This window comes from Pseudarthrobacter sp. PH31-O2, assembly GCF_030063265.1.
Taxonomy (GTDB): domain Bacteria; phylum Actinomycetota; class Actinomycetes; order Actinomycetales; family Micrococcaceae; genus Arthrobacter.
The window spans coordinates 349,923-407,593 of record NZ_JASIST010000002.1; the positions used below are offsets into that span (position 1 = coordinate 349,923).

Genomic DNA, 57,671 nt, shown 5'->3' on the forward strand with positions numbered 1-57,671 from the left:
GGTACTGGCGATGGTCTAGCGCTGGTCCGGGGACGGCGCCGGGCCGCCCAGGAAACGCAGCAGCTGGCGCGGAACAGGGGCCGAATTTTCGCGGGAAAGCGGCCGCGCGCCGTCGGGGCCTTGCGGATCGGTTGACAGGTGCTGCTGAACGCCGTCGATCCGGCTGACCAGGTCCCGGATAGCGTCCAGATGGGAGCCGAAGATAAACGGCCATGGACCGTCTGGAGCGCCCAGGATCAGTTCGGGGAGCGGGGTGTCGTCCGGCATGCCCCACGCGCTGGCCAATACCCGGGCGGCAATGTCCCGGGCCAGCCCGGCCGTTCTGAGTTCCAGCAACAGCGCGCTGCGCTCCGGTGTTCCACCCGGCGGCAGGGAATCCGCCTGGTGCAGGGCCGCGAGCACAGCAGCCAGATGCCGGCGTTCTTCCCACAGTGCGGCCGACAATTCGTTGGCAGCACCGTCGGCATGCCGCAGCGGAGCAGCCGGCGGTATCCGCCCGGGCACGCCGGCTGCCGACTGTTCCGCGTCCCCGGGGGACATCCGGTGCAGGTGCCCGGCCGTGAAGCGCTCACCAGGTTCCATAAGGATCAGCCTTTCAGGTAGTCGGGGGGCGGGCCGGGCAGGCAGTATTGGCGGGGAGCAGCCCCGGATCCGGTCACTACCCGGAACCGGAAGCGAAACTGCGGGCGGCGGTGAGCACCCGCACGGCGGTGTCGTCGCGTTCGCTGTCGCGCAGCAGCCGTGCGGGCGACGAATCGCCCAGTAGCGGGTTCATCGCGTCGAACCAGGCCTGAATTACCTCCGGGCTGCACGACTCAGTCAGGGAACGGGCAATCTGGTACGTGTCCCGCAGCCGTTTCACAGTGGGTGCCGAGGGGGACCGCTCGTGGGCTATCCACTGACGCACGGCGCGGGTTTCCTTGACTGCGCCGATCTGGGCCACAAGGCGCAACCCAATCAAGTCAGAGAGCGCCTGCACCAGCGCAGGAACCTCCATACTTACCGCATCCCGGTAGGCTTTCTGCGCGCCGTCGGGTGTCCCCGGCGTGGTCATCGCCGCCCGCCACGGACGCTGTTGTCCGCCGGGCTGCGGCGCGTTCGTGGCTGGCTGCACAGGTGAATTACCAGGCTTTCCAGCGGCTTCGAATTCTGGACTGCACCCATTATTCAGCGGCTCCTGTTGGTGGGCTGAGCTTCCGATGCTTGGAAATTTACGCCCGGGGAGCCGCTCCGGCCCGAGTGGCCGCTACCCGATTCCTGCCGTCGAGTGCACGGATGGTGCGCATCCGGTACGTGTAAATCTGCGAACCACTACTTGTTAAACGGCAATAATCACTTGCTAAGTCAAAGGGTTAGCCACAACAAATCGCGTACGGAATGCACCTAAAATCACAGCACTCTGAACCGTTAAAACGCACTGTGAATCACATGTAATCGCTATCCGGATGGCCCTGTTCGGATGGCCCCGTCCGGATGGCCTGTTCGGATGGCCCCGTCCGGATGGCCGCTGTGCGGAAGGCGCACCCTGGGCGCCGGATCCGCACGTACCTGGGCGCGGGCGACGGTGCCGCGCTAACCCTGATCCGTAACCGCCCCGGCCGCCGGCGCCAGGAGCGCTGCGAGCGCCATGCTTTCCAGCAACGGACGGGCCCGTTTTGCGGCCATCGGGCGTCCGTGGCCCCGGACCGAGTGGGGTGTGGAGTTGATTAGTCCGAAGGTGGCGTGGGCGCGCAGGCGCAATTCTGCCGATTCCGTGCCGGCATGCAGCGCGGCGAGAACTTCCACCCACAATTCCACGTAGCTGCGCTGGAGCATACGGACCTCCGACTGGTCCGCGGTGGCCAGGTTGCTGAAATCCTGGTCCTGGACCCGGATGACGTCGGGGCGGCTCAGGGCGAAGTCAACGTGGAAGGCCACCAGTCGCTCCAGCGCGGTCGCGGCGTCCCCGGATGCTGCCACGACGCTGCGGCCGCCGGACAGCAGGTCCTGGCTGACGCTCAACAAAAGCGCGCCGAGGACGGCCTGCTTGCCGGCGAAGTGCCGGTAGACGGCCGGGCCACTGACGCCCGCCGCAGCCCCGAGATCCTCGAGCGACACACGGTGGTAGCCCTCCGCCGCGAACAGCGCGGCGGCCGCGGACAGCAAGGCCTGGCGCCGGAATTCCTTCGCCTGGCTGCGCTGGCTGGTCTGGCTGGTCTGGCTGGGGCCGGTCACCGGCACATCCCCTCATTTCACTGATGCCTGTGTTGGACATCACAGTTAATAGAGACTAACCTAAATCTCAGTTATACGTCACTAACCGAATGGCCGGAACTCGCCGGTGATCATCGGTCGCCCCGCAGCAAGCGGGCCAGGAACGGAAGCAGTCAATGGAGACAATCGCCAGTCAGGTGGACGCCGCGGGTGCTGACTTCGCCGCGAACCGCGAGGCCCAGCTGGTGCTGGCCCGGGCGCTGAAGGAACGCCTCGCCGCCGCCGCGCTGGGCGGGCCGGAAAAGTCGCGGGAACGGCACGTGGCCCGCGGCAAGCTGCTCCCGCGGGAACGGATCGATCGGCTGCTCGATGACGGCAGCCCGTTCCTGGAGATCGCGCCGCTGGCTGCCGAGGGCATGTACAACGGCGATTCTCCCGGCGCCGGCGTGATTGCCGGGATCGGGCTGGTCCATGGCCGCCAGGTCCTGGTGATTTCCAACGACGCCACCGTCAAGGGCGGGACGTACTACCCGTTGACGGTGAAGAAACACCTCCGGGCGCAGGAAGTCGCCATGGAGAACCGGCTGCCGTGTATCTACCTTGTGGATTCGGGCGGGGCGTTCCTGCCCAAGCAGGACGAGGTTTTCCCGGATAAGGAGCACTTTGGCCGCATCTTTTTCAACCAGGCCAGGATGTCTGCGGCCCGGATCCCGCAGATCGCCTCGGTGATGGGCTCGTGCACCGCGGGCGGGGCGTATGTTCCCGCGATGAGTGATGAGACAGTGATTGTCCGTAACCAGGGCACCATTTTCCTGGGCGGCCCGCCCTTGGTGAAGGCCGCGATCGGCGAGATCGTCACGGCCGAGGAACTCGGCGGCGGGGAGGTGCATTCGAAGATCTCCGGTGTCACCGACCACCTGGCCGAAAACGATGAGCATGCGCTCCGGATCGTCCGGGACATCGTCTCCACCCTGCCGAAGCCGGCGGAGCCCGCCTGGGACGTGGATACCGCCGTCGAACCGGTTGCGGACCCGGCGGAGTTGTATGGCGCCGTCCCCACGGATGTGAATGCCCAGTACGACGTCCGCGAAGTCATCGCCCGGCTGGTGGACGGCAGCCGCTTCCACGAATTCAAAAAGAACTATGGCACCACCTTGGTGACCGGTTTCGCCAGGCTGCACGGCCACCCGGTGGGGATCGTGGCGAACAATGGTGTGCTGTTCAGTGAGTCATCGCTCAAAGGCGCGCACTTCATCGAACTCTGCGACCAGCGCGGCATCCCGCTGGTCTTCCTGCAGAACCTCTCCGGTTTTATGGTCGGCAAGGACTACGAGCAGGGCGGCATCGCCAAGAACGGTGCCAAGATGGTCACCGCCGTCGCCACCGCCCGGGTGCCCAAACTGACCGTGGTGATCGGCGGGTCCTTCGGCGCCGGAAACTATTCGATGTGCGGCCGGGCCTACTCGCCGCGCTTCCTGTGGATGTGGCCGGCGTCCCGGATCTCCGTGATGGGCGGCAACCAGGCCTCCGGTGTGCTCGCCACGGTCAAGCGGGACCAGTTCGAGGCCCGCGGCGAAGAGTGGTCGGCCGCGGACGAGGAAGCGTTTAAGGCACCGATTAAGGCCCAGTACGAGGAGCAGGGCAGCCCGTACTATTCCACCGCCCGCCTTTGGGACGACGGCGTGATCGACCCCGCGGACACCCGCACCGTCCTGGGACTGGCGCTCGACGTCGTCTCCCGCACCCCGCTGCCGGAGACCTCCTTCGGCCTGTTCCGGATGTGAGCCAACAGTGACTACGACTCCTGCAACCCCCGCTAAGCCGCTCTTTGGCACCGTGCTGGTCGCCAACCGCGGCGAGATCGCCTGCCGTGTGATCCGGACCCTGCGCGCCCTGGGCATCCGTTCGGTGGCGGTCTATTCCGACGCCGACGCCGGTGCACGGCACGTGCGGGAAGCCGACGCCGCGGTGCGGATCGGCCCGGCAGCCGCCGCCGAGAGCTACTTGAAGATCGAGGCCATCATCCAGGCCTGCCGCGACACCGGCGCCGAAGCAGTTCACCCGGGTTACGGGTTCCTGAGCGAAAACGTCGACTTCGCCCGCGCCCTGGAAGCGGCGGGGATTACCTTCATCGGCCCCGGCGTGGAATCCCTGAATGTTATGGGGGACAAGATCCGCTCCAAGAACCATGTCACCGGCTACGGCGTCCCGGTCGTCCCGGGCATCGCCGAGCCCGGCATGAGCGACGCGCGGCTGATCGCTGCAGCGGCCAGCGTCGGCTTCCCGCTGCTGATCAAGCCCTCCGCCGGCGGCGGCGGGAAGGGTATGCACATCGTCGACCGGCCCGAGGACCTCGAGGCCACCCTGGCCACCGCCCGCCGCGTCGCGGCAAGTGCCTTCGGCGACGACACCCTGTTTCTGGAACGGCTCGTCACCACCCCGCGGCACATCGAGGTCCAGGTGCTGGCCGACAACCACGGCAACGTGATCCACCTCGGGGAGCGTGAGTGCTCGCTGCAGCGCCGCCACCAAAAGGTCATCGAGGAGGCACCCTCGCCGCTGCTGGAGTCCCTGCCCGACGGCGCGGAGATCCGGGCCCGGATCGGCGAGGCAGCCTGCCAGGCCGCGCGCAGCGTCAGCTACTCCGGCGCCGGCACCGTGGAATTCCTGGTCTCCGACAACGCCCCGGACGAGTTCTTTTTTATGGAAATGAACACCCGGCTGCAGGTCGAGCACCCCGTGACCGAAATGGTCACCGGCGTCGACCTCGTCGAATGGCAGGTCCGGATCGCGGCCGGCGAGGAACTCACCGTGGCCCAGGACGATGTTGTCCTCACCGGGCACTCGGTGGAGGCCCGCGTGTACGCCGAGGTGCCGGAGAAGAACTTCCTGCCCTCCATCGGAGAGGTGGTGCTGCTGGACGAAGTGCCGGATACCGCGAGTGGCAGGATCCGGGTCGACTCGGCACTGCTGGAGGGCCTGCAGATCTCTTCAAGCTACGACCCGATGATCTCCAAGGTCATCGCTTGGGGGGAGGACCGCACCGCCGCCCTGGACACGCTCGACAAGGCGCTCGCCGGGTATACCGCGCTGGGGATCGACACCAACGTCGAATACCTGCGCCTGCTGATCAACGACGCGGACGTCCGCGCCGGGCGGCTCGACACGGGCCTGATCGAACGGAAGATGCCCGATTTCGGCTTCCGGCGGGTGGACGACTTCGAATTGGTCGCCGCCGCTGTGTATGCCCTGGCCATGGAGGAGCACAACACGTCCGCCGTTGACGGACCGTGGCGGCGGCGGGAGGGCTGGCGTCTCGGCGCTCAAGCTCCGCGGATGCTCAGTCTGGGAACACCAGGCGGCGGTGTAGCCTCCGTCTACGTTCACGGCAGCGCAGCCTCGGCTGAAGTGACAGTGGCGGTCGGCGACGGCCCGCAACGCAGGGCAGCCCTGCAGTTCCGCAGGCGCAACGACATGGTGCTGACCCTGGACGGTACAGCCCGGGCCTACCGCCTTGCCCCGGTCTACGCCGGAGCGGTCACACCGAGCTGGGACAACCCGGCGCCGGGGGTCCCTTCCGGACTCTTCCTCGGCAACGAGGGATGGTCCTGCCGGCTCGAGGTGCTGACCCGCGAGACGCGGCTGGCCCGGGTGCTCGCCGCCGTCGAACGCGAGGAAGGCGCCGCTGACCCAGCGGTGCGCTCGCCGATGCCCGGCACAGTGGTGTCCGTCTCGGTCGAAAACGGCGACGCCGTGACAGCCGGCCAGGTGCTGCTCGCGGTGGAGGCCATGAAGATGGAACACCAGCTCGTCGCGCCCTTGGCTGGCACCGTGCACATCAGCGCTACCTCGGGCGACCTCGTCAAGGCAGACCAGGTCCTCGCCACCATCCACCCGCACGCCCCGGTTCCGCCGGCGGACGCCGCCGAGGACACAGTCGAGGAAGCCACCATCTCCATGGGCGCCGCGGACTAGCGCCGCACACCTTCAGCACCATTCCCCAGCAAACAGCCCCACAGACCCGACGAAGGAGTCACCATGCCAGATTTTGAACTCAGCGAGGAATACCAGGACCTCAGCGACACCGTCCGCGAATTCGCGGACCAGGTGGTTGCCCCGGTCTCCGCCAAGCACGACGAGGAACACAGCTTCCCCTACGAAGTCGTCGACCAGATGGCGGACATGGGCCTGTTCGGCCTGCCCTTCCCGGAGGAGTTCGGCGGTATGGGCGGGGACTACTTCGCCCTCGCCCTGGCCCTCGAACAGCTCGGCCGGGTGGACCAGTCCGTTGCCATCACCCTGGAGGCGGGCGTCTCGCTCGGTGCCATGCCAATCCACCGCTTCGGCAACGAGGCGCAGAAGCAGGAATGGCTGCCGCTGCTGGCCTCCGGCAAGGCCCTCGCCGGCTTCGGCCTGACCGAACCGGAAGCCGGCTCCGACGCCGGCGGCACCAAGACCACCGCCCGGCTCGAAGGCGGGGAATGGGTCATCAACGGCAACAAGGAGTTCATCACCAACTCCGGTACCGACATCACCCGCCTTGTCACCGTCACCGCTGTCACCGGCCAGGCGGAGCGCCCGGACGGGAGTATCAAAAAGGAAATCTCCACCATCCTGGTGCCCGCCAACACCCCCGGCTTCACGGCGGAGAAGGCCTACAACAAGGTCGGCTGGAACGCCTCGGACACACACCCGCTGACCCTGGACAACGTCCATGTCCCGGAAGAAAACCTGCTCGGCACCCAGGGCCGGGGCTACGCGAACTTCCTCTCCATCCTGGACGAGGGCAGGATCGCGATCGCGGCGCTGGCCGTCGGCGCGGCCCAGGGCTGTGTGGACCAGTCGGTGAAATACGCCAAGGAACGCAGCGCGTTCGGGCAGAACATCGGCAAGTACCAGGCCATCGCGTTCAAGATCGCCCGGATGGAAGCCCGGGCACACACCGCACGCCTGGCCTACTACGACGCGGCCGCCAGGATGCTCGCCGGCAAGCCGTTCAAGACGCAGGCGGCCATCGCTAAGATGGTCGCAGGCGAGGCAGCCATGGACAACGCGCGGGACGCCACCCAGGTGTTCGGCGGCTACGGCTTCATCAACGAATTCACCGTGGCACGCCACTACCGCGACTCCAAGATCCTTGAAGTCGGTGAGGGCACCACCGAAGTCCAGTTGATGCTGATCGCCCGCGAACTGGGGCTCTGACCGGCCGCCGGCCGCAACTGTCGAGGGAAGGGTCACCGATGATCAATAAAGTTGTTGCCAGCGCGGCCGAGGCCGTCGCGGACATCCCTAACGGAGCCTCGCTCGCCGTCGGCGGATTCGGGCTGTGCGGGATCCCGGTGGCCCTGATCGAGGCCCTGCACCGGGGCGGCGCCACGAATCTGGAGACCGTCAGCAACAACTGCGGGGTCGACGACTGGGGACTCGGGATCCTGCTCAAGGAAGGCCGGATCCGCCGCACCATCAGCTCCTACGTGGGGGAGAACAAGGAATTCGCCCGGCAGTACCTTGCCGGTGAACTCGAGGTGGTCCTCACCCCACAAGGCACACTCGCCGAGAAGCTGCGTGCCGGCGGTGCCGGTATTCCCGCGTTCTACACCCCGGCCGGCGTCGGCACCCAGGTCTCCGAGGGCGGCCTGCCGCAAAAGTACGACGCCGACGGGAACGTCGCGATCGCCTCCGCGGCAAAGGAGGTGCGCAACTTCAACGGCGCCGACTTCGTGCTGGAGGAGTCGCTGACCCCCGACTTCGGCCTCGTGCACGCCTGGAAGGGCGACCGGCACGGAAACCTCGTGTTCCACGCCACGGCGATGAACTTCAACCCGCTGTGTGCCATGGCAGCGAAAATCACCATCGCCGAGGTCGAGGAACTGGTGGAGCCAGGGGAGCTGGATCCGGAACACGTCCACGTCCCGGGCATCTTTGTCCAGCGCGTAGTGCTGGCGCCCGGCGTCGAGAAGCGGATCGAGAAGCGGACCGTCGCGGTGCCGGCCTCCGGCCCCGTGTCCGGCAGCACCGACCAGGCAGGAGCATGACTGTGAAGACGAACAATGCGCAGGGGGAGCCGCCGCGTCCGGAGGCGGTCCGGCACGAATACCGGCGCTCCGCCGTCGTACATCCCGCCGGTCTGAGCCCTGACACGAAGGGCTGGACCCGCCACGAACTCGCCGCCCGGGTGGCGCAGGAGCTGCACAACGGCCAGTACGTCAACCTCGGCATCGGGATGCCCACGCTGATCCCCAACTACATTCCGGCCGGCGTTGAGGTGGTGCTGCACTCGGAGAACGGAATCCTCGGCGTCGGGCCCTACCCGGGGGCGGGCCAGGTCGATCCGGACCTGATCAACGCCGGCAAGGAAACCGTCACGGTCAACAAGGGCGCCGCCTTCTTCGATTCAGCCGCCTCCTTCGGCATGATCCGGGGCGGGCACGTGGATGTGGCCGTGCTCGGCGCCATGGAGGTCGCCCAGAACGGGGACCTGGCCAACTGGATGATCCCCGGCAAAATGGTCAAGGGCATGGGCGGCGCCATGGACCTCGTCTTCGGCGCCAAGAAGGTGATCGTGATGATGGAGCACGTGGACCGCAACGGCAGGCCCAAAATCGTGGAACACTGCACACTGCCCCTGACCGGAAAGGGCTGCGTGGACCGCATCATCACCGACCTCGCCGTGATCGACGTCGTGACCGAGGGCGGGAAGTCCCGGCTGGTGCTCCGCGAACTTGCCCCCAATGTGTCCGTGGAAGACGTGGCCGCGGCCACCGGCGCCGAACTCTTCGAGGAAGACCAGGAACTGACGGTATGAGGACTGAACCATTGCGGGCGCGTCAGCCCCGGATCGTCGAACAGCGCGGCCTCTATTTCGACGAGCTCGAGGAGGACGTGGTCTACGCGCACCGGCCCGGCCGGACCGTCACCGAGACGGACAACGTCCTCTTCACCACCATGACCATGAACACCCAGGCGCTGCACCTCGATGCCGCCTGGAGCGCGGACCAGCCGTTTGGCCAGCGCCTGATGAACTCGATGTTCACCCTGGCCACCGTCGTGGGGCAGTCAGTGCCGCAGCTGACCCAGGGCACGATCATCGCCCAGCTGGGGATGACTGACGTGTCCTTCCCGCACCCGATGTACCACGGCGATACCCTCTACACCGAGACTGTGGTGACCGGGAAACGGTTATCCTCCTCCCGCCCGGGGCAAGGGATTGTGACCCTGAAGCACACCGGCCGGAACCAGGACGGCGACGTTGTTGCGCTCGCCACCCGCAGCTGCCTGATGTGGGTGCGCGAAGCACATGCAGAGGCGCAGAATGCGCGCAAGAGCGGAGAATAGACAGATGAGCTTCCTGATGGGTCCTGCCCTGCTGTTTTGCCCTGCCGACCGCCCCGAGCGCTACCAGAAGGCTGCCGAGCGCTCCGACGCCGTCATCGTGGACCTGGAGGACGCGGTGGCCCCGGCGGATAAACAGCGTGCCCGCGGCGCCATCCTTGCCCAGCTCGGGGCCACCGGGGACGTCCCCGAGCTCGATCCGAGCCGGACGATCATCCGGATCAACCCGGCCGGCACCGCAGAGTTCGAAAAAGACCTACACTGCCTCAAGCACACTCCGTACCGGCACGTGATGCTCGCCAAGGCTGAAAGCGCCGGGCAGCTCAAGGAACTCGAGGGGTACAGTGTCATTGCGCTCTGTGAGACGGCACTGGGGATCGTCAACGCCGCCGCCATCGCCGCGGAACCCAATGTGGTGGGCCTGATGTGGGGTGCAGAGGACCTGCTCGCCTCGCTCGGCGGCACCTCCAGCCGGACCGACGACGGCGCCTACCGCGCGGTGGCGCTGCACGCCCGCTCCACGGTGCTGCTGGCCGCCCGGGCGTTCGGCAAGGAAGCGGTTGACTCGGTGTACGTCAACATTCCCGATCTTGAAGGGCTCGCCGCCGAAGCCCGTGACGGCGTCGCCTCGGGCTTTGGGTCCAAGGCCTGCATCCATCCGCACCAGGTCGCGGTGGTCCGCGACGCCTATGCGCCCTCCGAATCCGAGGTCACGGCGGCCAGGGAACTCCTCGAAGCGGCTGCCTCGGCTGGCTCCGGGGTGTTCCAGTTCAACGGCAAGATGGTCGACGGCCCCATCCTTAAGCACGCCGAGTCAACGCTCCGCCGCGCCGGGCACTAGTTTCCGGGCTTGCGGCTCCTGCGCCGGGCCACCGAAGATTCCCAACGTCGGCCCTTCACCAGGAAAAACGGACCCCCATGGGAAACAAGGTGCCCAGGGCGACCGTGAACGCTGTCCCGCGCCCCGGCGGTTCGTGCTCACCCTAGTTGCGAAATGCCAGCCCGGCAGGCACCACAAGCACTCAACCCCGTGCGGGATACTTAAGACATGCAGCCGCGCAAGATCGTCCTCCTCGGGTCCACAGGTTCCATTGGCACGCAGGCGATTGAGGTCGTCGACGGCGCCCCGCACCTTTTTGAGGTCATTGCGCTGAGCGCGGGCGGTGGCAACCTCGAACTCCTCGCCCGGCAAGCCGTCCACACCCGGGCCCAAGCCGTCGGCACCGCGTCCGGCGACGCGACGGCCCTCCAGACGCTGATCGACGACGCCGCCCGCGCCCAAGGGGTGAACGGCTACCGTCCCGAGATCATCACCGGGCCGGACGCCGCCACCCGGATTGCCGGGATCAAAGCCGACGTGGTGCTTAACGGCATTACCGGTTCCATCGGCCTGGCGCCCACCCTGGCGGCGCTCAAATCGGGCGCGACCCTGGCGCTGGCGAACAAGGAGTCCTTGATTGTCGGCGGCGCCCTGGTCAAGGCCGCCGCCCGAGAGGGCCAAATCGTCCCTGTTGATTCCGAGCACTCGGCTATCGCCCAGTGCCTGCGCGCCGGGACCGCGGCCGAGGTGGATCGGCTGGTCCTCACCGCTTCCGGCGGCCCCTTCCGCGGTATGAGCCGGCACGAGCTGCGCACTGTGTCCCCGCAGGACGCCCTCGCCCACCCCACTTGGGATATGGGCCTGATGGTCACCACCAACTCCGCCAGCCTGGTGAATAAGGGCCTGGAAGTGATCGAGGCGCACCTGCTCTTTGACATCCCGCTGGAGAAGATCGACGTGGTGGTCCACCCGCAGTCCGTCGTCCACTCCATGGTCCAGTTCATCGATGGCTCAACCATCGCCCAGGCTTCCCCGCCGGACATGCGCCTGCCGATCGCCCTGGGCATCGGCTGGCCGGACCGGGTGCCGAAGGCCGCGCAGGCCTGTGATTGGAGCAAGGCCACCAGCTGGACCTTCGAACCGCTGGACACCGCGGCGTTCCCCGCCGTCGGGCTGGCGAAGCATGCCGCAAAACAGGGGAGCACCTTCCCGGCTGTCTTCAACGCAGCGAACGAGGAAGCCGTGATGGCCTTCCACGCAGGCCGGATCCGGTTCACCGATATCGTCGATACGATCGAAGCAGTCCTCAGCGAACACACAGGATCCTCCAAGCTGACCTTGGAGTCCGTGTTGGATGCTGAACGATGGGCACGAGCCCGCACCCACGAACGTTTAGCCATCAGCAGCGTCTAGGAAGCAGCAAATTACGCCCATGAGCCCCGTCCTTCTTTTTATCCTCGGTGTCGTCTTTGTGGCGATCGGCATTGCCGTGTCCATTGCCCTGCACGAAGTGGGGCACCTGCTGCCTGCCAAGCTGTTTAAGGTCCGCGTCACGAAGTACATGATCGGCTTCGGCCCCACGGTTTGGTCCAGGAAGAAGGGCGAGACCGAGTACGGCTTCAAAGCACTCCCGCTGGGCGGGTTTGTCTCCATGATCGGGATGTACCCGCCGAACAAGGAGGATGGCACGGTACGTCCCTCCAGCACCGGTATGTTCCAGTCCCTGGCTTCGGACGCCCGGTCGCTCGCGCATGAGGAAGTCGGACCCGACGACGGCAACCGCGTCTTCTACAAGCTGCCGGCCTGGAAGAAGATCATCATTATGCTTGGCGGCCCGGCCATGAACATGCTGATCGGGCTCGCGCTGACGGCCGTGCTGCTGATGGGTTTTGGCATCGCCACCCAGACCACCACGATTGCTGATGTCTCCAAGTGCCAGGTCAAGGCCGGCGAGACCGTGGACCCGAACTCCGCTGACTGCAAGCTCACGCCAGCAGCCGCCGCAGGCCTGTTGCCCAATGACGTCATCACCTCCTTCGACGGCAAGTCCGTCACCAGCTGGGACGAGCTCACCGGCTGGATCCGCGCGTCCGCGGACAAAAAGGTTGCCATCACCGTGGAGCGCGACGGCGTTCCGGTCAGCACCACTGTCACCCCCGTGCTCTCTGCCCGCCCGGTCGTTGGGGTCGACGGCCGGCAGGCCAAGGGTGCCGACGGCACGCTCCAGTACCAGGACGTCGGCTTCCTGGGTGTCGGCGCCCAGACTGCCCTTGTCCGGCAGCCGGCATCGGCGGTCCTGCCCATGGCCGGAGAAAACATCAAGCAGATCGCCGGCGTTGTTGTGAACCTCCCGGCGCGTGTGGCCGGCGTCGCAAAGGCAGCCTTCAGCGATGAGCCCCGCGACCCCAACGGACCCATCAGCGTGGTCGGGGTGGGCCGGGTGGCCGGCGAGGTGGCCGCGATGGAGCAGGTGCCGATGCAGTCCAGGGTGGCCGCCCTGGTGGGCCTGCTGGCCGGTCTCAACTTCGCCCTGGCCGTCTTCAACCTCATTCCGCTGCTGCCGCTGGACGGCGGCCACGTGGCCGGCGCGCTGTACGAGGGCGCGCGCCGCAGGATCGCCAAGCTCTTCGGCCGCCCGGTTCCGGATGCGTTCGACATCGCCAAACTTCTCCCGGTGACCTATGTTGTCGCGGTGCTGCTGATGGGGATGGGCGCCTTGCTGATCTACGCGGACATCGTTAAGCCCGTCAATCTCTTCGGCTGACCCCGCCGCCTTCCGGCCGGCGGAAATCTCCCGTGAGGTTAGGGGCCGTGTTGACACAAAAGAGGACCAGGAAGACGGACCAGGCGACGCGCTGGAGGTCCCAAAGCGGCCACCACAGGATCATCTGTGCCCGGAAATACTAGGCCACTTAGGGGATTAACAGTCCCAGCCTGGGCGGCGAGCGCCATTCCACCCGGCGCGAGAGATCCAAGGTAGCTGCCAAAGACCGCCCAGGCGCCGAGCAGGAGCGGACCCACCTACAGCCGGGCTGTCTGCTCGCGGGACTCGGGGAGCGTGGCTCAGGCAGGCTAACCGGATGACGCTGTTTTTTCTTTATCAGCTCATTTCGGCTTATTTTTGGTAATCAGTTGAAATTGATTGATTCTAGAACATCACCCCTTTAGGGTAGGGCCATGTACGTAATGACAATCGACCAGCGCGGAAGCACTGCCGACGTCGACCGTGTCCCGGCCCTGCTGGCGGAACTGGCCGGGCTCTCCACGGCCGGACACTTCGAGCGTTCCGTGGGCGACGAAGTCCAGGGGGTCCTGGAGCGGCCGGGCGAAGTAGTGGAGATCGCACTGCACGCCCTGCGCAGCGGCCGCTGGTACGTGGGAATCGGGGTGGGGGCGGTGGATCTGCCGCTGCCGGCAAGCCCGCGGGAAGGTTCCGGTCCGGCGTTCGTAGCGGCTCGGGTGGCCGTGGAGAAGGCCAAATCCGGTTCCGCCCATGTGCCCCTCGCCGTCGCCTCGGGAGGATTGCGCCGGGGCGAGGCAGCACCCTCGCCGGCGGGATCCGCCGGCGCCAGTTCCTGCGCCAACGCCGAGGCGGTGCTGCGCCTGATCGGGCGGCTGGTCCAGGACCGGACGGCGGCACAATGGAAAGTCGTGGATGTGCTGCGCACCGTGCAGGACGGCCATGCGGGAACGCATGGAACGCAAAAGATCGCTGCCCGGCAACTGGGAATCACCGAGCAATCGGTCAGCCGTGCGCTGCTGCGCTCCGGCTGGCAGGAAGAATGGGCGGCGAGGCCCGCGGCCGAAATGCTGCTGGCCTTCGCGCAAGGAGTGATCGCAGGCACCAACGAGGCCACCATGGAGTCCACTACCGGCGCCAGCGAGCCGGTCCGTGCCGCGGCTTACCGGACCGCCGACCGTTTGGAAGGAGGCCGGTGAACGCCCTCTGGATCACCCTCGCGCTGCTCATCGCAGGGTTCGCCGGCTGGCCCGTCACGGCGTTGGTCTTCCGGCTCGCCCGGACCATCGATGACCGGCAGGAAACAGGCGGCGGAGCGGGCGATCCGGCGAACGACCCCGCCGCGGACGTCACCGTTGCACCCTCAGTCCCGCTCGTACCAACAGCACCCGCCGGCATCGCGGCACCCGCCGGCACCGCAGCCGCCCCGGTGAGCAGCGTACGGATCCTGCGCGGTGGTGCGATCATCGGAGTGCTGGAACGCCTGGCGGTCTGCCTTGCAATCCTCGCCGGTGAGCCGGTCGCCATCGCGTACGTGGTAGCGATCAAGGGCCTGGGCCGCTTTGCCGAGCTCAAGGAGACACCGGTTGCTGCCGAGCGGTTTATCATCGGCACCCTGACGTCCCTGCTCTGGGCGGCCGGTGTGGCGGCCCTGGCCAAGGTTCTCCTCCTCGGTTAACGCTGTCCCGGATCGGTACCTGGCCGGCGGGGCGATAGTCTATCCGTATGACTGTTTTTGCTGTTGAGTACGTATACGACGCCGAATCCACCGAAGTCCGTGACGCTACCCGCCCGGCACACCGGGACTGGACCGCCGGGCTGGCCCAGGAAGGGACCCTGCTCGCCAGCGGCCCCTACGGTGACGGCGCCGGAGCCTTGCTGATCTTAAAGGCCGCCGACGAGCATGCGCTCAACGAGATCCTCAGGCAGGATCCCTTCGCCGCAGCCGGGGCCATCTCCGGCACCCGCACCACGGCCTGGGCGCCCGTCTCCGGACTCCTGGCCGCCCACGCCGCCTAGCCCCCGCCAGACCTACTTCGATACAAGGAGTCCATGTGACCTCGGTCAGCTTGGGAATGCCGTCAGCACCGCCCCCCGTCCTTGCGCCGCGGCGCAAGACCCGCCAGATCAAGGTGGGTTCGGTCGGCGTCGGCTCCGATTCGCCCATCAGCGTGCAGTCGATGACCACAACGCCCACCACGGACATCAACGCCACACTGCAGCAGATCGCCGAGCTCACGGCCTCCGGCTGTGACATTGTGCGCGTCGCCTGCCCGTCCGCGGATGACGCCGCGGCCCTGCCGATCATCGCCAGAAAGTCCCAGATCCCCGTAATCGCGGACATCCATTTCCAGCCGAAGTACGTTTTTGCCGCGATCGAGGCGGGGTGTGCGGCGGTGCGGGTGAACCCCGGGAACATCCGCAAGTTCGATGACCAGGTCAAGGAGATCGCCCGGGCCGCCAAGGACCACGGCACCTCGATCCGGATCGGCATCAACGCCGGATCGCTGGAGCCCGGAATCCTGAAGAAGTACGGCAAGGCCACCCCGGAAGCCCTCGTGGAATCCGCCGTCTGGGAGGCCTCGCTGTTCGAGGAGCACGGCTTCAACGACTTCAAGATCTCGGTCAAGCACAATGACCCGGTGATTATGGTCGCCGCCTACGAGATGCTCGCCGAACAGGGCGACTGGCCGCTGCACCTCGGCGTTACCGAGGCCGGCCCCGCATTCCAGGGCACCATCAAATCTGCCACGGCCTTTGGAGCCCTCCTCTCCCGCGGCATCGGTGACACCATCCGGGTCTCCCTTTCGGCCCCTCCGGTGGAGGAAATCAAGGTGGGCAACCAGATTCTGCAGTCGCTCAACCTGCGCCCGCGCAAGCTCGAGATCGTCTCCTGTCCTTCCTGTGGCCGCGCCCAGGTGGACGTGTACACGCTGGCCGAGCAGGTCACGGCAGGACTGGAGGGGATGGAAATTCCGCTGCGCGTGGCCGTTATGGGTTGCGTGGTCAACGGCCCCGGTGAAGCCCGCGAAGCGGACCTTGGGGTAGCGTCCGGCAACGGCAAGGGCCAGATCTTCGTCCGCGGAGAGGTTATCAAGACTGTCCCGGAGGACCAGATCGTTGAGACACTGATCGAGGAAGCCATGCGCATCGCCGAAGAGATGGGGGAGGCCGATGGCGAAGATGCTGTCAAGGGTAGCCCCGTGGTTAGCGTCTCGTAAGGACGGCGCCGCGGCCGGCGTCACGGTCCGGAGCCTGGGGGGTTCGGATACTTCCCAGCTCCTGGCCCTGGCCCGGCAGGACGTCGTCGCCAACGTTTTTATCCTCTCGCACCTGGCAACCGCCGGTTCGGCTGCTCCCACCACGGGAGGCGCCAGCATCTTTGGCGTGTTCGACGGCGGCACCCTGCTCGGAGCCTGTTGGGCCGGGGCCAACCTGGTGCCGGTGCAGCTGGACCCCGAGTTCGCGGGCGCGGTGGCAGCCGCCGCCCACAGCTCGGGGCGCCGGTACGCCTCGATCTTCGGTCCTGCCGACACGGTGCTTGCCCTGTACGCCGGGCTGGAAGTCTTCGGCCAGACAGCCCACGAGATCCGCGCGAACCAGCCGCTGATGACAATTGCCGGCCCGCCCGCCGTGACCCCGAACCCGCAGTTTGGTTTTAGCCAGCTCGCCGACTTCGACCGGATACTGCCCGCCTGCGCGGCCATGTTCGAGGAGGAAGTGGGCTATTCACCCTATCTCGGCGGCCGCGAGTATTACGGCCGGAGGGTCAAGGGCCTGATCCGTGAGGGTCATTCCATGGTTCACCTGAACCAGTCACGCGAGGTGGTTTTTAAAGCCGAGCTCGGCGCGGTCACTTCGGACGTGACGCAGGTCCAGGGAGTCTGGATGAACCCGGAGTTTCGCGGCCAGGGCCTCAGCGCAGGCTACATGGCGGCAGTGGTGGTGCTGGCCCAGTCCCTTGCCCCGGTGACCAGCCTTTACGTCAACAACTTCAACACCCGGGCCCGCGCCACCTACGAGAGGGTGGGCTTTCGGCAGGCAGGCACGTTCGCCACAGTGCTTTTCTGAGTGAGGGCTCTTGTTTTTGTGCCCCGGGTCACATATCTTCGGACTACCGTGCCGCGTCGGCACGTGTTTCCGCGGGTGCAAGTGCCGGGATGCAGATGCCCAGAGGGCAACACCGGGAACCCGCAGCCGAAATTTTGGCGGAATCGGGGGTCCGCAGGGCCACGCCATGACAGGATGACCAGCCGGAAACGGCCAGGGGCTTCCGTCAGTTATGGCGTGGCTCTTCTGCATCCGGGCTGACGGTAGATTAGTACGTAGACTCTTGTGCCGGCTGTGCCGGTACTGCTGGTTCACAGCATTGCTGCTTTGCCCTGCACCTTCCCAGAAACGGATAGATACCTCGTGGTCCTTCGACTCTCCAAGCTGTTCCTGCGCACCCTGCGTGAAGATCCCGCCGATGCCGAAGTGGCCAGCCACCGGCTCCTGGTCCGCGCCGGGTATATCCGCCGGGCCGCCCCGGGCATCTACACGTGGCTTCCGCTGGGGCTGAGCGTGCTGCGCAAGGTGGAGGCGGTCATTCGCGAGGAAATGTCCGCGATCGGTGCCCAGGAAGTGCACTTCCCGGCACTGCTGCCCAAGGAACCCTACGAAGTGACCAACCGCTGGACCGAGTACGGCGAGGGGATCTTCCGGCTCCAGGACCGCAAGGGTAACGACTACCTGCTGGCGCCCACACACGAGGAAATGTTCACCCTGCTGGTCAAGGACCTGTACTCCTCGTACAAGGACCTCCCGCTGAGCATCTACCAGATCCAGAACAAGTACCGCGATGAGGCGCGGCCCCGGGCTGGCCTGCTGCGCGGCCGCGAGTTCATCATGAAGGACTCCTACTCCTTCGACGTTGACGACGCCGGCCTGGACGCCAGCTACGCCGCGCACCGCAGCGCGTACCTGAAGATCTTCGAGCGCCTCGGCCTCGAAGTGGTCCCGGTCGCAGCCACGGCGGGAGCCATGGGCGGGTCCAAGAGCGAGGAATTCCTGCACCCCACGGAGATCGGCGAGGACACCTTCGTCCGTTCCGCCGGCGGCTACGCGGCCAACGTCGAGGCCGTCACCACAGTCGTCCCGCCGGATATCGACTTCAGCAACGCCCCCGCCGCGCAGGTGCGGGACACTCCGGGCACCCCCACCATTGATACGCTCGTCGACGCCGCGAACACCCTGGTGCCCCGCGCCCCGGCCGACGGCGGCGCCTGGACCGCAGCTGACACGCTGAAGAACGTTGTCCTTGCCGTCACCCTGCCGACCGGCGAACGCCAGATCGTAGTGATCGGCGTGCCGGGCGACCGCGGAGTTGACCTCAAGCGGGTGGAAGCGAACATCGGCTCCTTCCTGCCCATCGGCGGCGAAATCATGCTTGAGGCCGCCAACGAAGAGGACCTCAAGAAGCAGCCCCTTATCGTCAAGGGCTACATTGGCCCGGGCTTGACCCTTGATTCGGCCCTGCTGGGCGCCGAGGGCGCCGCCAAGCTGCTCTACCTCGTGGATCCCCGGGTTGTGCGTGGCTCCGCCTGGGTTACCGGCGCCAACCAGGCAGGCAAGCACGTCTTTGGGCTGGTAGCCGGCCGCGACTTCGGCTGGGACGGCGTCATCGAATGCACCGAGGTACGGGCCGGCGATGAGGCCCCCGACGGCTCCGGACCGCTGGAAACCGCCCGGGGCATTGAAATGGGCCACATTTTCCAGCTCGGGCGCAAGTACGCCGAAGCGCTCGAACTGAAAGTCCTTGACCAGAACGGCAAGCAGGTGGTCGTCACCATGGGTTCGTATGGCGTCGGCGTCACCCGCGCCGTCGCGGCGCTTGCCGAATCCAACCACGACGACAAGGGCCTGATCTGGCCGCGCGCCGTCGCCCCGGCCGATGTCCACGTGGTGGCCGTTGGCCGCGGCGAGGAGATCTTCGCGGCCGCGGAGAAGCTGGCCCTTGAGCTGGAAGCCGCCGGCCTCGAGGTGATTTACGATGACCGCCCCAAGGTGTCCCCGGGGGTGAAGTTCGGCGACGCCGAGCTCGTCGGTGTGCCGACAATCCTCGCCGTGGGGCGTGGACTGGTGGACGGAGTCGTCGAGATCAAGGACCGCCGCAGCGGCCATGCCGAAAACGTCCCCGTTGCGAAGGCAGTCGACTATTGTGTCGACGCCGTCCGCAACAGCTAACGCGCGGCAGCGGCAGGCGTGGTATCCGGGCTTGAATCGGTAGAGCTCAGCACTCTGATCCTGATTGTGGTCGCCGGCTTTGGCGCGGGCTGGGTAGACGCCGTGGTCGGCGGCGGGGGATTGATCCAGCTGCCGGCCATGCTGCTGGTCCCGGGCATCAGTCCGGTGCAGGCCCTGGCGACAAACAAGATGGGGTCGATTTTTGGCACCGCCACCAGTGCCGTCACGTATTACCGCCGGGTCCGGCCGGATCTTCGCACCGCCGTGCCGATGGCGGTGATCGCGATGGCCGGCAGCTTCGGCGGGGCGGTGCTCGCCGCGAACCTCCCTGCGAGCGTCTTCAAACCCATCATCGTGGCCGCGCTTGTCGCCGTCGCACTTTTTACTGCGCTGCGGCCCAACGTAGGGGAACTGACCCAGCTGCGGCACAGCGGTCACCGGCACTATGTGCTGGCGTGCCTGATCGGCGGTGTGATCGGCTTCTACGACGGCCTGATCGGGCCCGGCACCGGCTCGTTCCTGATCATCGCGCTTGTTTCGGCGATGGGGTACGCCTTCCTCGAAGCAAGTGCCAAGGCCAAAATCGTGAACATGGCCACCAACGCCGGCGCCCTGCTGTTTTTTGTCCCGCACGGTGCGGTGCTCTGGGGACTGGGACTGGTCCTGGGCCTGGCGAACATGGCCGGCGGCTACCTCGGAGCCCGGACGGCCGTTAAACAGGGGAGCAAATTCATCCGCATCGTGTTCCTGGCGGTCGTCGGAGCGCTCATCATTAAGCTCGGAACGGACATCTGGCAGGACAGCGTCAGGTAGCCCGCGCGTCCGCCCCAAGCGTCGCCCCAAGCCTCGCCGGGGACTCCCGCTGGCGTGCCCGCCGGCGTAGCATGCAGCTATGTCAGCACCTGAAGAACGCTACAGCGGTGCCCTCGAAGCTGCGGCCCGGCACACACGCCAATGGTTGCAAAGCCAGGACACCCGGCATGTTGGCCCGCGGATGACCGCGGCGGACCTGGCCGCAGATTTCGGCGGTCCGCTGCCCCTGAGGGGAACCCCGGCGGTGGAGGTAATCGACTACCTGGCAGCCAAAGCCGAACCCGGGCTGATGGCGATGCCGTCCGGACGCTTCTTCGGCTGGGTTATCGGCGGCACCCTGCCGGCCGCACTCGCCGCGGATTGGCTGGTCAGTGCGTGGGACCAAAACGCCGGGCTGCGCTTAGCCACTCCTGCGACGGCGGCCATCGAGGAAGCCGCCGGCAAATGGCTGCTCGAATTGCTGGACCTTCCCGGCGAGTCCGACGTCGGCTTTGCCACCGGCGCCACGATGGCGAACTTCACCGGCCTGGCAGCGGCCCGGTGGCGCCTGCTGGCGGACGCCGGCTGGGACCTCGACGTCGACGGGCTCTCCGGCGCCCCCCGGATACAGTGCTTCGTGGGCCAGGAACGGCACGACACCATCGACCTGGGCCTCCGGTATCTCGGGCTGGGCAGGCCCACTGCCATTCCCGCGGACCGGCAGGGCCGCATTGACCCGGCCGAACTGGACCGCGCGCTGGACCGCGCCAGCGAAGCTGCTTCCGGGTCAGCCCGCGCCCCGCTGCTGGTCTGCCTGCAGGCGGGAAACCTGCACTCCGGCGCCTTTGATCCTTTTGCGGAGGCAATCGCGGTGGCAAAAGCGCACGGCGCCTGGGTCCATGTGGACGGGGCCTTCGGACTCTGGGCCGCCGCGGTGCCGGAACTGTCCGCCCTGACCGCCGGACTGCGGGGTGCCGATTCCTGGGGCACCGATGCGCACAAGACCCTCAACGTGCCCTACGACTGCGGGATAGCCGTGGTTCGGGATGCCCAGGCGCTCCGCTCGGCCATGGGCGTGCACACCAGCTACCTGATGCAGGACGCCGACGGCGCGGCCGACCCCTTCGAAACGGTCCCGGAGCTGTCCCGCCGGGCCCGCGGGGTGCCGGTCTGGGCGGCTCTGAAGTCGCTCGGGCGGGACGGCGTCGCCGGCCAGGTCCGGGGGCTGGTGCTGCACGCCAAGGAATTGGCGGAGCGGCTCGCCGCGCTCGACGGGATCGAAGTGCTCAACGACGTCAACTACACCCAGGTCTCGCTGGCCTTCGGCGACGACGCCACTACCCGCGCGGTGACCGCCAGGATCATCGCCGACGGCCGGGTCTGGATGTCCGGTTCGCGCTGGCGCGACCGCGACATCCTGCGCATCTCCGTCAGCAACTGGAGCACGGACGACGCCGACGTGGCAGTCGCCGTCGACGTCGTCCGGGACGCCCTGGCCGAGGTCCGCGGGCCGAACCGCTAGCTGCCTGCTTCGCCCGGCGCCGGCAGGTCGTGTGCCGCGGGGAGCTCCGGCAGGGGCTTGCCCGCCAGGGTGCTGGCCACCCAGAGCGAACGGGCGAGGTCCCCTTTGTGGCGGCGTTTGGAGGCGTAACAGAGGGCGTTGTCGACCTCGCGGGCCACGCTCCATTGCCGGGCGACGTCGGCGTCGAGGCCGGCGGCAAGGCTGAGGTCCCGGCACCGCTGCCGCAGGCCCTCTTCCGGATGCGCCCGCGGCAACTCACGGATCCGATTCCACAGCAGGGGTGCCACCGCGAATTCCGCCTCGCCGATCATGGGCTGGGGATCGATTGCGGCCCAGCTGCGGGCCTCCTCCTGGCCGGCTTCCCCGGCGGCTTCCCCGTGTGGCCGGGCCAGGACGTTGAGGTAGTGCAGATCGGTGTGGACCAGCACATCCCGCCCCGCGCGGCGGCCGACGGCCCCGCGGGTCTGGCAAACCTCCAGAGCCGCTTCCAGCAGCCAGCGCGGGAACGGCCGGCCCAGCCGTTCCCAGTTCTGCGGCAGCTCGTCACTCCACTGTTCGGCCCGTGCTGCCACATGGCTGAACTCCCGCCATTGCGGCCCGACGCCGGGCACCAGGCTCAGCCGGCGAACCAGGGCACCCCACACCGGGACCGCCACGTCCATGGGCTGGTCCTGGAGGGACCGGACGGCGTCCAGGCGCTCCAGCAGCAGCGCCCCCGCACCGGCATCATTGGCCAGCAGCCGGACCGCACCCTCGCCCTTCCAGAGGGCGAGGGCATGCGGTTCCGCCAGCGCATCCTCATGCGGAAAGGCGATCTTCAGGACGGCTGCTTCCCCGGCGCCGGCCCGCCGGGTGCCGGCTTCAGCGCGCACCGGGACCACAATGGCGCCGTGGCCGTTCCAGGGCAGGGCGCCGGGAGCAAGGTCAAGTTCGAGCTGCCACCGGCCCAGGCACTCCCTGATCAGCCGGGGGAGCGAGGCCAGCCAGTCGCGGCCGCCGGCGCTGCCGCCGTAGCGGCGGCTGAGGTCGGTCGGAATCGGGACGTCTGCAGGCTGGCTCATCGGTCCAGCGTAGTGGCGGTTATCAGGCGGTGATGCCGCTGGCGCCGAGCCAGCTGCCGATCAGGAAGGTCGCGATCAGGGCCGCCGCACCGCCGATCACCACACGGAAGGCCGCCTTCGACTTCGAACCGCCGCCGATCCAGGCGCCGATGGCTCCGGTCAAGGCCAGCGCCACCAGCACTGCCACGAAGGTCAGCGGGACACGGATGTTCTCCGGCGGCAGCAGGATGGCGAGCATGGGCAGGATCGCACCGATCAGGAAGGCAGCTGCGGAGGCGAAGGCAGCGTGCCACGGGCTGACAATGTCCGTCTCGTCGATGTGGAGTTCAGCAGACAGGTGCGCGCCAAGCGCGTCGTGCGCTGTGAGTTCCTTGGCCACAGTGCGGGCGGTGTCGGCGCTGAGGCCCTTGCCCTGATAGATGGCGGCGAGTTCCTCGAGCTCCTCTTCGGGCTGTTCGGCCAGCTCGCGGCGTTCCTTTTCGATCAGCGCATGCTGGCTGTCCTTCTGGCTGCTCACGGAGACGTATTCGCCAAGCGCCATGGAGATGGCGCCACCGACGACGCCGGCGGCTCCGGCGACGAGGATGGGACCGGAGTCCGTGGTGACGCCGGCGACGCCGACCACAATCGCAGCGACGGAGACGATACCGTCGTTGGCGCCCAGCACACCGGCGCGAAGCCAGTTCAGGCGGTGCGCGATGTCGCTGTGGTGGGGCTCGTTCTTGTGCTGGGTGGGGGCCGCTTGACTGTCCATGCCTACAGCAAAGCACCGGCGCCACCGAACCACCAGTATTACAAGCCTAAGTAAGCCGCCGCTTCCCCGCTTCGCCGGCTAGGGTGCGGGGGCCAGAGCAGGAGCCGGCAGCTCGGGGAACGCGTCCTGATCTGCGGTGAGGCCGGGAAGAGCTCCGGCGTCGGTTCCCCAGCGGGCGGCGCTGCGAGCGGCGCCGACCAGGCCGGCCACCGCCCATTGGCGTGTCTGCCCCTCGCTCAAAGCCACCAGGTCGCCGTACACCGCAAGCGCCGATGCCTCCAGCGCGCCGAGCCCGGCGGCGGGTGCGGCCAGGAACGCAGGTGCGCTGGTGTAGCCGGCTTCCCGCGGTGGAACGGCAACGCAGTGCATCCGGCTCAGCGCCTCCGCGCCGGCGGCGAGGGTCTCGTGCCGGGCGAGCTGCGCTGAGGCCGGGCCGGCTGCTGTACCCCCGAGTCGGGTGAGGGCCACCTGATAGCCGTACACGGTTTCCCGTTCGCTCGCCACCGCTGCTGCCAGCGCCGCCGGCAAGGTTGCGGCGGGAGTGCCTGCCGAAGGCCCAGCAGCGGACGACGGCGATGCCGGAACGCCCTGGCACGCGCCGGAGAGCTGCGGTGCAGCGGGGTCGGCGACCGCAGGGGCGGGCGCCCCGGCGGCCGCTGCAAGGGAGGAAGCCTGAAGCAGCTGGGCGGTCCCGACGGCGGCAAGCAGCCGGGCCATTCCGCCGTCGGCCGCGTTGGCGTCGGCGAGCCGTTGCGAGGCACTGGCGGCCAGCGCGGCGGCTAATTCTGCGGCCGACGCGGGCAGCGGAACAGCAGGAGGTGCTTCGGTGGGGGCAGCCGATTGTGCTGCAGTGCCCGCCGGGGGAGCGGTCTCGGCACCCTCCTGCCCGGGCAGCAGGAGGGCCCGGGACTGGCTTGTCAGCAAACTCACAGTCCGCGCCACAGCCGGTTGGGGGGCGCCCGCGGCTGCCCGCTCCAGTGCTGCTCCGGCGGTGCGCAGTCTCAGCGTTTCGGCCAGCGCAGCGGACCGCGCTTGTTCGGAAAACGGCGGTTCTGCGGGGTCCATGGGGTGTGCGGGGCGCCAGGCCAGCCCCAGGCTTGCGACCACGAGGGCGAGGCAGGCGAGAAGTGCGACGCGCGGAACGAGCTCCCGCCACTGCTTTTGCCTGCTGTCCTCTTTCACAACAGACCATTTTGTCATGGTTGGCATGCCGGCCGGGACCTGAAGTGCACCACGGTGCCCGGAAAATCGCTAGGCTAGTACACACAACATCATCTAGCGGGAGGCGGCCGGCATCATGACAAATGCAGAAGCCACGACTTCGACAGACCGGACCGGAACGGGTAAGGCTGACGCCGCACCCGCTCACAACTTCGAGGCCGAGCGGCTGCATGCCCTCCTGGAGCCCGAAGTCCTGGCGAACCGGCTGTACCTGGAAGACGTCTCGATTCACGTCGCCGGCGCCAACCGGGTGGTCCACGTGGTGGTGGACCTGCCACAGGACGAGACCGGCGGCGTCGGCCTGGACGTCATCGCCGAGATTTCCAAGTCTCTCTCCGACATCCTGGACAACGATCCCAGCACCGACGCACGCCCGTACGAGCTTGAGGTCTCCTCGCCCGGCGTCGGACGCCCCCTGACCGAAGAGCGGCACTGGCACCGGGCCCGCGGCCGGATGGTTAAGGTTAATGTCCTGCAGGGTGAGAACGTCACAGGCCGGGTCCGGTCAGTCGATGACGCAGGCGTCACGCTGGTCCCGGAGATCACGGTCAAAAAAGGGATGAAGCCCAAGCAGGGCGAGCCCATGAAACTTCCTTTCGACAGGATCCGCAGTGGAAAAGTCGAGATAGAGTTCAGCCACCTCGAAGAGGCCGGTCTGGAGAACGCACACAATGGACCTTCCGAGGAGGCCTAATGGATATTGACATGAGCGCACTGAGACTCCTGGAGCGTGAGCGTGAAATCCCGCTGGATCTCCTGATTCCGACAATCGAGCAGGCCCTGCTGGTGGCATACCACAAAACGCCGGGTGCCTTTGAGACGGCGCGCGCCGAGCTGGACCGCAAAAACGGACATGTGACCATCTGGGCCACCGAGATTGACGACGACGGCGCCCCGATCGGTGAATTCGAGGACACCCCGGCGGGCTTTGGCCGCATTGCCGCCAGCACCGCACGGCAAATCATCCTGCAGCGCCTGCGCGACGCCGAAGACGACAACGTGCTGGGCCAGTTCAAGGGCCGCGAGGGCGAGCTGGTTGCCGGCACCATCCAGCAGGGCAACAACCCGCACATGATCCAGGTCAACCTGGGCACTGTGGAGGCACTCCTGCCGCCGCCGGAGCAGGTGCCGGGCGAGAAATACACCCACGGCAACCGGCTCCGGGCGTTCGTGATCGACGTGCACCGCGGCACCAAGGGCCCGTCGATCACGCTGTCCCGCTCGCACCCGGGCCTCGTTCGGAAGCTCTTCGAAATGGAAGTTCCGGAAATCGCGGACCACTCGGTGGAAATCGTCGCCTTGGCCCGCGAAGCCGGGCACCGGACCAAAATGGCCGTCAAAGCCAACATGCCCGGGATCAATGCCAAGGGTGCCTGCATCGGCGAAATGGGTTCGCGTGTGCGTGCGGTCATGAACGAACTCAATGACGAAAAGATCGACATTGTTGACTACAGCGACGACCCGGCCACGTTCATTGCCAGCGCACTGTCCCCGTCCCGGGTGAATTCCGTCACGATCACTGACGAGGCAACCCGCTCGGCGCGCGTAGTGGTGCCGGACTACCAGCTCTCCCTCGCCATCGGCAAGGAGGGCCAGAATGCCCGCCTCGCCGCCAAGCTCACCGGCTGGCGGATCGACATCGTCTCCGATGCTGCGGTCAACCGCGACAAATAGGGCTGACCCCGCGGTCACCGTCCGCCGGGGCTGGAAGTTCGGCCCGGATCGGGCCCACCCGCCGGCGTTCGTGGCCCCTTCAGTTCGGGGCCCGGGCGCTGGAGGGGCTAGAATAGACATGACCGCGCCTTACGGCCGGTATCCGCGTGTCCTTGACGCGTCCGGGCTTGGTTCCGGCGAAGGTGTCCTTACGGGCCCTTAGCCAGGCTGGCCCGGTCCCTGGACGGCAGATATGTACTGGCAGGAAGATTCTCGTAAGTGGCACAAGTGCAACACCTCGAGCATCAGCCGCAGCGTACCTGCATCGGATGCCGGAAAACGGGCGCCCGGTCAGAGCTTCTCCGGCTCGTCATCGATGGCAGCGGTTCATCCGCCGTCCTAGTCGATGAACGCCGCCGGATGGCTGGCCGGGGTGCATGGCTGCACCCCAGCGAAAAGTGCCTGGCACTGGCGGTCAAACGTCGAGCGTTCGGACGCGCCCTCAACGGTGCTGCCGGAACAGCCGACGTTGAACGCCGGATCATGGCAGGCACGCAAGCCGTGGACACCCCGGTGGCCGCAGCAACAACCGTCCAACCTGAAAGCGGGTCAGAAAACTGATGGAAACCCGATGAGTTCCCAGCGATGAGTGCGCAACGATGACATCTTTGTTGCGCTCTGGAATGGACCTTTCAGCTGCACTCGCGGCGGAGGTCCGCAGTAAGAAGTAGACGGTTCGTGCCTGGCTCGGTGCGGACCGAGACAGGAGAAATGTGGCCAAGGTCCGCGTACATGAGCTTGCTAAAGAGCTCGGTATTACTTCCAAAGATGCAGTAACCAAACTGCAGGAACTGGGCGAATTCGTTCGCTCGGCCTCTTCCACCATTGAGGCCCCCGTTGTGAGGAAACTCCGCAACGCGTTCCCCGACGCAGCATCGGCAGCCAAGTCCGAAGCACCCGCGTCCACACCCAAGGCGCCCGCCAGCCCCGCCGCAACCGTTCCGGCGCCTGCGCCGGGCCCGGCTGCCCCGAAGGCTGCGGACACCACAAAGACTGAAGCTCCGGCTCCGGCCGCAGCTGCTCCGGCACCCAGTGCCCCCCAGGCGGCTCCGGCCGCTGCGCCGGCGGCTCCAGCGGCACCGGCTGCTCAGGCTCCGAGTGCTCCGGCCGCGCCCGCCACGGGCGCCAAGCCCGGCGCGCGTCCGGCACCCAAGGCTGAAACCCCGGCTGCTCCGGCACGCCAGGGCGGCTCGGCACCTCGCCCGGGCGGCCCCCGCCCCGGCAACAACCCCTTTGCTACCTCCCAGGGCATGCCCCGGGGCCGCGGCGGAGACAACGAACGCCCCTCGCGTCCGGGTAACAACCCGTTCGCTCCTTCCCAGGGCATGCCGCGTCCGGGCGGGAACCGCACCGAGGGCGAACGCCCCGGCGGCCCCCGTCCCGCAGCAGGCGCTGGTGGTCCCCGTCCGGGTGCTCCCCGCACCGGCGGCGCCCCGGGTGCACGCCCGGGTGCTCCTCGTCCGGCCGGCGCAGCAGGCGCCGGACGTCCGGGCGGGGCCGGCGGAAACCGACCCACTCCGGGCATGATGCCCAACCGCACCGAACGTCCCGCACCCGCTGGCGCAGGCCGTCCGGGCGGCGGAGCCCGCGGCCCGGGCCGTCCGGGTGGGGCTCCCGGTACCGGTGCTCCCGGTGCCGGTGGCGGCGCTCCGGCCGGCGGTGGCTTCGGCAAGGGTGGCCGCGGTCGCGGTGGCACCCAGGGTGCTTTCGGTAAGGGCGGCGCAGGCCGTGGCAAGCAGCGCAAGTCGAAGCGTGCCAAGCGCCAGGAACTCGAGCAGATGAGTGCTCCGTCGCTGGGTGGCGTTAGTGTGCCCCGCGGCGACGGCAACACGGTAGTCCGGCTTCGCCGTGGCTCGTCCATCACGGACTTCGCCGACAAGATCGAGGCGAACCCCGCAGCGCTGGTGACCGTCCTCTTCCACCTCGGCGAAATGGCTACGGCCACGCAGTCGCTGGATGAAGAGACCTTCGCCCTGCTGGGCGAGGAGCTTGGCTACAAGCTCCAGGTTGTGTCCCCGGAGGACGAGGAGCGCGACCTGCTCTCCGGCTTCGACATCGACTTCGATGCCGAGCTGGAAGCCGAAGGCGACGAGGAACTCGAGGCACGTCCTCCGGTTGTCACCGTCATGGGTCACGTTGACCACGGTAAGACCCGCCTGCTCGATGCCATCCGCAAGTCCGACGTTATGGCGGGCGAGCACGGCGGTATCACGCAGCACATCGGTGCCTACCAGGTCACCCACGAGCATGAGGGTACCGATCGCAAGATCACCTTCATCGATACTCCGGGCCACGAGGCGTTCACCGCCATGCGTGCCCGTGGTGCGAAGGTGACCGACATCGCGATCCTGGTTGTAGCAGCGGACGACGGCGTGATGCCGCAGACCGTTGAGGCCCTCAACCACGCCCAGGCGGCCAACGTGCCGATCGTTGTGGCCGTGAACAAGATCGACAAGGAAGGCGCCAACCCGGAAAAGGTCCGCGGCCAGCTGACCGAGTACGGGCTGGTTCCGGAAGAATACGGTGGCGACACCATGTTCGTGGAGGTCTCTGCCCGCCAGAACCTGAACATCGACGAACTGCTCGAGGCTGTCCTGCTGACCGCAGACGCAGCCCTGGACATGCGCGCCAACCCGAACAAGGACGCCCGCGGTATTGCGATTGAAGCCAACCTGGACAAGGGCCGCGGCGCGGTTGCTACCGTCCTGGTTCAGTCCGGTACCCTGCACATCGGCGACACCATCGTGGCAGGCACGGCCCACGGCCGCGTCCGTGCGATGTTCGACGATGATGGCAGTGCACTGACCGAGGCCGGCCCGTCCCGCCCCGTGCAGGTGCTGGGTCTGTCCAACGTCCCGCGCGCCGGTGACACCTTCTTTGTGACCGCTGACGAGCGCACCGCCCGCCAGATCGCCGAGAAGCGTGAAGCTGCGGACCGCAACGCGGCCCTGGCCAAGCGCCGCAAGCGCATCAGCCTGGAAGACTTCGACCAGGCCGTCGCCGACGGCAAGATCGACACCCTCAACCTCATCCTCAAGGGTGATGTGTCCGGTGCCGTGGAAGCCCTCGAAGACGCACTGCTCAAGATCGACGTCGGCGAGGGTGTCCAGCTTCGCGTTATCCACCGCGGTGTCGGTGCGATCACGCAGAACGACGTCAACCTGGCTACCGTCGACAGCGCCGTTATCATCGGCTTCAACGTCAAGCCCGCCGAGCGTGTTGCCGAACTGGCAGACCGCGAAGGCGTGGACATGCGCTTCTACTCCGTTATCTACGCAGCAATTGATGACATTGAGGCAGCCCTCAAGGGCATGCTCAAGCCGGAGTACGAAGAGGTCCAGCTTGGTACCGCCGAGGTCCGCGAAGTGTTCCGTTCCTCCAAGTTCGGCAACATTGCAGGCTCGATCGTTCGCTCGGGTGTTATCCGACGCAACGCCAAGGCCCGGGTCACGCGCGACGGCAAGATCATCGGCAACAACCTTGCCGTTGAGACGCTCAAGCGCTTCAAGGACGACGCCACCGAGGTCCGCACGGACTTCGAGTGTGGTATCGGTCTTGGCTCGTTCAACGACATCACCGAAGGTGACATCATCGAGACCTTCGAGATGCGCGAAAAGCCGCGCGTCTAGTCTGAAGTCCGGTGTATGAAAGGTGCGGGGCCGTTGGATTCTTTCCGGCGGCCCCGCCCCTTCGCCGGGCAGTTTTCGATCTTCGATCGCAAACCGCCCGGCTCCGGCAGCGGCGTCAGCCTTCCCAATGCTCGCAAGCTCGCATCGGGTCCCTCGGCTGCCACCTTGGATGCCACCCAGGCCGCCGGAAAGAATCCAACGGGAGTCCGTCGTAGACTCGCCTTAGGCGCGTGGCAATAAACCCAACGTGTGTACGCAAGTTGCCCCGGCGCCGTCGTACATCCAAATTTTTAGGAGTGGAAATGGCTGATCCCGCACGGGCTGCCAAGTTGGCGCAGCGGATTAAGGTTGTTGTTGCCGAGGCACTGGGCCGGAGGGTGAAGGATCCCCGGCTGGAAGGCGTCACTGTCACCGATGCGCGGGTGACCAATGATCTTCAGCATGCCACGATCTACTACACCGTGTTCGGCGACGAGCTGGTCCAGGCCGAGGCTGCCAAGGGTCTTGAGAAGGCCAAGGGCGTGCTGCGGCAGGAAGTCGGCCGGAACGTCACTGTCCGGTTGACCCCTACGCTCGAATTCGTGGCGGACCAGATTCCGGTCAATGCTTCCAACCTGGAGGAACTGCTGCGGGCCGCAAAAAAGCGTGATGCCGAGGTGGCGGCTCTCGCCGCCAGCGCGAAGCACGCCGGCGACGCCGACCCGTACAAGAGTCATACTCCGCAGGATATCGAACTCGACGAGGACGACTTCGACGAAGAGGAACTTGACCTCATCGCCGAAGGCGACGTCGACGAGGACAGCGGCAAATAGTCCAGCAACAATGCAGCGCTGCAAGAGGATGGCCGGCCCCGGTTGGGGCCGGCCATTCTTTTGAGCTTTTGCCATGGCCGGGAGGACTTTGGACTCTAGGCCCGCTGCCGGCGGTGGCGTCCGATGGAACCATGACTGCGGGGACTGAAGAAAGAGGTGGGCCGTGGGCTCCAGCCTGATCCCGTGTCCCCACTGCGGGAAGACCAACAGGATTCCGGCATCGGCCGCCGGGCACCCGCGCTGCGGAAATTGCCGCAAGGACCTGCCCTGGATTGTCGCCGCAGGGGACGCGGACTTCGCGCTCATCGCCGAGCAGTCCTCGACGCCGGCCCTCATCGACTTCTGGGCAGCATGGTGCGGACCGTGCCGTATGGTCAGCCCCGTGCTGGACAAGCTGGCCCAGGAACGGGCCGGCGGGGTCAAACTCGTTAAGGTTGACGTCGACTCGGCGCCGGCACTCTCGCGGCGCTTTGAGATCCAGTCGATCCCCACCATGCTGCTGATCAGGGACGGGAAAGTAGTGGCCCGCCAGACCGGGGCGCCGCCCGCAGCAGCCCTGCGCCAATGGCTCGACGACGCGATGGCGGCGGGTCACCCATAGCCGAAGGCGGTACCTGCCGGTGCCCGTTCGGTGATGCCCGTTCAGTGGCGCCGGCTCAGTGGCGCCCCTTCAGCGGCGCCGGCCGCGGACTCCCAGGCCACCCAGGAGGGGCGAGCCCATGCCCAGGAGGAAGCCGACGTCGTACCAGTTACCGGCGCGAGCCGTGTTGTAGAAGGGGAATTCGCTCCACTGCCCAAAGACATGGACGATCAGCACTACCCATGCCGTGACGCCGTTCCAAATACCCCATAGCAGGTCCTGCCACCACATGTTTACTCCTTGACCGAACCGTCGTCCCGGACCGCACGTCCCGGGACCGGCGCGAAATGCCCGCGTTGCGTTCAGGCTAGGCGCTGCGGCACAGCCGCGGTAGGGCACAGCGACCCTACAACCTACGGTGCCGGCAACCGAATGTCAGCTGGACCGGGTCGGGAGCCGGTTGAGGCCTTCCACCAGCTCGGCCTGGCTGCTGCAGAGCGCAATCCGGATCCAACCCTCGCCGATCGAACCGAACGCGGTGCCGGGGGCGAAGGCCACACCGGAATCGGCCAGGAAGCGCCGGACCCAGCTCCGGACATCGCCACCACTGACATGGGACACATCGGCCCAAAGGTAGAACGCGCCTTGCGCCGTGAGGAACGGAATGCCCTTGGACTCCAACACCGTGCCGGCAGCATCCCGGTTGGCCCGGTAGTGCGCACGGGCGTGGCTTACGTACTCCTGCGGGCCGGTGAGCGCCGCCAGGGCGGCGTACTGCGAGGGAGCGGCCACGCAGGAAACAATCGCCTCCATCACGTTGTTCATTTTCTGTTCCAGGCCCGGCGGGCAGATCAACGCTCCGATCCGGAGCCCGGTCAGGCCATAGGTCTTGGAGAGCGTGAGCGAAGTGAACACACGGGCTTGCCCGGGGACGTCGCTGTCGAACCGGGCAGGGCTCACATGCGGGACGTCATAGGTGAACGCTTCGTAGCATTCGTCGGAGATGATCCAGAGATCATGCCGGACGGCCAACGCCACCAGGTCCCGGGTGAGCTCTTCGCCCAGGACGGCGCCCAGCGGGTTGGAGGGTGAATTGAGGATCAGCACCTTCGTCCGCGGTGTAATAAGCTCCTCGATGTCCGCGATCCGGGGCTGGAAGTCGTGGCCGGGGTACAGCGGGTACTGCACCGGGACGGCGTGCAGCAGGCTGGACGTCATCGCGAAGGTCGGGTAGCCGGGATTGGGGATCAGGATTTCGTCGCCCGGCGAGAGCAGCAGGCTCATCGCGAAGTGCAGGCCCTGCTGGGCGCCGTCGACGACGTACACGCGCTCCGCTCCGAGCGGTGTCGCGTTGTGCTCCCGGAACCGGGCTGCGAACGCCTCGCGTAGGGCCGGGATGCCGGCGTTGGGCGTGTAGTTGGTTTCGTCGCGGTCGAGGCAGGCCATCCCGGCCTCAAGGATATGGCGGGGGACGGCAAAACCAGGTTCGCCGATGCTCAGCACAATGGCGCCGGGAGTTCCCCAAGCGGCTTCGGTGATTTCGCGGATCTGGTTGATGGGGACGTCGCGGACGTGGGCGGCTAGCTCGGGCATGTCTGCCATCCTAGCTGCCGCAGCTTCCTGCGCCGGGGGCAGCCCCGGCGCAGATATACTGGGAAGCGTGCTTTCTGGACTGGTAATAGTGGACAAGCCGCAAGGCTGGACCAGCCACGATGTGGTTGGACGGATGCGGCGACTCGCCGGTACCCGAAAGGTGGGCCACGCCGGGACCCTGGATCCCATGGCGACTGGCGTTCTGGTGGTCGGCATCAACAAGGCGACCCGGCTGCTCACGTACATCGTGGGCACGTCGAAGACCTATACGGCGACCATCCGCCTCGGCGAATCCACCCTCACCGATGACGCCGAGGGCGAGGTGACGGCCACCCGCAGTGCCGCCGCGGTGACCGAGGAAGCAGTCCGGGCCGGCATCGCCGCATTGACCGGCGAGATCAATCAGGTTCCCAGCAGCGTCAGCGCCATCAAAGTCAACGGCGAGCGTGCGTATGCACGGGTCCGCTCCGGCGAAGAGGTCAACCTGGCCGCCCGGCCGGTCACCATCCACCGCTTCGAGGTCCACGGGATGCGTCGGGTTCGCACGGGGGAGCCAGCGGCGGAGTCCGACGGCGAGGCGCTGGACGTAGACGTGACTGTGGAATGCTCATCAGGTACCTACATCCGGGCGCTGGCCCGTGACCTTGGGGAGGCTCTTGAGGTCGGCGGGCACCTGACGGCGCTGCGCCGGACCCAGGTGGGCCCCTACACGCTGGACCAGGCACGCACCCTCGAACAGCTTGCCGAGCAGTTGGACGTGCTCGAAATGTCCCAGGCCGCGCGGGCCCTTATGCCCAACCGAGAGCTCAGCGACGAGGAAACCACCGAGCTTTCCTTCGGTCGCCGCATCGCCTCAGGTGTGAAGGCCGGCACTTCCGAGGCGGCCACACCGGAGAACCCTGCCGCGGCGTTCGGCCCGGACGGCACTCTCGTGGCCCTGCTGGCGGATAAGGGAAGCTACGCCAAGCCGGTGCTGGTCTTTGCACCGGACAATGAAAAGCATCCGCCGAAGAAGCCGTCGCCGGTCCAGCAGGACGGGCAGTAGTGGACGCGTATTTCTACATCATTTTGGTGGTTGGGCTGGTCTCCAGCGTCGCCTGCCTGATCGCCGGCATCCTCAAAAAGGCGCCGAACGATACGACGATCCTCTCGGTGGCCGCCGTCGAACTGTCCTTGGTGGTCTATCTGGTCGGGTCGATAATCCGGGTCGCGGGCGGGGAACAGATCGCGGGGGAGCCCTGGGAATTTTGGGGCTATTTGTTGACAGCGCTCCTGCTGCCGGTCGGCGCCGTCTACTGGGCCATCCTGGAACGGACCCGCTGGAGCAACTTTGTGCTGGCCGCCGTCGGAGTCACGGCCCTGGTGATGGCGGCCCGTATGAATCAGATTTGGTACTGACGTGGAAGAGGCAAAAACGTGACGGCGAAACGATCGCAGCAGGACATCGGAACGACGCCGGACCCCACGGCGTCCGGCAGCGCACGGGATACCCGCAATACCGGGCCCGGGCGGCTGCTGATCGCTGTCTACGCGGTGTTTGCCATTTCGGCGACGGCCCGGGCGGGATACCAGATCCTCACCAAGTTTTCCGAAGCTCCGCTGGCCTACCTGCTGTCCGCATTCGCCGCAGTCGTTTATCTCGTAGCAACCGTGTCGCTCGCAAAAGCCGGCCGCACCTGGTTCAAGGTTTCCGTGGCGGCGGTGCTCGTGGAACTGTTGGGTGTGATTGTGGTCGGGGCCCTCAGCGTGTTCGACTCGGTCAATTTCCCCCATGAGACCGTCTGGTCGCTGTTTGGCCGCGGCTATGCGTTTATCCCGTTGTTGTTGCCGATCCTTGGCCTGATCTGGCTGTACCGCCGCCGTCCGGCGCCGAAGCCGGCCCGAGCGTCCTAGCTGGGCATTCCGGGGCCGGGGTCCTGGCCCACCAGCCGGCTGCACAGGGCCGGCCACGCGGCGCCGAAGCCAGGATGCAATTCCTTCTCGCCTACGCGCTCGAGCGGCACCCACTGCAGCTCCAGGCTTTCGGGATCACTGATCACCGGTTCGAACGCTTCCACAACTTCGACGGCGACTGTCGTGTAGCTCCAATAGCCGACGTCGAACACCGAAGTGAACAGCACCCGCACGTTTTGCGTCGGAACGGCGGCTTCCTCTTGGGCCTCCCGCAGTGCGCCTTGGACTGCTTCTTCGCCCTGGTGCAAGGCCCCGCCGGGGAGACCCCAGGTGCCGCCCTTGTCGCTCCACAAGGCGCGGTGCTGGAGCAGGACGCCCTTGGCGGGGTCGTGGACCAGCAGCCCGGCCGAGCCAAACCGCCCCCAGAACCGTCCGCTGTCGCCTTCAACCCACGCGTCACCCGGATCGCGGGGCCCGAGGGGCCGGCGCAGTTCGAAGGGGAGCTCAGTGGAGCGTGCTTCGCCGGGCCGCCCGGTTTGGGGGCTGGCCGGGCTCGATGTCGGGGCGACAGGGCTGTCCATGCCCTCAGTTTCCCACGGACCGTGCCCGTACCCGCCGAAGTGTGACCCCGCGGGAAGACAGATCAGGCAGGCTGCACGCCGGGGGGCACGGCGGGAAGAAAGATCAGGCGGGCTGCACGCCGGGGGGGCACGGCGGGATCCGTCGGTCAGCAGCGGTCGGTTTCCAATCTTCGTCGCGACAGCTTGCCGTTGACGGCCATCCGGCACCAGTGAACGGGCCGCCTAACCCTCTGTTGCAACCAGGCGCCGGGCCCGTTTCCTCCCGCGAGGGTCGCCGACGGAAACTCCGGGCCCAACACTTCAGTTATCCACATAGGGGGATCAACGAGGGCCACCAGAGCTGGAATCGGGAATCATTGGAGGTAGGCCCCCGGGCGGCCGGAGCAGCGGATCGCTCACTGGGACCTGGTGACTACAGCTTCTCCACACTCGAATTTTCGTTAGGAGATCCACAAAAGTCGCGGCCCAGAATGTCAAAGCATCGAGGAAGAATTTGGCTATGAAAGCCAGTGAAGATTTCATTCCGCTACAGGCCACACGGCCTGGCTCCGGAATACTCCTGGGAATTCTCCGGTTGCCGGCTGGACCACACGCAGCCGATGACGTGGACTGTGCTCTGGATGGGGCGCTTGCACTGCTGCGTTCTTCAAACGGGACGGCACTGTCTGTTGCAGCGATGTTCGGAGTGACAGAAGCCTCGGACTTTGCCGGGCGGGTCGAGGAATTATCCCGCATGGTCGACTATCTGCAACTTGTGGCCGCAGCGGCGGTTGACCGGACCCGAAACCGGGCGGCGGCAGCCAGCAACGCGGCTGCGAAGCTTGGTTCCGGTGCCCCTGCCAGCTGGTTGACCGGCTGGCACGCCGACGCGACTCCGGCCACGACTGCGACGGTGCCTGCGACGGTGCCTGTGACGGTGCCGGCGGACTGGGTCGCCGGGCCCGATTCCGGTTGGAGCGTGCAGTTTGGCGCGGACCGTGCGCAGGGCTGGGTCGATGACGGGTACCGGAACACCACCGAGTTCCTGCGGGCCAGGCTGCGGATCACCGCGGCGGAGGCGCGACGCCGGCTTGCCCTGGCTTCGGATGTTCTGCCGGGTACCGGCTTGTCAGGGCAGCCCCTGCCGGCCGCGTGGGAGGAACTTGCGGCTGTCCTCACAGCCGGGGACATCGCCTCGCGGGCGGCGACCCTGGTTAGCCTGTCCCTCCACCGGGTCGGGCACGTGGCCGCGCCCGGTGACGTTGTCCGGATGGAGCATGCCCTGACCCGTACGGCTGTGGAGAACGACCAGGATTTCCTGACCCGGATCGCGAAGCGCTGGACGGACGCCCTGGACCAGGACGGTGCCGAACCCAGCGAGCAGGAACTGCGCCAACGCCAAGGCGCGTTCATCCGCCGGTCCCACCGTGGACTGCAGCACCTGGAAATCTTCGCCACCGCCGACCAATTCGAGCACCTGCTCACGGTCATGAACACAGCCACCAACCCACGGACATGCTCTGCCACGAACCGCACCGACCCCACCGCCGGCACGGCCGAAAGCGCCGGTCCTGACGCCCGGGCCGACGCCGGCGCCAATGCCGACGCCCGCGGTGCCGTGGACCACCCGGCTGCTGGGGAGGTGGCCGCTGCCGGGCGGCTGGATCAGCGCACCCGTCCGCAACGGCTGCTCGATGGCCTGGTCGGCGCCTGTAAGGTGGCCCTCGCGGCCGGAGAACTGCCCGCTTCCGGTGGCCTGCGCCCGCAGGTTATGGTCACCATCGACTACCGGGACCTCCTCGAGCGGCTCGGCGGCGCCAACCCGCAGTCACGCGGGCCGGGATCCGGCGCGGGAACCCTGATGTTCACCGGCCCGGTCACGGCCGAGACGGCGCGCAAGATCGCCTGCGATGGCGACATCATTCCAATCGTGCTCGGTGGCACCGGCCGCATCCTGGACATCGGCCGGGCGTCACGGGTCTTCCCGCCCCACATCCGCAAAGCCCTCACCGCACGGGACCGGGGATGCGCGTTCCCCCAGTGCACCATCCCCGCGCCGTGGTGCGAGGCCCACCACATCGAGTACTGGTCCCGCGGCGGAACGACCGGAACGGAGCAAGGCGCTTTGCTCTGCTCACACCACCACCACGTCATCCACAAGGAAGAATGGACCATTCAGGTCCGCGCCGGCATCCCGTGGTTCATCCCCCCGGCGCACCTGGACCCACGTCAGGTGCCACGACGGAACAGCTATTTTCGCCTTGAGTGAACCCAGGGGACCGTGCGCGCTCTGCGGGCAAATCAGGGATTATCTGAACTGCGCAAAGACCCGTGCCGGTTCGGGACGAATATCCGGACCCTCGGTGAAGCCGAGGCTCTCACAAAAAGCACGCTGTCCGGATTGGTTGTCGGTGATCAATACCAGCTGCCGGAGGTGCTCGCAGCGTTTCTTCACCGCCTGGAGCAGCGCGCGGCCGGCACCTGCTTTCCGGAACGCCGGATCCACCAGGATGTCCTGGACGGAGCAGATGGCCGCGGCGCCGGAGGCCGCGCTGGCCAGTCCCACCAGCACCAGCGCCAGAGCCAGCACCAGCGCCAGCACCAGCGCCAGAACCACGGAGTCGGGAACGGGACTTCCGGCAAGGACTGTGGACACTGGCACCGGAACAGTGCCGCACGCAGCCGTCCCCCGGCCACGGGCCGGAGGTGCTAGCGTAGCGCCGATGCGTAACGGGCGCCCGGGCCCTTGCGTTGGCCACGTCCAGGGGACAAACCATGAACATATCCGTGAACATCCGAAAGTGCACGGCGGACGATCTTCCCGCCCTGTGCCTGCACGAGCCCCCGGGTGCAAAGATCGCCGAGGGCTTCCTGGTGCGCCAGACGGCGGGGGAGCTCCTCTATGCCACGGCGTGGACCGGGGGCACCCCGCACGGCGGGGCGGTGCTGGATTTCCGTGCCGGGCCCGTCCCCGAACTCAAGCATCTCTTTGTGTATCCCGGCAGCAGGGGAGCAGGGATCGGCGGTGCGCTGTGCCGCTGGCTGGAAGAGCAAGCCAGGCTGGCCGGACACAGTGCGATCGTCCTCGGCGTCGAACCTGGCAACACTGCGGGACGGAAGCTCTACAAAGGCCTTGGCTACCGGCCCACCGGTGCCACGGAAACATACTCCTATGAATTTACCGACCCTGACGGCAACCGGAGCGTTGCCACGGAAACTGCTGCGCTCCACCATAAACAGCTCGGACCGCCTTGGGCCATCGAGCCTCCCGCCGGCCGTGAACCAACCCCGGCGGCGCCCTCCCGCGTCCTCTTCTATGGAGTGACCGGCAGCGGGAAGTCGACCGCCGCCCGCGCCTACGCCCAGTCCAGGGGGTTGCCCGGGTTTTCGGCAGATGACGACATCGGCTGGCTGCCCGGCTGGCAGCAGCGCACCGTCGAGGAGCAGCGTGGCATCGCAGCCTCGCTTGCAGCCCAGGACCGCTGGGTGCTGGACAGCGCCTATGGTGCCTGGCGGGACGTTGTGCTGTCGCGCGCGGAGCTCATTGTCTGTCTCGACTATCCACGCTGGCTTTCGCTGGCCCGGCTGGTTCGCCGCACGCTGCGGCGGGCGTTGACCCGGGAACCTGTCTGCAACGGTAATGAGGAAACTATGGCCCGGCTCTTCACCCAAGACTCGATCCTCCGGTGGCATTTCCGGTCCTTCACGCGGAAGCGGCAGGTGATGCGGGGGCTGGAAGCGGACCCCCGGATGCCGGCTACAATCATGTTCCGCCGTCCCCGGGAACTCGATGCCTGGCTGGCGCAGCTGGAGCTCTGACCGGGTCGAAAGCCCCTGAACAGACACCCGGCCGCGGCTACGCTGGAGGCATGGCTGGACTCAAGGCTCCACAAGCGTTGCGGAAGGAAGAACGTGAGTCCCTCCTGAGGGCCGTGAAGGCATTCCATACCTTTGCCTGGTTCACGATCGAAGCCTGCATGGTATACGTCCTGTACGCCGGTGTCCGCGGCCGCACGGACCGGCGGGCGGGCATCGCCGCCGTTGTCGTGGCTGCCGAGACGCTGGTTTTTTCCGCGAACGGATTCCACTGCCCGCTTACCGCAGTGGCCAAGGACCTGGGGGACGAGACAGGCTCGGTCACCGACATCTACCTGCCGGAATGGTTCGCGAGGAACCTTCCGGGCATCCACGTTCCACTGATCCTCGCCGCCGTGCTGCTGCACTGGCGGAACTACCGGACAGCCGGTGGATCAACCGGGCAGTAAAACCGGGCGGCTCAGTCCCGGCACGGTGGCCGGCGCAGTCGAGGCCGCTAGCGCAGCGGGTTGCCGTTGAGGTCGACGCGGAAGTGCTCGATCACCCTGTTGGCCGCGGTATTAATGATGATCACGGAGTCCACCGGCCAGGACGAATCGGAAACCATGGTGTAGGGAACGTCCGTAATCCTGGTGGGCTGCCCGGCGTCGTTGATCTTCCGGCTGAAGGCACCGGCTCGAGTCTGGCGGCGCCCTCGTAGGCTTGTGCGTTCTTGTGCATTCCTGCCAGCAGCGTGGGCACCGCGGCCACCACCGCGGCCACCACCGCGGCCACCAGCGCGGCTTGCGCTGTCTGCCGGTCCGTGCCGAGCATGCCCCGGCAATCTGGGCTACCGGGATCTGCCTCAGGAGGCCGTGGAGCTCTGTCCCGGGTTCTCCTTCAGCCACACCTGGGTGCGGGCCTCGGTGGAAACCGCACCCGCGCAGACACCCGCTGGACTGTTGTCTTTGCCTCGTGGTGCTGGCGTACCGAACGCGGCGGAGCGTCGGCGCGGACCCGCAGTGCCGTCGGAAGCAGCCGACGTTTGCAGGTAATCTAGGAGAGTTCCGGAGCCGGCAGGTTTATCCGGAGGAGCACATGGCAGGAAGCAAAAAGGCGAGGTTGATGGTCCACATCTGGAACGATCCGTCCGAAGTCCCGGCGGACTTTGGTCCTTCCGTCGTTACGTTCGGCAATTTCGACGGGGTACACCGCGGCCACCAACAAGTGCTCTCACAGCTCATCCGGGTCGCCCGTATCAATCACGCACGCGCCGTCGCCATCACCTTCGACCCGCATCCGGCGCAGGTCCACCGCCCCGAATCCGCCCCGGAACTGATCATGGGTCTGGAAGACAAGCTTGCCGCCCTCAGCGAACTGGGCCTCGACGCCGTTCTGGTCATGAAGTACTCCCTCGAGCTGGCCAGCCTCACCCCCGAAGAATTTGTCGCCACTGTCCTGGTCGGCAGCCTCAGGGCGAGCCACGTGGTGATCGGCCACGATGCACGGTTCGGCCGGAACAACTCCGGGGACCTGGAGACCATGCAGGACCTCGGCCGGAAGCTCGGCTTCGAGGTGCTGGTTATCAGCGAGTTCGGCTCGGAAGGCTTTCCGCTCCACGGCGACGCACCCGGTGAGGGACAAGACCGCACCGCCCACGACGGCACCGACCGCCGCTGCTCCTCCACCTGGGTGCGCGAGGCACTGCGGGAGGGCGACGTCGCCACTGCGGCCGCCGTACTCGGACGACCGCACCGGATGCGCGGCGAGGTGGTCCACGGCGCCGCTCGCGGCCGTGACCTCGGCTTCCCGACCGCAAATCTGGCCGCTGACGCGAGCGGCTACGTCCCGGCTGATGGCATCTACGCCGGTTGGCTTGTGGACCAGGCCGGCACGCGCTGGCCTGCCGCCATCTCCGTCGGGTCCAACCCCACCTTCGACGGCGTCAGCCGCCAGGTTGAGGCGCACGTGATCGACCGGCCGAAAGAGGCCGTGGAAGACTTCGATCTGTACGGCCAGACAGTAGTGGTGGAATTCGTCGCCCGGCTGCGGGGCATGGTGACGTACCGTGGCCCTGAAGCACTGGTGGACCAGATGCGGCTGGACGTTGTCCAGGCGCACAGTATTCTATTTGTGCCCTAACCCGACCATCCGCTGCGCCGGGCCGCCGGAGAGGTGAATCCGCCGGCCGGATGCCCGGCTCGGCCGGTGCCAGGTTTCCCCGGGCCGCCGGACGGGGAAACGAAGAAGAGCCCGTGGGCAAGGAAGGCACAAAACGTGACGATTGAGAAAAATACCAGGGAACTGGACAAGGATATTGTCCGCGACTTCAGCTCCCGAATGAGCTACGCCTCCTACTTGCAGCTCCCGACGCTGCTGAGCGCCCAGAACCCGGTCAGCACACCGGAGCACCATGATGAGATGCTGTTCATCATCCAGCACCAGACCACCGAACTGTGGCTCAAGCTGGTCCTGCACGAGCTCCGCAGCGCCGCCGCCTGGCTCCGCTCCGACGACCTCGGCTCGGCGCTGAAGGCGATTGCCCGGGTCAAGCACATCCAGAAGACCCTGACCGAGCAGTGGTCCGTGCTGGCCACCCTCACGCCCACCGAGTATTCGCAGTTCCGCGGCTTCCTGGGCAACTCCTCGGGATTCCAGTCCAGCCAGTACCGCGCCGTCGAATTCCTGCTGGGCAACAAGAACCGCAAGATGCTCCCGGTGTTCGAATCCGACCCCGAAGCCCACGCGATGCTGCTGGAGATCCTCGAATCGCCGAGCATCTATGACGATTTCCTCGCCTACCTCAAGCGGCAGGGCTTCGACGTCCCCGCCGCGCTGCTGGAGCGGGACGTCACCAAGGCGCACGAGTTCTGCGCCGAGCTGGTCCCCGTCTTTAAGTACATCTACGAGAACGCCGCGGACAACTGGGGCGCCTACGAGGCCTGTGAGGAACTCGTGGACCTTGAGGACAACTTCCAGCTGTGGCGCTTCCGGCATCTGCGAACGGTCCAGCGCACCATCGGCATGAAGTCCGGCACCGGCGGCTCCAGCGGTGCTGCCTTCCTGCAGAAGGCGCTGGAACTGACGTTCTTCCCCGAGCTCTTCGCCGTCCGGACGGAGATCGGCCAGTGAGCGCACTGACTCCCGCGGCGGCCGCGGCACAGAACCGAGATGCCTTGCTGCAGCGCGCCCGGGAACTGGACGCCGCCGATCCGCTGGCTGCCTGCCGCGACCACTTCATCGGTGCCGACACGGACCTCGCCTACCTGGACGGCAACTCCCTGGGCCGGCCGCTCAAGCGCACCGTCACGGACATCAGCAGCTTCATCCAGGACAGCTGGGGCGGGCGGCTGATCCGCGGCTGGGACGAGCATTGGCTGGAGCTCCCGCAGGCCATCGGCGACCAGCTCGGCCGGGCAGTCCTCGGCGCCGCGGCCGGGCAGACCATCATCGCCGATTCCACCACCGTGGTGCTCTACAAGCTGATCCGGGCCGCGGTGGCCGCGATCGCCGACCCGGCCCGGACCGAAATAGTGCTGGACACGGAGAACTTCCCCACTGACCGCTACCTTGTCGAGGGCATCGCCCGCGAAGAAGGGCTGACGCTGCGCTGGATCCACACCGATCCTTCCGCCGGGGTAACTGTCGAGCAGGTGCGGGCGGCAACGGGTCCGGCCACCGCCGTTGTGGTCCTGAGCCAGATTGCCTACCGCTCCGGGTTCCTTGCCGATCTGCCCGGGATCACCGCTGCCGTTCACGCCGCGGGTGCGCTGGTGGTCTGGGACCTGTGCCATTCCGCCGGTTCGGTGGAGATTGCCCTGGACGCCGCCGAGGTCGACTTCGCCGCCGGCTGCACCTACAAGTACCTCAACGGGGGGCCCGGCTCGCCGGCGTTCGCCTATGTTAATGCCCGGCACCTGCCGGGTTTGCAGCAGCCGATCTGGGGCTGGATGGGCCGCAAGGACGCATTCGAGATGGGGCCCGGGTATGAAGCGGCAGACGGCATCCGCGGGTTCCTCAGCGGCACCCCGGCGGTCTTCGGGATGCTTGCCATGCGTGGCACCCTGGACTTGCTCGAGGAGGTCGGCATGGCCGCGGTTCGGGAGAAATCTCGCCTGCTGACCGCGTTCGCCGTCGAGCTCCACGATGCCTGGCTCGCCCCGGCCGGCGTGGAACTCGCGACGCCGCGGGAGCCGGAGCTGCGCGGCAGCCACATCACGGTGGACCACCCGGCGTTCCGGGAGATGACCGCCGCACTGTGGGCGGCCGACGTCATCCCGGATTTCCGGGCACCGCAGGGCCTGCGGATCGGGCTGTCCCCGCTGAGTACTTCCTTTACCGAGGTGCACCGTGGGGTGGCTGCGATCCGCGAACGGCTGGACGCGGGCCATTCCGGGCAACCACCGGAGGGGTCGTTTCGACAAGATTAGCGGCGTGCCGGTAAACTAGGCGTTGGATCCGGCTGCAGTCCGTGGCGGCTGGGTCCTGTTGTGTACGGGACATCTGGCATCAAAGCAGAAGAACCGGCACGGCACCCCCCGGCGGTGAGTTACTGATTCGGGCCTCACGGCACATATCTAGGAGTTATTGTGGCACTTGAAGCCGCTGTAAAGCAGTCCATCATCAAGGATTTCGCAACGTCCGAGGGCGACACCGGTTCGCCGGAGGTCCAGGTTGCAGTCCTGACTCAGCGGATCAAGGATCTCACTGAGCACATGAAGGTGCACAAGCACGATTACCACACCCAGCGCGGTCTGCTGGCCATGGTTGGTCGTCGCAAGCGTATGCTCACCTACCTCAAGAACACTGACATCACCCGCTACCGTGCGCTCATTGGGCGTCTCGGCCTGCGCCGCTAGTCAGCTTTAAGGGGCGGCCCCTTCCGTGACGGAATGGGCCGCCTTTTTCACACACAACTCAACAGGAGGATCAACCGCATCACGCATTCGCGGTCTTCGGTAGTGATCTCCGGGAACGGCTTCCAGGATATGAAGCCCGGCCCGTGGGTCTCGATCGATGACCGGGTGTAGTGCAGGCCGGCAGATGCCGGGCTGGGTTGATGCGGCTGGACTCCGTGAACCATGAAACGGAGGTGACTCTCTATGGAGGGTCCCGAAATCCAGTTCTCAGAAGCAGTCATTGACAATGGCCGCTTCGGCAAGCGTGTAATCCGCTTTGAAACCGGCCGACTTGCCAAGCAGGCAGCCGGCGCAGCGATGGTCTACCTCGACGAAGAAACCGCGCTGCTGTCCGCCACCACCGCCGGCAAGCACCCGCGTGAAGGTTTCGACTTCTTCCCGCTGACCGTCGACGTCGAAGAGCGTATGTACGCCGCCGGCCGCATCCCGGGCTCGTTCTTCCGCCGCGAAGGCCGCCCGTCCACTGAAGCGATCCTCGCTTGCCGCCTGATGGACCGCCCGCTGCGTCCCGCCTTCGTCAAGGGCCTGCGCAACGAGGTCCAGATCGTGGTCACCGTGCTGTCCATCAACCCGGACGAGCTCTACGACGTCGTAGCGATCAACGCTTCGTCGATGTCCACCCAGCTCTCCGGCCTGCCGTTCTCCGGCCCGATCGGCGGCGTCCGCGTTGCCCTGATCGCCGACGAACACGGTTCGCAGTGGGTTGCCTTCCCGAAGCACTCCCAGCTCGAGAACGCCGTCTTCAACATGGTCGTTGCCGGCCGCGTCAAGGGCGACGACGTCGCCATCATGATGGTTGAAGCCGAAGCCACGGACAACTCCTGGAACCTCATCAAGGAACAGGGCGCCGCCGCCCCGACCGAAGAGGTCGTTTCGGAGGGCCTGGAGGCCGCCAAGCCGTTCATCAAGGCCCTTTGCGACGCCCAGTCCGACCTGGCAGCACGCGCCGCCAAGCCGACCGTCGAGTTCCCGGTCTTCCTGGACTACCAGGACGACGTCTACGCCGCCGTGGAGTCAGCTGCCGCCGAGAAGCTGGCCGCAGTTTTCCAGATCGCGGACAAGCAGGAACGCGACACCGCTTCCGACGAGCTGAAGAACGAGGTCACCTCATCCCTGGCCGGCCAGTTCGAAGGCCGCGAAAAGGAGCTGTCCGCAGCCTTCCGCTCCGTCACCAAGCACGTTGTGCGCCAGCGTATCCTCACGGACCAGATCCGCATCGACGGCCGTGGCCTGACGGACATCCGCCAGCTCACCGCCGAGGTTGAGGTTCTTCCCCGCGTCCACGGCTCGGCCATCTTCGAGCGCGGCGAAACCCAGATCATGGGCGTCACCACGCTGAACATGCTCAAGATGGAACAGCAGATCGACTCGCTTTCGCCCGTAACGCGCAAGCGCTACATGCACAACTACAACTTCCCGCCGTACTCCACCGGCGAGACCGGCCGGGTCGGTTCCCCGAAGCGCCGCGAAATCGGCCACGGCGCCCTCGCAGAGCGCGCCATTATGCCGGTTCTGCCGTCCCGCGAGGAATTCCCCTACGCCATCCGCCAGGTCTCTGAAGCCCTCAGCTCCAACGGTTCGACGTCGATGGGTTCCGTCTGCGCCTCGACGCTGTCCCTGCTCAACGCAGGCGTGCCGCTGAAGGCTGCTGTTGCCGGTATCGCCATGGGCCTGGTTTCCGACGAGGTTGACGGCCAGACCCGCTACGCCGCCCTTACCGACATCCTCGGCGCCGAAGATGCCTTCGGTGACATGGACTTCAAGGTTGCCGGTACTTCCGAGTTCGTTACGGCCATCCAGCTGGACACCAAGCTCGACGGCATCCCGGCCTCGGTGCTGGCCGCCGCCCTGAAGCAGGCCCGCGAAGCCCGCCTGCACATCCTGGACGTGCTGAACTCCGCAATCGACACCCCGGACGAGCTCTCCGAGTTCGCGCCGCGCGTCATCGCGGTCAAGATCCCGGTAGACAAGATCGGCGAGGTCATCGGCCCGAAGGGCAAGATGATCAACCAGATCCAGGAAGACACCGGCGCCGACATCTCGATCGAGGACGACGGAACTGTCTACATTGGCGCCACGAACGGCCCGTCTGCCGACGCAGCACGGTCCGCGATCAATGCCATTGCCAACCCGCAGATCCCGGAAATCGGCGAGCGCTACCTGGGCACGGTCGTCAAGACCACCACCTTCGGTGCTTTCGTTTCCCTGACTCCGGGCAAGGATGGTCTGCTGCACATCTCCGAGCTGCGCAAGATCGCCGGCGGCAAGCGCGTGGACAACGTTGATGACGTCGTCTCCGTCGGCCAGAAGATCCAGGTGGAAATCACCAAGATCGATGACCGTGGAAAGCTTTCGCTCTCGCCCGTTGTGGCTGACGAGGCCGGTGCCGGAAACGCTGACGACGCTGAGGTCTCCCTCGAGGCCGCAGAGTAGTCTTTCCTGACCCAAGTGGCGGGGCCGGTGGATTATCCACCGGCCCCGCTGTCGTTAACGGCGGCGTAGAACATCGCCGCCGCCGTACCGTCCGGGCGATTTCCCGCTGGTACGATGGCAGGCAGATTTGGGATGTTTTTACTGAAAGGCTTTGATGACTGTCGTACCCCTGCCGCTTGAGCAGAACCAGCATGCTGACAGCCTGATCCACGGAGCCGACGGCGGATCCGAAGTGCGGCGGTCGGTCCTTCCCGGCGGTGTCCGTGTGCTGACCGAGGCGATGCCCGGACAGCGTTCTGCCACCATCGGCTTCTGGGTTGGCGTGGGCTCCCGCGACGAGGCGCCCGGGCAGCACGGCTCCACCCATTTCCTCGAACACCTCCTGTTCAAGGGCACCCAGCGGCGCACCGCCCTGGAGATCGCCTCGGCCTTCGATGAGGTCGGCGGGGAGTCCAACGCAGCCACGGCCAAGGAAAGCACCTGCTATTTTGCCCGCGTGCTGGACACCGACCTGCCGATGGCGATCGACGTCATCGCGGACATGATCACCGGTGCCGTGCTGGACCCGCAGGAGATGGAGCAGGAACGCGACGTTATCCTCGAAGAAATCGCGATGGACAGCGACGATCCGACCGACGTCGCCCACGAACACTTTGTCGCGGCCGTGCTGGGTACCCACGCGTTGGGCCGCCCAATCGGCGGTACCCCCGACGCCATCCGTGCCGTCGCCCGGGATTCTGTCTGGGACCACTACCGCCGCTATTACCGCCCGGATGAGCTTGTTATCACCGCCGCCGGGGGACTGGACCACAACGTCGTCTGCGGACTCGTTGTGGATGCCCTGCATTCCGCCGGCTGGAGCCTTGAGCCTGACGCCGCGCCGGTGCAGCGACGCTCCACCGACCGGGCCGCGATCACCGGCACCGCCGGACTGCACGTGGTCAAGCGTCCGGTGGAACAGGCCAACATCATCATGGGCTGCCCCAGCATCGTCGCCACAGACGACCGCCGCTTTGTGATGAGCGTGCTCAACGCAGTCCTGGGCGGCGGGATGTCCTCCAGGCTGTTCCAGGAAATCCGGGAGAAGCGCGGCTTGGTGTACTCGACCTACTCCTTCGCCTCCTCCTACGCCGACGCAGGGTACTTCGGAATGTACGCCGGCTGCACCCCGTCCAAGGTCCGGCAGGTCGTTGAGCTGCTCGGCGCCGAACTGGACAAGCTCGCAGAAGGCGGGATCTCCGAGGAGGAACTCCGCAAGGCCGTGGGGCAGCTCTGTGGCGGAATCGTGCTGGCACTGGAAGACACCGGCTCACGGATGTCCCGGCTCGGCCGTGCCGAACTGGTCTCCGGCGAATACCAGGACATCGACGAGACGCTTCGCCAGATCAAGGCGGTGACCGCTGACGAGGTCCAGGTGCTCGCCCGCGAACTCGCGGCTGCGCCACGGACCCTCACGGTCGTTGGCCCCTTCGACGAAAACGAAACCTTCGGCCTCTAACCGGGCCGTGCCCGGCAGGGCGCCCGGGGCGCTCGAAACGTTCCCCGCGGATGCGTGCGGGCCGCGCGCCGGGGGAGTTGCCACGGGAGCTTCGGGGCTGCGCCTCGGTTAGGAGGCGCAGCCCCGGCATATCCCCGCGTGGAGCCGCCGTTGCCCTAAGCCGGCCTGTGCCCGACGCTGAACTGTGCCCGACGCTGAACTGCGCCCGACGCCGGCCTGCGCCCGACGCCGGCCTGCGCCCGATGCTGAACTGTGCCCGAAGCCGTTACGTTACAAAAGCCTTTTTTGAAATCCGTTGACACGCCCTGAGCTGCGCCCTAGATTAACTGTAATCTGAATCACCTTTCAGGTTCAGCGAATTTCCTGCTCAGATTCCCCGGATTCTCAACGAAAGGCATCCCGTGAAGGATACAAAGAAGTTCCTAATGGCCACCGTTTTGGCCGCCGGGCTGGCCCTCAGCGCCTGCGCGCCCACTGCCGGCACCGCAGCGCCGGCCGAATCGGGCAGCAGCCAGTCGGCCGAACCCGTCAACGTCGGCATTATCTACTCCAAAACCGGACCGCTCGCAGCCTATGGCGCCACCTACTATGAGGGCCTCCAAGCCGGCATCGACTACGCGACTGGCGGGACCGGAGCGGTCAACGGCGCCAAGATCAACCTCAGCTACGCCGACGACGGCGGCGATCCGGACAAAGCCGTCACGGCGGCCAAAGACCTGATCGGCAAGGGCTACAAGATCATCGGCGGCACGGTCTCCTCGGGAATTGCGTTGAAACTGGCCGAGCAGGCGCAGCAGAACAAAGTCCTCTACATCGCCGGCCCCGCCGCCACGGATGCCCTCCAAGGCGTTAACAAATACACCTTCCGGTCCGGCCGGCAAAGTCTGCAGGATGTGGCCACAGCCGGTTCGTTCATCGATACCAAGGGCAAAAAGGTTGTGGTTTTCGCGCAGGACAACGCCTTCGGACAGGGCAACGTCGCCGCTGTCAAGGCCATCCTCGGGGCCAAGGGGGCCACAGTGGAGCCGGTCCTTGTTCCGGAAGGCCAGGAGCTCACGCCGTTTGCCCGCCAGCTCATCGATGCGAAGCCTGACATGGTCTTTGTTGCCTGGGCCGGGGCTACCTCCGGCACCATGTGGCAGACACTGAGCCAGCAGGGCGCATTCGACGCCGCACCGATCGTCACCGGCCTCGGCGACGCAGCGACCTTCGGCGCCTACGGCGAGGCGACCAGTAAAATCAGCTTCCTCAACCACTACTTCCCGGGGGCCGCGGGTACCGTCGTGGAGAAGAAGATGATCGCCGCCGTCGAAAAGGCGGGCCAAAAGGCCGACCTCTTCACCCCGGACGGCTTTGTTGCCGGCCAGATGATCGCCCAGGCCGTCAAGGAAGGCGGCGCCGACACCGACGCCATGGTTAAGGCGCTCGAAGGATTCAGCTTCGACGGACCCAAAGGCAAGGAAACCGTCCGGGCTTCAGACCACGCACTGATCCAGGACATGTACCAGGTCAAGCTCGTCCAGGCGGGCGGTTCCTGGGCTCCTGAGCTGATCAAGGTCGTCCCGGGCGACACGGTCGCCCCGCCGGAAAAGAAGTAGTCCTTCGCGGCGCTGTGCCGCATGGCAACGCACAGCGCCGCACTGCGCCGCCACCACCGTGGCCGGCCCCAGCACAAGACGAAGGAATCGAATGAAATCCCCAGCCCTGCCCGCCCTGGCGGTGGACGGCCTCGGCCTGCAGATCGGCGGTGCGCGCATCCTCCAGCAGGTGAGTTTCGCCGTCGGCGCCGGCGAAATGGTCGGCGTTATCGGCCCCAACGGGGCCGGCAAAACGACCTTGTTTAACCTGATTTCCGGGGTGATGCGGCCGACTGCGGGCACCATCACCCTCAACGGCCGTCAGATCACGGCCGCGCCCGTGCACCGCAGAGCCAGGGCAGGTCTGGGGCGGACCTTCCAGACGTCCAACCTGTTCCCCCGTCTCAGCGTGCTGGAAAACGTCCGGCTCGCCGCGCAGGCGAAACTGGGAGGCAGTTTCAGCGTGCTGCGATTTCCCGCAGCGTCCGACGAAGCGACCCGGATTGCGCGCGGGACCATCGGGGAAGTCGGGCTCACGGGCCAGCTCATGACGGCGGCCGGCGATCTCTCGCACGGCGAGAAGCGCAAGGTGGAGATCGCCGTGCTGCTGGCAACGGATCCCGCCGTCGTCCTCCTGGACGAGCCGATGGCCGGGGTGGCATCGGGGGACGTCCCGGCGCTCACGGCCATCATCCGGGGATTGCACCGGGACCGGGGATGCACCGTGATGATGGTGGAGCACCACATGGACGTGGTCCTGGGCCTGGTAGACCGGGTGGCGGTGATGCACCATGGCAGCTTGCTCGCCCTGGACAGTCCGGAGGCCGTGATGTCCGACGCGACAGTGCAAAGTGCCTATCTTGGAGAACCCGTATGAGCACTGCAGCGGACCCCCGCCCGATTCTTTGCCTTCAGGGCCTCAGCGCCCACATCGCCGGGCAGCAGGTCGTGGAGGACGTTTCGTTCATCGTCCCGGCCACCGGCATCACCGCCCTGCTGGGGCGCAACGGTGTGGGGAAAACCAGCACCATCAAGGCCATCATTGGCCTGATCGACCGAACCGGGGTCGTTGAGCTCGACGGTGTACGGATCGAGAAGGAACCAACGTTCAAGATTGTCCGCAGCGGGGTGGGCTACGTTCCCGAGGACCGCGAAGTCTTTGCCAAACTCACCGTGGCAGAAAACCTCCGGCTTGCCGAGCGGGACGCCGCACCCCGGCGCCAGCTCGTCGAGGAGCTCTTCCCGGACCTGTTGGCCCGGTCCGCGCAAATGGCAGGAACCCTCTCCGGCGGCCAGCAGCAAATGGTCTCACTGGCGCGCGCGCTGCTGAATACCAACAAGATCCTGCTGGTGGATGAACCCACCAAGGGCCTGGCTCCGAAAATTGTCTCGGAGGTTGCCGAGACGCTCGCCGAAGCCGCCAGGACCGTGCCCATCCTGCTGGTCGAGCAGAACCTGCACGTCGTCCGCCAACTCGCCGAGGGTGCCGTCGTCCTCTCCGGCGGCAGGGTGGTCCACACCGGCCGGGCCCTGGAATTCCTCGACGACGCCGAGCTAACCCAGCGCCTCCTGGGGGTCTCTGCTGAGGGCCCCGCGCGGGACCATACCGTGAGGGGGACCGCCCTGTGAGTACCGTTGTCCTCTTGCTCTTCACCGGCCTGGGCCTGGGTGCCCTGTACTTCCTCGTGGCCGCCGGACTGTCTCTGATTTATGGGCTGATGGGAGTGCTCAACTTCGCGCACGGGGCCTTCCTTACCCTTGGAGCCTTCGCCGGCTGGGAAATCGCCCGGCGGACCGGCTCCGATAGCTGGGGAACATTCCTGCTTTCGCTCCTGGCCGGCGCGGCTGCCGCTGCCGCCTTCGCCGCTTTCACCGAGTTTGTCCTGATCCGCAGGCTCTACCAGCGGCACATCGAGCAGGTCCTCATTACGGTGGGCCTGTCCCTCGCGGCCGTCGCCCTCTTTGACGGAATCTGGGGCACCGATCCGGTGTTCATCCAGGGACCTGCGTGGTTCAAGGAAACCACCGAGGTCCTCGGCGCCAGGGTACCCAACGATCGCTTTGTCTGCATCGTCGCCGCCGTCCTGGTGCTGCTGGCCATGGTGTTCTTCCTGAAAAACACCCGCTACGGCATGATCATCCGCGCCGGCGTCGAGAACCGTTCCATGGTGACGGCCCTTGGCATCGATGTCCGGAAGGCCTTTACCCTCGTCTTTACGATCGGCGGAGCCGCGGCGGGACTCGGCGGGGTCCTGGCCTCGCACTACTTTGGCTACGTCTCACCGATGCTGGGCGGCTCGCTGCTGATCTTCGCATTCATCGTCACAGTGATCGGCGGACTGGGTTCGCTGACCGGCGCAGCCATCGCCGCCGTCGCTGTCGCCGTCCTGCAACAGTTCGCCAACTTTTATCTCGGCGGCACCGGCGACTTCGTTGTGGTGCTCGCCCTGGCGTTGGTCCTGCTGTTCCGTCCATCCGGCCTGCTCGGGAGAACCTCATGACTACTGATACTGACGCCGCCGGCACCAACGCCGGAAACATCCAGAGCACTGGCAACAGCACCCGCGAGCACGCTGGCGGCGCCCTCCGGGCAACCCCCGGCGGCGGCCGGGGACTCCCAACCCGCCGAAGGATCGCCGGCCTAGCCGCCGGGGCCGCCGGGATCGTGTTCCTGTTCCTGCTGCCGCTGCTCAATCTGTCCCTGCCGGGAGTGTTGCCCGGGCCGACGTACACGCCCGGTTCCCTGCAGTTGCTCGCGATGTGTATGTTGATGGCTGCCGCAGCCCTGACTTACCATTTGCTGCTCGGTGTCGCCGGACTGTTGTCCTTTGGCCATGCGTTGTATTTCGGGGCCGGCGTCTACGGCCTGGCGATCATCCTGCAGAACCTGGACATCCCGCTGGTGCCTGCAATGGGACTGACCCTGCTGATTGTCATTGTGTTGGCCCATGTGGTGGGCAGCATCAGCTTGCGGGTCAACGGCATTCCGTTCGCCATGGTCACGCTCGCGTTCGCCCAGGCCGGCTCGGTCATAGTAGGACGCAACCCGGACGGCACCACCGGCGGAGATGAAGGCCTGACGCTGCGCACCGACAACCTGCCGGACTTCCTTGTCGGTGTGGTCAATACACGCAACCTCTACTGGCTGGCCCTGGTGGTACTGGTGGCTGTCTTCGCCGTGGTGACCTGGGTACAGTCCTCCCGCGCCGGGCACGTCGCCGCCGCAGTGCGCGAGAACGAGCTCCGCGTCCGCGTCCTGGGCCTGCAGCCGTACCTCGTCAAGCTGCTCATCTTTGTGGTCTCCGCCGTCCTGGTCAGCATCATCGGTATGGTGTTCCTGCTGCTCCAGAGCGGCGCCGTGCCGCGGGCCATGTCCGCGGACCTGACCATCACGTTGTTGGTGATGGTGGTCCTGGGCGGCGTCGGTTCACGCTGGGGTGCCGTGGTCGGTGGAGTCTTCTACACCATCCTGGACCAGCGCCTCACGACGCTGGCAAACTCCGATGCAATCAATGCCTTGCCGGACATCCTTCGGGTACCGCTGTCGGAACCCCTGTTCATCCTGGGCACCTTGTTTATCCTCGTGGTGCTGTTCCTGCCAGGCGGCTTGACGGGCACCGCACAGCGGCTGGCCGGCCGCCGCCGCAACCGGAGCGGGGGGCCCGGCAAGGGAAATGAAGGTGCCGGGCCCCCCGGCACGGGCCGCCAACAGAGAGCGGCGTCCCGCGAGATCCTGGAGGAATCCGCATGATACCCGTCGACGGGCTGCACACCCTGGGCCGCTGGACCACTGACCGCAGCCTTTCCACCCCCCTGCGGATCGCCGTTGACGACCGCGGCTGCACGCTGAGCTACGGCGAACTGGAGCGTCGGGCTGCCGGACTCGCCGCTGCCTTGAAGGTCGCCGGCTACGTCACCGGGGACCGGGTCGCGACCCTGACGGGCAATAGCTCAGACCACGTTGTGGTGTTTTTCGCCTGCGCCAAGGCGGGCCTGGTCCTCGTCCCGCTGTCCTGGCGGCTCTCAGCCAGGGAGCTTGCCGCGCAGCTGGAGCTCGCCGAACCGCAGCTGCTGCTTGTCGAGGACGAACTGGACTCCCTCGCCGCGGGGGCCTGCACCTTGTTGGCACACCGGCCGCGGACCGCCGCGCTGGGCCCCGGCGGCATTGAAAAGTCGGTGCCACCACCGTCCCGGCCGCTGATTGTGTCCGGTCCGGGCGCCGGCGGGCCCGGGATCAACCGGGAAGTGCGCGACGACGATCCCCTCCTGATGGTCTTCACGTCCGGAACCGAGGGCGCCAGCAAGGCCGCCGTGCTGACCCACGCCAACTGCTTCTGGACCAATCTGTCCCTGTCCCGAACGCTGGATCTTGGCAGCACCGACGTCGTGCTGGCCGTGCTGCCGCAGTTCCACGTGGGGGGCTGGAACATCCAGCCCCTACTGGCCTGGTGGACGGGGGCAACCGTGGTTCTCGAACGCGGCTTCGAACCTGGCAGGGTCCTGCAGCTGATCACGGAGCGGCGCGTGACCATGCTCATGGGTGTCCCTACCCAGTACCTGATGCTCGCCGAGCACCCGGACTTCGCGTCCGCCGGGTTGGCCAGCCTCCGGCACGCCGTGGTGGGCGGGGCACCCATGCCGGCACCGCTGCTGCGGATCTGGCACCGCAGAGGAGTGGCCCTGAGCCAGGGCTACGGACTCACGGAAGCGTCACCGAATGTCCTTTGCCTTGCCAACGAGGACGCCGCCCGGATGGTGGGGTCATCGGGCAAACCGTACCCGCATGTCGCCGTCGCCGTGGCCGACCCGGTGACGGGGGACATCCTGGACGGCGCCGCCACCGGCGAACTCCTGGTGGGCGGCCCCGGGGTCTTTGCCGGCTACTTCCGCGACCCGGCCGCTACTGCGGCCGTCCTGGCTGGCGGCTGGCTTCGCACCGGTGACCTCGTGGAGCGCGACGCCGAGGGATATATCAAAGTCGTGGACCGACTCAAGGACATCTACATTTCAGGGGGCGAAAACGTGGCCCCGGCTGAGGTCGAGGCGGTACTGCTGGACCATCCGGCAGTGGCGCAGGCCGCCGTCGTTGGCGTCGACGACGAGCGCTGGGGCGAAACCGGTGTGGCTTTTGTAGTGATCCGCCCCGGCCTTGCCACGGATGATCAGGACCTCCTTGAGCACTGCGCTGCCCGGCTGGCCCACTTCAAAGTTCCGGCACGGATCGTCACTGTTGCCGCATTGCCCCGCACTGCCTTGAACAAGGTGCTGCGCGGCCGGCTGCGGCAGCAGCTGGGCGGGGACGGGCCGGCGGCACAACCGGACAACAGGGGCGCCTTCCTGCCCGCGGACGGGAGTCAACGATGAGCGCCGCGCCGCGCACCGCGAGGGGTACCCGCACCCGGGCCAAACTGCTGCAGGCTGCCGAAACGGTCTTCGCTTCGGTGGGCTACCACGAGGCCTCTATTGTAAAAATCACCGAGGAGGCAGGCGTCGGACTCGGCACGTTCTACCTCTACTTCGAGGGCAAACAAGCCATTTTCGATGAGGTCGTTGAGGACCTGAACCGGCGGGTACGGCACGCCATGGCGGAGGCCGCCGGATCCGCCGGCACCCGTCTCGCAGCCGAACGCGCCGGGTTCCGGGCCTTCTTCAAATTCACCGCAGAACATCCCGCGCTGTACCGCATCATCCGGCAGGCCGAGTTCGTCTCGCCCGGGGCGCTGCGCCTGCACTACACCCGGATCGTCAATGGCTACATCGAAGGGCTTAAAGCCGCGCAGCTCAGCGGCGAAGTCCGGGACATGGACCCCACGGTCGCGGCGTGGGCCCTCATGGGCATCGGCGAACTTATCGGCATGCGCTGGGTGTTGTGGGACGAGGAAGGCACCGAGCCGGCGCACGGTGCCCGGCCTGATGTCCCGGAGGAAGTCTTTGAGCAAATGATGCAGTTCATCGAACGTGCCCTCGCACCGACACCGGGCCCAACTCCCGGCCCCGCCACCAGACCGATACAGGCTCCGGAAAGGACAGTCCCATGAACGAGGCCACTGCTGACCCCGGCTACCGGACCATCGAGGTTGCGGTCCGTGGCGGAACCCTGCACACCGCCCTCTGGGGACCCGCGGACCCTGCTGCCCCGACCATCCTTGCGGTGCACGGTGTTACGGCGTCCCACAAGGCCTGGCTGGCGTTGTCCCGGGCGCTGCCGGACGTCAGGATCATTGCCCCGGACCTGCGGGGCCGGGGCCGGAGCAACGGGCTGCCTGCTCCCTACGGGATGCCGTCCCACGCAGGGGACCTCGCGGCCGTGCTGACCGCACTGAGCACCGGGCCCGTGGTGGTTGTTGGCCATTCGATGGGAGGGTTCGCCGCCGTGGTGATGGCGAACCTGTTTCCGGCGCTGGTGCGGTCCCTGGTGCTGGTCGACGGCGGGCTGCCGCTCCAGGTGCCGGCGCAGCTCAGCGACGAAGAAATCGTCGCTGCGGTGCTGGGTCCGGCGGCCGAGCGCTTGAACGCAGCCTTCCCCAGCAAGGAGGCCTATCGCGGCTTTTGGCGGCAGCATCCGGCCTTCAGTGCGGACTGGAACCCGCTCGTGGAGGAATACGTCGATTACGACCTCATCGGCGAGGCACCGCAGCTCCGGCCGGCCACCCGGTACCAGGCGATGGCGGACGACACCGCCGAACTGCACCGGGGCGCTTCACTGCTAAAGGCCCTGGCTGAGCTCGCGGTCGAAACCATTGCGTTGCGGGCCCCGCGGGGGTTGCTCAATGAAGCCGGCGGCCTTTACGCGCCCGGCTACCTGAATACCTGGGCGGACAAGCTGCCTTCCCTGTCCATCCGCGAAGTCCCCGACGTTAACCACTACACGATTATTATGGGCGGGGCCGGCGCAGCCGCCGTCGCGGACACTGTGCGTGCGGCGCTGGCGGCTCCTTAGCCGCCGGCGAAGGGCGGCAACACATCAACGACGTCGTCCGGCTGCAGCACTACCGCACGGTTCCGCACCGCCACCTCGTTGCGCAGGAAGCTGCTTCGTGACAGTAAACGCGCCAGCGGCGGGGTCCCGGCCGGGGGTTCCGGGCGTTCGACGGCGAGGATCGTATCAAGCAACGCGGCGAGCGTGGCGTCCGCGGGCAGGTCGAAGAGTTCACTGTCGACGCCGGCGGCAGCGCGCGCGGCAGCGAAGTAACGTACATTCACAGGTGGTTCAGCCTCCGATGGCGCTCATGCTGCGGTCCGGCTGGACGAAGTCCGGGGCGTCCAGCCCGACGTGGTCCATCCCGTGGGCCTTGGGCTTGATCCACATGGCATCCTGCCAGCGCTCGGCGAGTTGTTCGTCGCTGGCGCCCTGGCGGAGCAGGTCCAGCAGATCCACTTCCTCACGGGAAAACAGGCAGCTCATAATCTTGCCCTCCGCTGTGATGCGGGTGCGGCGGCAGTCCGCGCAAAACGGCTCGGTCACGGAGGCGATGATCCCGACGGTTCCGAGTACGGGGCCGGTCGCCTCGGCGGTGCCGGGAACCCGCGCCCGGACTTCGAAGCGTTCCGCGGGGGCGCCGTCGCGGTCCCGCGGATCGGCGCTGAGGACGTAATCGACGGAGAGCAAATCGCGGATTTCCGCGGCCGTGATCATGTTCCTGCGGGTCCAGCCGTGGTCCGCGTCGAGCGGCATTTGCTCGATGAAACGCAGTTCGTAGCCGCGGTCCAGGGCCCATGCCAGCAGCGCGGGGGACTCGGCGTCGTTGATGCCGCGCATCAGCACTGCATTGAGTTTTACGGGACCCAGGCCAGCGGCCCAGGCGGCGTCCACGCCGGCCAGGACCTTGTTCAGGACGGGGCGCCGGGTCAGTTGGGTAAACGTTTCTTCATGCAGCGAATCCAGTGAGACGTTGATCCGGGACAGCCCCGCCGCCTTCAGCCCGGCGGCTTTTTTGTCCAGCCCGACGGCGTTTGTGGTCATCGAGATGGGAAGGTCCGGGTGTGCCTGCCGGAGGGCTGAAATGATA

General features: G+C 66.7%; 56 protein-coding genes (2 of these 56 cut by a window edge). 44 read left to right on the top strand and 12 right to left on the bottom strand.

All coding sequences use genetic code 11. The features are described 5' to 3' along the window. A protein-coding gene (locus QMG72_RS05445; RefSeq protein WP_253033264.1) for a dihydrolipoamide acetyltransferase family protein crosses the window boundary here: on the top strand, positions 1–19 show its end. It extends 1,382 nt beyond the left edge of the window; 19 of the gene's 1,401 nt are visible here — the last part of the coding sequence; the start codon falls outside the window, past its left edge; it ends in the stop codon at positions 17–19. On the opposite strand, the gene QMG72_RS05450 is transcribed toward QMG72_RS05445, so the two are convergent. From QMG72_RS05450 to QMG72_RS05460, 3 genes are all read right to left on the bottom strand, one after another. Further along, on the bottom strand, positions 16–582 hold the full coding sequence (locus QMG72_RS05450) for a hypothetical protein (protein ID WP_253033263.1): 567 nt from the start codon (positions 580–582) through the stop codon (positions 16–18). The two genes, QMG72_RS05445 and QMG72_RS05450, sit on opposite strands and share 4 nt — an antisense overlap. A gap of 76 nt (positions 583–658) precedes the next feature. Next, entirely contained in the window at positions 659–1,114 is a 456-nt protein-coding gene (locus QMG72_RS05455) for a hypothetical protein (protein WP_283479921.1), read from the bottom strand. A gap of 458 nt (positions 1,115–1,572) precedes the next feature. Next, complete coding sequence (locus QMG72_RS05460) at positions 1,573–2,214, bottom strand: SACE_7040 family transcriptional regulator (RefSeq protein ID WP_283479923.1); 642 nt, start codon at positions 2,212–2,214, stop codon at positions 1,573–1,575. Positions 2,215–2,369: 155 nt separating this feature from the next. On the opposite strand from QMG72_RS05460, the gene QMG72_RS05465 reads away from it, so the two are divergent. From QMG72_RS05465 to QMG72_RS05545, 17 genes are all read left to right on the top strand, one after another. After that, entirely contained in the window at positions 2,370–3,977 is a 1,608-nt protein-coding gene (locus tag QMG72_RS05465) for a carboxyl transferase domain-containing protein (RefSeq protein WP_283479926.1), read from the top strand. A 7-nt stretch (positions 3,978–3,984) separates the two neighbouring features. Beyond that, positions 3,985–6,168, top strand: coding sequence for an acetyl/propionyl/methylcrotonyl-CoA carboxylase subunit alpha (locus tag QMG72_RS05470; RefSeq protein WP_283479927.1), 2,184 nt, complete (start codon positions 3,985–3,987; stop codon positions 6,166–6,168). A 63-nt stretch (positions 6,169–6,231) separates the two neighbouring features. Further along, positions 6,232–7,395, top strand: a complete 1,164-nt coding sequence (locus QMG72_RS05475) for an acyl-CoA dehydrogenase family protein (RefSeq protein ID WP_253033260.1) — start codon at positions 6,232–6,234, stop codon at positions 7,393–7,395. Between the two features lie 38 nt (positions 7,396–7,433). Further along, positions 7,434–8,228, top strand: a complete 795-nt coding sequence (locus QMG72_RS05480; RefSeq protein WP_226774241.1) for a CoA transferase subunit A — start codon at positions 7,434–7,436, stop codon at positions 8,226–8,228. Beyond that, a complete protein-coding gene (locus tag QMG72_RS05485; RefSeq protein WP_283479929.1) occupies positions 8,225–8,998 on the top strand; it encodes a CoA transferase subunit B in 774 nt (257 codons plus the stop codon). The genes QMG72_RS05480 and QMG72_RS05485 overlap by 4 nt, the downstream gene beginning before the upstream one ends. Then, on the top strand, positions 8,995–9,528 hold the full coding sequence (locus tag QMG72_RS05490) for a MaoC family dehydratase (protein ID WP_283479930.1): 534 nt from the start codon (positions 8,995–8,997) through the stop codon (positions 9,526–9,528). Before QMG72_RS05485 ends, QMG72_RS05490 begins: the two co-directional genes overlap by 4 nt. Positions 9,529–9,532: 4 nt before the next feature. Continuing rightward, positions 9,533–10,366, top strand: coding sequence for an HpcH/HpaI aldolase/citrate lyase family protein (locus tag QMG72_RS05495; RefSeq protein ID WP_283479932.1), 834 nt, complete (start codon positions 9,533–9,535; stop codon positions 10,364–10,366). A gap of 207 nt (positions 10,367–10,573) precedes the next feature. Then, on the top strand, positions 10,574–11,758 hold the full coding sequence (gene dxr, locus QMG72_RS05500) for a 1-deoxy-D-xylulose-5-phosphate reductoisomerase (RefSeq protein WP_226774237.1): 1,185 nt from the start codon (positions 10,574–10,576) through the stop codon (positions 11,756–11,758). Between the two features lie 19 nt (positions 11,759–11,777). Beyond that, positions 11,778–13,109 (top strand): M50 family metallopeptidase, encoded by a 1,332-nt coding sequence (locus tag QMG72_RS05505; RefSeq protein WP_283479934.1) that lies wholly within the window; start codon positions 11,778–11,780, stop codon positions 13,107–13,109. Between the two features lie 413 nt (positions 13,110–13,522). Next, positions 13,523–14,284, top strand: coding sequence for a MarR family transcriptional regulator (locus QMG72_RS05510; RefSeq protein WP_283479936.1), 762 nt, complete (start codon positions 13,523–13,525; stop codon positions 14,282–14,284). Beyond that, positions 14,281–14,763: a hypothetical protein gene (locus QMG72_RS05515; RefSeq protein WP_226774234.1), complete on the top strand. Its 483-nt coding sequence runs from the start codon at positions 14,281–14,283 to the stop codon at positions 14,761–14,763. Before QMG72_RS05510 ends, QMG72_RS05515 begins: the two co-directional genes overlap by 4 nt. Before the next feature lie 47 nt (positions 14,764–14,810). Then, a complete protein-coding gene (locus QMG72_RS05520; RefSeq protein ID WP_226774233.1) occupies positions 14,811–15,104 on the top strand; it encodes a YciI family protein in 294 nt (97 codons plus the stop codon). A 35-nt stretch (positions 15,105–15,139) separates the two neighbouring features. Then, complete coding sequence (ispG, locus tag QMG72_RS05525) at positions 15,140–16,306, top strand: flavodoxin-dependent (E)-4-hydroxy-3-methylbut-2-enyl-diphosphate synthase (RefSeq protein ID WP_226774232.1); 1,167 nt, start codon at positions 15,140–15,142, stop codon at positions 16,304–16,306. Next, positions 16,269–17,156 carry a GNAT family N-acetyltransferase gene (locus tag QMG72_RS05530; RefSeq protein ID WP_283479997.1) on the top strand — a complete coding sequence of 296 codons (888 nt, stop codon included), beginning with the start codon at positions 16,269–16,271 and terminating at the stop codon, positions 17,154–17,156. Before ispG ends, QMG72_RS05530 begins: the two co-directional genes overlap by 38 nt. Positions 17,157–17,498: 342 nt before the next feature. Then, entirely contained in the window at positions 17,499–19,310 is a 1,812-nt protein-coding gene (locus QMG72_RS05535; protein WP_253033253.1) for a proline--tRNA ligase, read from the top strand. An 18-nt stretch (positions 19,311–19,328) separates the two neighbouring features. Next, the gene (locus QMG72_RS05540) at positions 19,329–20,123 is read left to right on the top strand and encodes a sulfite exporter TauE/SafE family protein (RefSeq protein WP_283479938.1); all 795 of its coding nucleotides are present in this window, start codon (positions 19,329–19,331) and stop codon (positions 20,121–20,123) included. 79 nt (positions 20,124–20,202) lie between these two features. Beyond that, the gene (locus QMG72_RS05545) at positions 20,203–21,624 is read left to right on the top strand and encodes a pyridoxal phosphate-dependent decarboxylase family protein (protein WP_283479939.1); all 1,422 of its coding nucleotides are present in this window, start codon (positions 20,203–20,205) and stop codon (positions 21,622–21,624) included. Here the strand turns inward: QMG72_RS05545 and QMG72_RS05550 are convergent. From QMG72_RS05550 to QMG72_RS05560, 3 genes are all read right to left on the bottom strand, one after another. Continuing rightward, the gene (locus tag QMG72_RS05550) at positions 21,621–22,685 is read right to left on the bottom strand and encodes an aminoglycoside phosphotransferase family protein (RefSeq protein ID WP_253033252.1); all 1,065 of its coding nucleotides are present in this window, start codon (positions 22,683–22,685) and stop codon (positions 21,621–21,623) included. The two genes, QMG72_RS05545 and QMG72_RS05550, sit on opposite strands and share 4 nt — an antisense overlap. A 22-nt stretch (positions 22,686–22,707) precedes the next feature. Beyond that, entirely contained in the window at positions 22,708–23,439 is a 732-nt protein-coding gene (locus QMG72_RS05555) for a VIT1/CCC1 transporter family protein (protein WP_253033251.1), read from the bottom strand. A 78-nt stretch (positions 23,440–23,517) separates the two neighbouring features. Continuing rightward, positions 23,518–24,639, bottom strand: a complete 1,122-nt coding sequence (locus QMG72_RS05560) for a DUF4439 domain-containing protein (RefSeq protein WP_283479940.1) — start codon at positions 24,637–24,639, stop codon at positions 23,518–23,520. 97 nt (positions 24,640–24,736) lie between these two features. Between QMG72_RS05560 and rimP the strand changes: the two genes are divergently transcribed. From rimP to trxA, 6 genes are all read left to right on the top strand, one after another. Further along, complete coding sequence (rimP, locus tag QMG72_RS05565) at positions 24,737–25,354, top strand: ribosome maturation factor RimP (RefSeq protein WP_226774225.1); 618 nt, start codon at positions 24,737–24,739, stop codon at positions 25,352–25,354. Further along, the gene (nusA, locus tag QMG72_RS05570; protein WP_253033249.1) at positions 25,354–26,334 is read left to right on the top strand and encodes a transcription termination factor NusA; all 981 of its coding nucleotides are present in this window, start codon (positions 25,354–25,356) and stop codon (positions 26,332–26,334) included. Before rimP ends, nusA begins: the two co-directional genes overlap by 1 nt. A gap of 267 nt (positions 26,335–26,601) precedes the next feature. Then, entirely contained in the window at positions 26,602–26,934 is a 333-nt protein-coding gene (locus QMG72_RS05575) for a YlxR family protein (protein WP_283479999.1), read from the top strand. 152 nt (positions 26,935–27,086) lie between these two features. Then, entirely contained in the window at positions 27,087–30,002 is a 2,916-nt protein-coding gene (gene infB / locus QMG72_RS05580) for a translation initiation factor IF-2 (RefSeq protein ID WP_283479942.1), read from the top strand. A gap of 302 nt (positions 30,003–30,304) precedes the next feature. Next, positions 30,305–30,814, top strand: a complete 510-nt coding sequence (rbfA, locus tag QMG72_RS05585; RefSeq protein WP_283479943.1) for a 30S ribosome-binding factor RbfA — start codon at positions 30,305–30,307, stop codon at positions 30,812–30,814. Between the two features lie 163 nt (positions 30,815–30,977). Beyond that, complete coding sequence (gene trxA / locus QMG72_RS05590) at positions 30,978–31,415, top strand: thioredoxin (RefSeq protein WP_283479944.1); 438 nt, start codon at positions 30,978–30,980, stop codon at positions 31,413–31,415. Positions 31,416–31,484: 69 nt separating this feature from the next. Here trxA and QMG72_RS05595 read toward each other — a convergent pair whose 3' ends face one another. Both QMG72_RS05595 and QMG72_RS05600 read right to left on the bottom strand, forming a co-directional pair. Next, positions 31,485–31,685 (bottom strand): hypothetical protein, encoded by a 201-nt coding sequence (locus tag QMG72_RS05595; RefSeq protein ID WP_253033246.1) that lies wholly within the window; start codon positions 31,683–31,685, stop codon positions 31,485–31,487. 144 nt (positions 31,686–31,829) lie between these two features. Further along, positions 31,830–32,987, bottom strand: a complete 1,158-nt coding sequence (locus tag QMG72_RS05600) for a pyridoxal phosphate-dependent aminotransferase (RefSeq protein WP_283479945.1) — start codon at positions 32,985–32,987, stop codon at positions 31,830–31,832. 67 nt (positions 32,988–33,054) lie between these two features. On the opposite strand from QMG72_RS05600, the gene truB reads away from it, so the two are divergent. From truB to QMG72_RS05615, 3 genes are read left to right on the top strand one after another with little or no spacing between them, the layout of a single operon-like run. After that, a complete protein-coding gene (truB, locus tag QMG72_RS05605) occupies positions 33,055–34,032 on the top strand; it encodes a tRNA pseudouridine(55) synthase TruB (RefSeq protein WP_283479946.1) in 978 nt (325 codons plus the stop codon). Next, positions 34,032–34,385 carry a hypothetical protein gene (locus tag QMG72_RS05610; protein ID WP_253033243.1) on the top strand — a complete coding sequence of 118 codons (354 nt, stop codon included), beginning with the start codon at positions 34,032–34,034 and terminating at the stop codon, positions 34,383–34,385. Before truB ends, QMG72_RS05610 begins: the two co-directional genes overlap by 1 nt. A gap of 45 nt (positions 34,386–34,430) precedes the next feature. Beyond that, complete coding sequence (locus QMG72_RS05615; protein ID WP_283480001.1) at positions 34,431–34,880, top strand: hypothetical protein; 450 nt, start codon at positions 34,431–34,433, stop codon at positions 34,878–34,880. Here the strand turns inward: QMG72_RS05615 and QMG72_RS05620 are convergent. Continuing rightward, positions 34,877–35,461, bottom strand: coding sequence for an NUDIX domain-containing protein (locus QMG72_RS05620; protein WP_283479947.1), 585 nt, complete (start codon positions 35,459–35,461; stop codon positions 34,877–34,879). The two genes, QMG72_RS05615 and QMG72_RS05620, sit on opposite strands and share 4 nt — an antisense overlap. A gap of 685 nt (positions 35,462–36,146) precedes the next feature. Between QMG72_RS05620 and QMG72_RS05625 the strand changes: the two genes are divergently transcribed. Next, complete coding sequence (locus QMG72_RS05625; protein ID WP_283479948.1) at positions 36,147–37,709, top strand: HNH endonuclease signature motif containing protein; 1,563 nt, start codon at positions 36,147–36,149, stop codon at positions 37,707–37,709. Between the two features lie 39 nt (positions 37,710–37,748). On the opposite strand, the gene QMG72_RS05630 is transcribed toward QMG72_RS05625, so the two are convergent. Then, positions 37,749–38,096, bottom strand: coding sequence for a GNAT family N-acetyltransferase (locus QMG72_RS05630; RefSeq protein ID WP_283479949.1), 348 nt, complete (start codon positions 38,094–38,096; stop codon positions 37,749–37,751). A 119-nt stretch (positions 38,097–38,215) separates the two neighbouring features. Here QMG72_RS05630 and QMG72_RS05635 point away from each other — a divergent pair, with 119 nt between their 5' ends. The 16 genes from QMG72_RS05635 to QMG72_RS05710 all read left to right on the top strand — a co-directional run bounded on the left by QMG72_RS05635 (position 38,216) and on the right by QMG72_RS05710 (position 56,602). After that, positions 38,216–39,259, top strand: a complete 1,044-nt coding sequence (locus QMG72_RS05635) for a GNAT family N-acetyltransferase (protein WP_283479950.1) — start codon at positions 38,216–38,218, stop codon at positions 39,257–39,259. Positions 39,260–39,309: 50 nt separating this feature from the next. Beyond that, positions 39,310–39,705, top strand: a complete 396-nt coding sequence (locus tag QMG72_RS05640) for a hypothetical protein (protein WP_253033237.1) — start codon at positions 39,310–39,312, stop codon at positions 39,703–39,705. Between the two features lie 655 nt (positions 39,706–40,360). After that, positions 40,361–41,377 carry a bifunctional riboflavin kinase/FAD synthetase gene (locus QMG72_RS05645; RefSeq protein WP_283480002.1) on the top strand — a complete coding sequence of 339 codons (1,017 nt, stop codon included), beginning with the start codon at positions 40,361–40,363 and terminating at the stop codon, positions 41,375–41,377. A gap of 135 nt (positions 41,378–41,512) precedes the next feature. Beyond that, positions 41,513–42,367, top strand: coding sequence for a tryptophan 2,3-dioxygenase (gene kynA, locus QMG72_RS05650; protein WP_253033236.1), 855 nt, complete (start codon positions 41,513–41,515; stop codon positions 42,365–42,367). Continuing rightward, positions 42,364–43,665 carry a kynureninase gene (gene kynU / locus QMG72_RS05655; RefSeq protein WP_502934647.1) on the top strand — a complete coding sequence of 434 codons (1,302 nt, stop codon included), beginning with the start codon at positions 42,364–42,366 and terminating at the stop codon, positions 43,663–43,665. Before kynA ends, kynU begins: the two co-directional genes overlap by 4 nt. Positions 43,666–43,824: 159 nt before the next feature. Further along, positions 43,825–44,094, top strand: coding sequence for a 30S ribosomal protein S15 (gene rpsO, locus QMG72_RS05660; protein WP_226774209.1), 270 nt, complete (start codon positions 43,825–43,827; stop codon positions 44,092–44,094). A gap of 243 nt (positions 44,095–44,337) precedes the next feature. Further along, positions 44,338–46,587 (top strand): polyribonucleotide nucleotidyltransferase, encoded by a 2,250-nt coding sequence (locus tag QMG72_RS05665; RefSeq protein WP_283479952.1) that lies wholly within the window; start codon positions 44,338–44,340, stop codon positions 46,585–46,587. A gap of 154 nt (positions 46,588–46,741) precedes the next feature. Beyond that, complete coding sequence (locus tag QMG72_RS05670; RefSeq protein ID WP_226774207.1) at positions 46,742–48,085, top strand: M16 family metallopeptidase; 1,344 nt, start codon at positions 46,742–46,744, stop codon at positions 48,083–48,085. A 401-nt stretch (positions 48,086–48,486) separates the two neighbouring features. Then, complete coding sequence (locus tag QMG72_RS05675) at positions 48,487–49,683, top strand: substrate-binding domain-containing protein (RefSeq protein ID WP_502934648.1); 1,197 nt, start codon at positions 48,487–48,489, stop codon at positions 49,681–49,683. 91 nt (positions 49,684–49,774) lie between these two features. Beyond that, the gene (locus QMG72_RS05680) at positions 49,775–50,539 is read left to right on the top strand and encodes an ABC transporter ATP-binding protein (RefSeq protein WP_253033233.1); all 765 of its coding nucleotides are present in this window, start codon (positions 49,775–49,777) and stop codon (positions 50,537–50,539) included. After that, positions 50,536–51,291, top strand: a complete 756-nt coding sequence (locus QMG72_RS05685) for an ABC transporter ATP-binding protein (protein ID WP_283479957.1) — start codon at positions 50,536–50,538, stop codon at positions 51,289–51,291. Before QMG72_RS05680 ends, QMG72_RS05685 begins: the two co-directional genes overlap by 4 nt. Then, the gene (locus QMG72_RS05690; protein ID WP_226774204.1) at positions 51,288–52,163 is read left to right on the top strand and encodes a branched-chain amino acid ABC transporter permease; all 876 of its coding nucleotides are present in this window, start codon (positions 51,288–51,290) and stop codon (positions 52,161–52,163) included. Before QMG72_RS05685 ends, QMG72_RS05690 begins: the two co-directional genes overlap by 4 nt. Further along, a complete protein-coding gene (locus QMG72_RS05695; RefSeq protein ID WP_283479958.1) occupies positions 52,160–53,413 on the top strand; it encodes a branched-chain amino acid ABC transporter permease in 1,254 nt (417 codons plus the stop codon). The genes QMG72_RS05690 and QMG72_RS05695 overlap by 4 nt, the downstream gene beginning before the upstream one ends. Then, positions 53,410–55,026: a class I adenylate-forming enzyme family protein gene (locus QMG72_RS05700; protein WP_226774202.1), complete on the top strand. Its 1,617-nt coding sequence runs from the start codon at positions 53,410–53,412 to the stop codon at positions 55,024–55,026. Before QMG72_RS05695 ends, QMG72_RS05700 begins: the two co-directional genes overlap by 4 nt. After that, positions 55,023–55,700 (top strand): TetR/AcrR family transcriptional regulator, encoded by a 678-nt coding sequence (locus tag QMG72_RS05705; protein ID WP_253033231.1) that lies wholly within the window; start codon positions 55,023–55,025, stop codon positions 55,698–55,700. Before QMG72_RS05700 ends, QMG72_RS05705 begins: the two co-directional genes overlap by 4 nt. Continuing rightward, positions 55,697–56,602: an alpha/beta hydrolase gene (locus QMG72_RS05710; protein WP_283479960.1), complete on the top strand. Its 906-nt coding sequence runs from the start codon at positions 55,697–55,699 to the stop codon at positions 56,600–56,602. The genes QMG72_RS05705 and QMG72_RS05710 overlap by 4 nt, the downstream gene beginning before the upstream one ends. On the opposite strand, the gene QMG72_RS05715 is transcribed toward QMG72_RS05710, so the two are convergent. Beyond that, a complete protein-coding gene (locus QMG72_RS05715; RefSeq protein ID WP_283479961.1) occupies positions 56,599–56,865 on the bottom strand; it encodes a MoaD/ThiS family protein in 267 nt (88 codons plus the stop codon). The two genes, QMG72_RS05710 and QMG72_RS05715, sit on opposite strands and share 4 nt — an antisense overlap. A 7-nt stretch (positions 56,866–56,872) precedes the next feature. Continuing rightward, positions 56,873–57,671: the 3' portion of a GTP 3',8-cyclase MoaA gene (moaA, locus tag QMG72_RS05720; RefSeq protein ID WP_226774198.1), read on the bottom strand. The gene runs 338 nt beyond the window's last position; 799 of the gene's 1,137 nt are visible here — the last part of the coding sequence; its start codon lies off the right edge, out of view — the gene reads right to left on this strand; the stop codon is at positions 56,873–56,875.

Bases quoted from the DNA above. Each gene is read 5' to 3' on its own strand.
- QMG72_RS05505 (WP_283479934.1), top strand. From the start codon at position 11,778: ATGAGCCCCGTCCTTCTTTTTATCCTCGGTGTCGTCTTTGTGGCGATC.
- QMG72_RS05485 (WP_283479929.1), top strand. From the start codon at position 8,225: ATGACTGTGAAGACGAACAATGCGCAGGGGGAGCCGCCGCGTCCGGAG.
- QMG72_RS05530 (WP_283479997.1), top strand. From the start codon at position 16,269: ATGCTGTCAAGGGTAGCCCCGTGGTTAGCGTCTCGTAAGGACGGCGCC.
- QMG72_RS05490 (WP_283479930.1), top strand. From the start codon at position 8,995: ATGAGGACTGAACCATTGCGGGCGCGTCAGCCCCGGATCGTCGAACAG.
- QMG72_RS05620 (WP_283479947.1), bottom strand. From the start codon at position 35,461: ATGGACAGCCCTGTCGCCCCGACATCGAGCCCGGCCAGCCCCCAAACC.
- rbfA (WP_283479943.1), top strand. From the start codon at position 30,305: ATGGCTGATCCCGCACGGGCTGCCAAGTTGGCGCAGCGGATTAAGGTT.
- QMG72_RS05700 (WP_226774202.1), top strand. From the start codon at position 53,410: ATGATACCCGTCGACGGGCTGCACACCCTGGGCCGCTGGACCACTGAC.
- QMG72_RS05705 (WP_253033231.1), top strand. From the start codon at position 55,023: ATGAGCGCCGCGCCGCGCACCGCGAGGGGTACCCGCACCCGGGCCAAA.
- QMG72_RS05465 (WP_283479926.1), top strand. From the start codon at position 2,370: ATGGAGACAATCGCCAGTCAGGTGGACGCCGCGGGTGCTGACTTCGCC.
- QMG72_RS05710 (WP_283479960.1), top strand. From the start codon at position 55,697: ATGAACGAGGCCACTGCTGACCCCGGCTACCGGACCATCGAGGTTGCG.
- QMG72_RS05635 (WP_283479950.1), top strand. From the start codon at position 38,216: ATGAACATATCCGTGAACATCCGAAAGTGCACGGCGGACGATCTTCCC.
- dxr (WP_226774237.1), top strand. From the start codon at position 10,574: ATGCAGCCGCGCAAGATCGTCCTCCTCGGGTCCACAGGTTCCATTGGC.
- QMG72_RS05685 (WP_283479957.1), top strand. From the start codon at position 50,536: ATGAGCACTGCAGCGGACCCCCGCCCGATTCTTTGCCTTCAGGGCCTC.
- QMG72_RS05665 (WP_283479952.1), top strand. From the start codon at position 44,338: ATGGAGGGTCCCGAAATCCAGTTCTCAGAAGCAGTCATTGACAATGGC.
- QMG72_RS05495 (WP_283479932.1), top strand. From the start codon at position 9,533: ATGAGCTTCCTGATGGGTCCTGCCCTGCTGTTTTGCCCTGCCGACCGC.
- QMG72_RS05640 (WP_253033237.1), top strand. From the start codon at position 39,310: ATGGCTGGACTCAAGGCTCCACAAGCGTTGCGGAAGGAAGAACGTGAG.
- QMG72_RS05510 (WP_283479936.1), top strand. From the start codon at position 13,523: ATGTACGTAATGACAATCGACCAGCGCGGAAGCACTGCCGACGTCGAC.
- QMG72_RS05680 (WP_253033233.1), top strand. From the start codon at position 49,775: ATGAAATCCCCAGCCCTGCCCGCCCTGGCGGTGGACGGCCTCGGCCTG.
- QMG72_RS05545 (WP_283479939.1), top strand. From the start codon at position 20,203: ATGTCAGCACCTGAAGAACGCTACAGCGGTGCCCTCGAAGCTGCGGCC.
- nusA (WP_253033249.1), top strand. From the start codon at position 25,354: ATGGATATTGACATGAGCGCACTGAGACTCCTGGAGCGTGAGCGTGAA.
- QMG72_RS05595 (WP_253033246.1), bottom strand. From the start codon at position 31,685: ATGTGGTGGCAGGACCTGCTATGGGGTATTTGGAACGGCGTCACGGCA.
- QMG72_RS05670 (WP_226774207.1), top strand. From the start codon at position 46,742: ATGACTGTCGTACCCCTGCCGCTTGAGCAGAACCAGCATGCTGACAGC.
- QMG72_RS05645 (WP_283480002.1), top strand. From the start codon at position 40,361: ATGGTCCACATCTGGAACGATCCGTCCGAAGTCCCGGCGGACTTTGGT.
- QMG72_RS05555 (WP_253033251.1), bottom strand. From the start codon at position 23,439: ATGGACAGTCAAGCGGCCCCCACCCAGCACAAGAACGAGCCCCACCAC.
- QMG72_RS05600 (WP_283479945.1), bottom strand. From the start codon at position 32,987: ATGCCCGAGCTAGCCGCCCACGTCCGCGACGTCCCCATCAACCAGATC.
- QMG72_RS05550 (WP_253033252.1), bottom strand. From the start codon at position 22,685: ATGAGCCAGCCTGCAGACGTCCCGATTCCGACCGACCTCAGCCGCCGC.
- QMG72_RS05520 (WP_226774233.1), top strand. From the start codon at position 14,811: ATGACTGTTTTTGCTGTTGAGTACGTATACGACGCCGAATCCACCGAA.
- QMG72_RS05560 (WP_283479940.1), bottom strand. From the start codon at position 24,639: ATGACAAAATGGTCTGTTGTGAAAGAGGACAGCAGGCAAAAGCAGTGG.
- rimP (WP_226774225.1), top strand. From the start codon at position 24,737: ATGACAAATGCAGAAGCCACGACTTCGACAGACCGGACCGGAACGGGT.
- QMG72_RS05450 (WP_253033263.1), bottom strand. From the start codon at position 582: ATGGAACCTGGTGAGCGCTTCACGGCCGGGCACCTGCACCGGATGTCC.
- QMG72_RS05475 (WP_253033260.1), top strand. From the start codon at position 6,232: ATGCCAGATTTTGAACTCAGCGAGGAATACCAGGACCTCAGCGACACC.
- QMG72_RS05695 (WP_283479958.1), top strand. From the start codon at position 52,160: ATGACTACTGATACTGACGCCGCCGGCACCAACGCCGGAAACATCCAG.
- QMG72_RS05480 (WP_226774241.1), top strand. From the start codon at position 7,434: ATGATCAATAAAGTTGTTGCCAGCGCGGCCGAGGCCGTCGCGGACATC.